54 protein-coding genes (2 of these 54 cut by a window edge) are annotated in these 56,797 nt (G+C 65.3%); 33 read left to right on the forward strand and 21 right to left on the reverse strand.

Annotated elements, in window-relative coordinates; genetic code table 11:
* A protein-coding gene (locus ACSQ1X_RS10455; protein WP_436057631.1) for a DEAD/DEAH box helicase crosses the window boundary here: on the reverse strand, positions 1–643 show its beginning. The gene continues 1,904 nt to the left of window position 1, outside the view; the window shows 643 of its 2,547 coding nt (coding positions 1–643); the start codon lies at positions 641–643; its stop codon lies off the left edge, out of view.
* A gap of 110 nt (positions 644–753) precedes the next feature.
* On the opposite strand from ACSQ1X_RS10455, the gene ACSQ1X_RS10460 reads away from it, so the two are divergent.
* From ACSQ1X_RS10460 to ACSQ1X_RS10540, 17 genes are all read left to right on the forward strand, one after another.
* Positions 754–1,530 carry a trans-aconitate 2-methyltransferase gene (locus ACSQ1X_RS10460; RefSeq protein WP_436057632.1) on the forward strand — a complete coding sequence of 259 codons (777 nt, stop codon included), beginning with the start codon at positions 754–756 and terminating at the stop codon, positions 1,528–1,530.
* 39 nt (positions 1,531–1,569) lie between these two features.
* Entirely contained in the window at positions 1,570–3,306 is a 1,737-nt protein-coding gene (locus ACSQ1X_RS10465; protein ID WP_436059324.1) for an ABC transporter ATP-binding protein, read from the forward strand.
* Positions 3,303–5,198 (forward strand): ABC transporter ATP-binding protein, encoded by a 1,896-nt coding sequence (locus ACSQ1X_RS10470; protein WP_436057633.1) that lies wholly within the window; start codon positions 3,303–3,305, stop codon positions 5,196–5,198. Before ACSQ1X_RS10465 ends, ACSQ1X_RS10470 begins: the two co-directional genes overlap by 4 nt.
* A complete protein-coding gene (locus ACSQ1X_RS10475) occupies positions 5,195–5,575 on the forward strand; it encodes a GntR family transcriptional regulator (RefSeq protein ID WP_436057634.1) in 381 nt (126 codons plus the stop codon). Before ACSQ1X_RS10470 ends, ACSQ1X_RS10475 begins: the two co-directional genes overlap by 4 nt.
* A gap of 46 nt (positions 5,576–5,621) precedes the next feature.
* Positions 5,622–8,549, forward strand: coding sequence for an excinuclease ABC subunit UvrA (gene uvrA / locus ACSQ1X_RS10480; RefSeq protein WP_436057635.1), 2,928 nt, complete (start codon positions 5,622–5,624; stop codon positions 8,547–8,549).
* 112 nt (positions 8,550–8,661) lie between these two features.
* Positions 8,662–9,378, forward strand: coding sequence for an HAD hydrolase-like protein (locus tag ACSQ1X_RS10485; protein ID WP_436057636.1), 717 nt, complete (start codon positions 8,662–8,664; stop codon positions 9,376–9,378).
* Entirely contained in the window at positions 9,365–10,033 is a 669-nt protein-coding gene (locus ACSQ1X_RS10490; protein WP_436057637.1) for a lysophospholipid acyltransferase family protein, read from the forward strand. The genes ACSQ1X_RS10485 and ACSQ1X_RS10490 overlap by 14 nt, the downstream gene beginning before the upstream one ends.
* 111 nt (positions 10,034–10,144) lie before the next feature.
* On the forward strand, positions 10,145–12,154 hold the full coding sequence (uvrC, locus tag ACSQ1X_RS10495) for an excinuclease ABC subunit UvrC (RefSeq protein ID WP_055805928.1): 2,010 nt from the start codon (positions 10,145–10,147) through the stop codon (positions 12,152–12,154).
* A 68-nt stretch (positions 12,155–12,222) separates the two neighbouring features.
* Positions 12,223–13,146 (forward strand): RNase adapter RapZ, encoded by a 924-nt coding sequence (rapZ, locus tag ACSQ1X_RS10500; RefSeq protein WP_055806640.1) that lies wholly within the window; start codon positions 12,223–12,225, stop codon positions 13,144–13,146.
* Positions 13,146–14,165 (forward strand): gluconeogenesis factor YvcK family protein, encoded by a 1,020-nt coding sequence (locus ACSQ1X_RS10505; RefSeq protein WP_436057638.1) that lies wholly within the window; start codon positions 13,146–13,148, stop codon positions 14,163–14,165. Before rapZ ends, ACSQ1X_RS10505 begins: the two co-directional genes overlap by 1 nt.
* A 9-nt stretch (positions 14,166–14,174) precedes the next feature.
* On the forward strand, positions 14,175–15,155 hold the full coding sequence (gene whiA / locus ACSQ1X_RS10510) for a DNA-binding protein WhiA (RefSeq protein ID WP_011691931.1): 981 nt from the start codon (positions 14,175–14,177) through the stop codon (positions 15,153–15,155).
* 123 nt (positions 15,156–15,278) lie between these two features.
* Positions 15,279–15,902, forward strand: a complete 624-nt coding sequence (locus tag ACSQ1X_RS10515) for a superoxide dismutase (RefSeq protein ID WP_055805923.1) — start codon at positions 15,279–15,281, stop codon at positions 15,900–15,902.
* Between the two features lie 265 nt (positions 15,903–16,167).
* Positions 16,168–17,178 carry a type I glyceraldehyde-3-phosphate dehydrogenase gene (gap, locus tag ACSQ1X_RS10520; protein WP_055805911.1) on the forward strand — a complete coding sequence of 337 codons (1,011 nt, stop codon included), beginning with the start codon at positions 16,168–16,170 and terminating at the stop codon, positions 17,176–17,178.
* 10 nt (positions 17,179–17,188) lie between these two features.
* Positions 17,189–18,415: a phosphoglycerate kinase gene (locus ACSQ1X_RS10525; protein WP_436057639.1), complete on the forward strand. Its 1,227-nt coding sequence runs from the start codon at positions 17,189–17,191 to the stop codon at positions 18,413–18,415.
* A 98-nt stretch (positions 18,416–18,513) separates the two neighbouring features.
* Positions 18,514–19,329 (forward strand): triose-phosphate isomerase, encoded by an 816-nt coding sequence (tpiA, locus tag ACSQ1X_RS10530; protein WP_436057640.1) that lies wholly within the window; start codon positions 18,514–18,516, stop codon positions 19,327–19,329.
* Positions 19,330–19,378: 49 nt separating this feature from the next.
* On the forward strand, positions 19,379–19,636 hold the full coding sequence (secG, locus tag ACSQ1X_RS10535; protein WP_011691936.1) for a preprotein translocase subunit SecG: 258 nt from the start codon (positions 19,379–19,381) through the stop codon (positions 19,634–19,636).
* A 150-nt stretch (positions 19,637–19,786) separates the two neighbouring features.
* The gene (locus ACSQ1X_RS10540; protein ID WP_436059325.1) at positions 19,787–20,164 is read left to right on the forward strand and encodes an RNA polymerase-binding protein RbpA; all 378 of its coding nucleotides are present in this window, start codon (positions 19,787–19,789) and stop codon (positions 20,162–20,164) included.
* Here the strand turns inward: ACSQ1X_RS10540 and pgl are convergent.
* The 6 genes from pgl to tkt form a co-directional block, all read right to left on the reverse strand.
* Entirely contained in the window at positions 20,135–20,953 is an 819-nt protein-coding gene (gene pgl / locus ACSQ1X_RS10545; RefSeq protein WP_055805899.1) for a 6-phosphogluconolactonase, read from the reverse strand. The two genes, ACSQ1X_RS10540 and pgl, sit on opposite strands and share 30 nt — an antisense overlap.
* Complete coding sequence (locus tag ACSQ1X_RS10550; protein ID WP_055805896.1) at positions 20,943–21,884, reverse strand: glucose-6-phosphate dehydrogenase assembly protein OpcA; 942 nt, start codon at positions 21,882–21,884, stop codon at positions 20,943–20,945. Before ACSQ1X_RS10550 ends, pgl begins: the two co-directional genes overlap by 11 nt.
* On the reverse strand, positions 21,881–23,443 hold the full coding sequence (gene zwf, locus ACSQ1X_RS10555) for a glucose-6-phosphate dehydrogenase (RefSeq protein ID WP_436057641.1): 1,563 nt from the start codon (positions 23,441–23,443) through the stop codon (positions 21,881–21,883). Before zwf ends, ACSQ1X_RS10550 begins: the two co-directional genes overlap by 4 nt.
* A 15-nt stretch (positions 23,444–23,458) precedes the next feature.
* Entirely contained in the window at positions 23,459–25,096 is a 1,638-nt protein-coding gene (locus tag ACSQ1X_RS10560) for a glucose-6-phosphate isomerase (protein ID WP_436057642.1), read from the reverse strand.
* 6 nt (positions 25,097–25,102) lie between these two features.
* The gene (gene tal / locus ACSQ1X_RS10565; RefSeq protein WP_436057643.1) at positions 25,103–26,218 is read right to left on the reverse strand and encodes a transaldolase; all 1,116 of its coding nucleotides are present in this window, start codon (positions 26,216–26,218) and stop codon (positions 25,103–25,105) included.
* 64 nt (positions 26,219–26,282) lie between these two features.
* Positions 26,283–28,400 (reverse strand): transketolase, encoded by a 2,118-nt coding sequence (tkt, locus tag ACSQ1X_RS10570; RefSeq protein WP_436059326.1) that lies wholly within the window; start codon positions 28,398–28,400, stop codon positions 26,283–26,285.
* Positions 28,401–28,838: 438 nt separating this feature from the next.
* On the opposite strand from tkt, the gene ACSQ1X_RS10575 reads away from it, so the two are divergent.
* Positions 28,839–29,798, forward strand: a complete 960-nt coding sequence (locus ACSQ1X_RS10575) for a heme o synthase (protein WP_055805882.1) — start codon at positions 28,839–28,841, stop codon at positions 29,796–29,798.
* Between the two features lie 372 nt (positions 29,799–30,170).
* Here the strand turns inward: ACSQ1X_RS10575 and ACSQ1X_RS10580 are convergent, their stop codons facing one another.
* Genes ACSQ1X_RS10580 through ACSQ1X_RS10590 form a run of 3 tightly spaced genes read right to left on the reverse strand, consistent with a single transcriptional unit; the run spans position 30,171 to position 32,846 of the window.
* A complete protein-coding gene (locus tag ACSQ1X_RS10580; RefSeq protein WP_436057644.1) occupies positions 30,171–31,115 on the reverse strand; it encodes a COX15/CtaA family protein in 945 nt (314 codons plus the stop codon).
* Between the two features lie 7 nt (positions 31,116–31,122).
* Positions 31,123–31,881, reverse strand: coding sequence for an ABC transporter permease (locus ACSQ1X_RS10585; RefSeq protein WP_055805877.1), 759 nt, complete (start codon positions 31,879–31,881; stop codon positions 31,123–31,125).
* Entirely contained in the window at positions 31,878–32,846 is a 969-nt protein-coding gene (locus ACSQ1X_RS10590) for an ABC transporter ATP-binding protein (protein ID WP_436057645.1), read from the reverse strand. The genes ACSQ1X_RS10585 and ACSQ1X_RS10590 overlap by 4 nt, the downstream gene beginning before the upstream one ends.
* Positions 32,847–32,960: 114 nt before the next feature.
* Here ACSQ1X_RS10590 and ACSQ1X_RS10595 point away from each other — a divergent pair, with 114 nt between their 5' ends.
* Genes ACSQ1X_RS10595 through ACSQ1X_RS10620 form a run of 6 tightly spaced genes read left to right on the forward strand, consistent with a single transcriptional unit; the run spans position 32,961 to position 38,106 of the window.
* Complete coding sequence (locus ACSQ1X_RS10595; RefSeq protein ID WP_436057646.1) at positions 32,961–33,830, forward strand: helix-turn-helix transcriptional regulator; 870 nt, start codon at positions 32,961–32,963, stop codon at positions 33,828–33,830.
* Positions 33,830–35,293 carry a Fe-S cluster assembly protein SufB gene (sufB, locus tag ACSQ1X_RS10600; protein ID WP_055805870.1) on the forward strand — a complete coding sequence of 488 codons (1,464 nt, stop codon included), beginning with the start codon at positions 33,830–33,832 and terminating at the stop codon, positions 35,291–35,293. The genes ACSQ1X_RS10595 and sufB overlap by 1 nt, the downstream gene beginning before the upstream one ends.
* Positions 35,293–36,543, forward strand: coding sequence for a Fe-S cluster assembly protein SufD (sufD, locus tag ACSQ1X_RS10605; protein WP_436057647.1), 1,251 nt, complete (start codon positions 35,293–35,295; stop codon positions 36,541–36,543). Before sufB ends, sufD begins: the two co-directional genes overlap by 1 nt.
* Before the next feature lie 19 nt (positions 36,544–36,562).
* Positions 36,563–36,919, forward strand: coding sequence for a non-heme iron oxygenase ferredoxin subunit (locus ACSQ1X_RS10610; RefSeq protein ID WP_436057648.1), 357 nt, complete (start codon positions 36,563–36,565; stop codon positions 36,917–36,919).
* A 43-nt stretch (positions 36,920–36,962) separates the two neighbouring features.
* Positions 36,963–37,760 carry a Fe-S cluster assembly ATPase SufC gene (gene sufC / locus ACSQ1X_RS10615; RefSeq protein WP_028269282.1) on the forward strand — a complete coding sequence of 266 codons (798 nt, stop codon included), beginning with the start codon at positions 36,963–36,965 and terminating at the stop codon, positions 37,758–37,760.
* Positions 37,761–37,773: 13 nt separating this feature from the next.
* Entirely contained in the window at positions 37,774–38,106 is a 333-nt protein-coding gene (locus ACSQ1X_RS10620; protein ID WP_028269281.1) for a metal-sulfur cluster assembly factor, read from the forward strand.
* Between the two features lie 91 nt (positions 38,107–38,197).
* Here ACSQ1X_RS10620 and ypfJ read toward each other — a convergent pair whose 3' ends face one another.
* The gene (gene ypfJ / locus ACSQ1X_RS10625; protein ID WP_436057649.1) at positions 38,198–39,079 is read right to left on the reverse strand and encodes a KPN_02809 family neutral zinc metallopeptidase; all 882 of its coding nucleotides are present in this window, start codon (positions 39,077–39,079) and stop codon (positions 38,198–38,200) included.
* Between the two features lie 60 nt (positions 39,080–39,139).
* Here ypfJ and ACSQ1X_RS10630 point away from each other — a divergent pair, with 60 nt between their 5' ends.
* Together ACSQ1X_RS10630 and ACSQ1X_RS10635 are read left to right on the forward strand one after the other, a co-directional pair.
* Positions 39,140–40,534, forward strand: coding sequence for a class I adenylate-forming enzyme family protein (locus ACSQ1X_RS10630; protein ID WP_436057650.1), 1,395 nt, complete (start codon positions 39,140–39,142; stop codon positions 40,532–40,534).
* 16 nt (positions 40,535–40,550) lie between these two features.
* Positions 40,551–41,762 (forward strand): thiolase family protein, encoded by a 1,212-nt coding sequence (locus tag ACSQ1X_RS10635; protein ID WP_436059327.1) that lies wholly within the window; start codon positions 40,551–40,553, stop codon positions 41,760–41,762.
* Between the two features lie 14 nt (positions 41,763–41,776).
* Here ACSQ1X_RS10635 and ACSQ1X_RS10640 read toward each other — a convergent pair whose 3' ends face one another.
* Genes ACSQ1X_RS10640 through ACSQ1X_RS10650 form a run of 3 tightly spaced genes read right to left on the reverse strand, consistent with a single transcriptional unit; the run spans position 41,777 to position 43,888 of the window.
* Complete coding sequence (locus ACSQ1X_RS10640; protein WP_436057651.1) at positions 41,777–42,448, reverse strand: energy-coupling factor transporter transmembrane component T family protein; 672 nt, start codon at positions 42,446–42,448, stop codon at positions 41,777–41,779.
* Positions 42,445–43,197 carry an energy-coupling factor ABC transporter ATP-binding protein gene (locus ACSQ1X_RS10645; protein WP_436057652.1) on the reverse strand — a complete coding sequence of 251 codons (753 nt, stop codon included), beginning with the start codon at positions 43,195–43,197 and terminating at the stop codon, positions 42,445–42,447. Before ACSQ1X_RS10645 ends, ACSQ1X_RS10640 begins: the two co-directional genes overlap by 4 nt.
* Position 43,198: 1 nt before the next feature.
* Positions 43,199–43,888, reverse strand: coding sequence for a biotin transporter BioY (locus tag ACSQ1X_RS10650; RefSeq protein ID WP_436057653.1), 690 nt, complete (start codon positions 43,886–43,888; stop codon positions 43,199–43,201).
* A 327-nt stretch (positions 43,889–44,215) separates the two neighbouring features.
* On the opposite strand from ACSQ1X_RS10650, the gene ACSQ1X_RS10655 reads away from it, so the two are divergent.
* On the forward strand, positions 44,216–45,814 hold the full coding sequence (locus ACSQ1X_RS10655; protein WP_055805845.1) for an ABC-F family ATP-binding cassette domain-containing protein: 1,599 nt from the start codon (positions 44,216–44,218) through the stop codon (positions 45,812–45,814).
* A 17-nt stretch (positions 45,815–45,831) separates the two neighbouring features.
* On the opposite strand, the gene ACSQ1X_RS10660 is transcribed toward ACSQ1X_RS10655, so the two are convergent.
* The 4 genes from ACSQ1X_RS10660 to ACSQ1X_RS10675 are packed head-to-tail and all read right to left on the reverse strand — an operon-like array spanning position 45,832 to position 47,870.
* Complete coding sequence (locus ACSQ1X_RS10660) at positions 45,832–46,311, reverse strand: YbaK/EbsC family protein (protein ID WP_436057654.1); 480 nt, start codon at positions 46,309–46,311, stop codon at positions 45,832–45,834.
* 3 nt (positions 46,312–46,314) lie between these two features.
* Positions 46,315–47,181, reverse strand: coding sequence for an SURF1 family cytochrome oxidase biogenesis protein (locus ACSQ1X_RS10665; RefSeq protein ID WP_436057655.1), 867 nt, complete (start codon positions 47,179–47,181; stop codon positions 46,315–46,317).
* Positions 47,182–47,442 (reverse strand): hypothetical protein, encoded by a 261-nt coding sequence (locus ACSQ1X_RS10670; RefSeq protein WP_436057656.1) that lies wholly within the window; start codon positions 47,440–47,442, stop codon positions 47,182–47,184.
* Positions 47,439–47,870 carry a DUF3099 domain-containing protein gene (locus tag ACSQ1X_RS10675; protein ID WP_436057657.1) on the reverse strand — a complete coding sequence of 144 codons (432 nt, stop codon included), beginning with the start codon at positions 47,868–47,870 and terminating at the stop codon, positions 47,439–47,441. The genes ACSQ1X_RS10670 and ACSQ1X_RS10675 overlap by 4 nt, the downstream gene beginning before the upstream one ends.
* Positions 47,871–48,010: 140 nt before the next feature.
* Between ACSQ1X_RS10675 and fabG the strand changes: the two genes are divergently transcribed.
* Positions 48,011–48,736 (forward strand): 3-oxoacyl-ACP reductase FabG, encoded by a 726-nt coding sequence (gene fabG, locus ACSQ1X_RS10680; RefSeq protein WP_436057658.1) that lies wholly within the window; start codon positions 48,011–48,013, stop codon positions 48,734–48,736.
* Positions 48,737–48,889: 153 nt separating this feature from the next.
* A complete protein-coding gene (locus tag ACSQ1X_RS10685) occupies positions 48,890–49,306 on the forward strand; it encodes an Hsp20/alpha crystallin family protein (RefSeq protein WP_055805831.1) in 417 nt (138 codons plus the stop codon).
* A gap of 31 nt (positions 49,307–49,337) precedes the next feature.
* Here the strand turns inward: ACSQ1X_RS10685 and ACSQ1X_RS10690 are convergent, their stop codons facing one another.
* Together ACSQ1X_RS10690 and ACSQ1X_RS10695 are read right to left on the reverse strand one after the other, a co-directional pair.
* Complete coding sequence (locus tag ACSQ1X_RS10690; protein WP_436057659.1) at positions 49,338–51,950, reverse strand: AMP-binding protein; 2,613 nt, start codon at positions 51,948–51,950, stop codon at positions 49,338–49,340.
* Between the two features lie 134 nt (positions 51,951–52,084).
* Positions 52,085–52,465 carry a DUF5655 domain-containing protein gene (locus tag ACSQ1X_RS10695; protein ID WP_436057660.1) on the reverse strand — a complete coding sequence of 127 codons (381 nt, stop codon included), beginning with the start codon at positions 52,463–52,465 and terminating at the stop codon, positions 52,085–52,087.
* Between the two features lie 203 nt (positions 52,466–52,668).
* Between ACSQ1X_RS10695 and ACSQ1X_RS10700 the strand changes: the two genes are divergently transcribed.
* Positions 52,669–53,430 (forward strand): SDR family oxidoreductase, encoded by a 762-nt coding sequence (locus tag ACSQ1X_RS10700; RefSeq protein ID WP_055805828.1) that lies wholly within the window; start codon positions 52,669–52,671, stop codon positions 53,428–53,430.
* 105 nt (positions 53,431–53,535) lie between these two features.
* Here the strand turns inward: ACSQ1X_RS10700 and serB are convergent, their stop codons facing one another.
* The gene (gene serB / locus ACSQ1X_RS10705; RefSeq protein ID WP_436057661.1) at positions 53,536–54,429 is read right to left on the reverse strand and encodes a phosphoserine phosphatase SerB; all 894 of its coding nucleotides are present in this window, start codon (positions 54,427–54,429) and stop codon (positions 53,536–53,538) included.
* Positions 54,430–54,551: 122 nt separating this feature from the next.
* On the opposite strand from serB, the gene ACSQ1X_RS10710 reads away from it, so the two are divergent.
* The 3 genes in view from ACSQ1X_RS10710 to ACSQ1X_RS10720 are tightly spaced (at most 47 nt apart) and all read left to right on the forward strand, a layout consistent with a single transcriptional unit that may run on beyond the window.
* On the forward strand, positions 54,552–55,337 hold the full coding sequence (locus tag ACSQ1X_RS10710; RefSeq protein WP_055805822.1) for an ABC transporter ATP-binding protein: 786 nt from the start codon (positions 54,552–54,554) through the stop codon (positions 55,335–55,337).
* Positions 55,338–55,355: 18 nt separating this feature from the next.
* Positions 55,356–56,141, forward strand: a complete 786-nt coding sequence (locus ACSQ1X_RS10715; protein ID WP_055805819.1) for a sulfite exporter TauE/SafE family protein — start codon at positions 55,356–55,358, stop codon at positions 56,139–56,141.
* A 47-nt stretch (positions 56,142–56,188) separates the two neighbouring features.
* Positions 56,189–56,797, forward strand: partial view of a TrmH family RNA methyltransferase gene (locus ACSQ1X_RS10720; protein ID WP_436057662.1) — the 5' portion only. 201 nt of this gene lie beyond the right edge of the window; only the first 609 of its 810 coding nucleotides appear in the window; it begins with the start codon at positions 56,189–56,191; the stop codon falls past the right edge of the window.

Raw genomic sequence — 56,797 nt, forward strand, 5'->3', positions numbered from 1 at the left:
GAATCGGGCGTTCAGCAGAACTGACGGTCGTCGTCTGACGCCCCGTCAACTCGGTGAGGCCGGTCTCAAAGCGGCTGACGTCACCCAGCGTGGCGGACATCAGCAGGAACTGCGCCTGCGGGAGCTCCAGCAGCGGTACCTGCCAGGCCCAGCCCCGCTGGGGGTCGGAGTAGAAGTGGAACTCGTCCATGATCACTGCGCCCAGGTCCGCTCCGGCGCCCTCGCGCAGGGCGATGTTGGCAAGGATTTCAGCGGTGCAGCAGATAATGGGGGCGTCCTGGTTGACCCCGGAGTCACCCGTGATCATGCCGACGTTTTCGGCCCCGAAGATCTCGCACAGGGCGAAGAACTTCTCCGAGACAAGGGCCTTGATGGGAGCCGTGTAGTAGCTGCGGTCGCCCCTCGCCATGGCCTGGAAGTGCGCGGCGATCGCCACCAGGGACTTGCCCGAACCCGTCGGAGTGGCCAGAATGACGTTGTCCCCGGATGCCAGCTCCATGATGGCTTCATCCTGGGCGGCGTAGAGGGACAGTCCGCGGCTTTCCGTCCATTCGACGAAGCGGGTGTAGAGCTCGTCCGGATCATGGTCCGTCCCGCTGGAGGTGCGTTCGGCCGGGACAGGGAGCTGCTCAACGAGTTTCATTGCTTTCAAGCTTAGTGCCCGCCGCCAATGGGTGGTTCTTCCTTGGTCGCGGGGCCGGGCCGGGCTAGGCTCGGCCTGACGGCAACAGCACGAGTCATTGGAGGGCGTCTTTGAAGTGGGATCCTGCGAAGTATGTGGAGTTCGGGAACCATCGCGACAGGCCGTATTTCGACCTCACAGCCCGGGTCCTTGCTGAGAAGCCCCGGCACGTGGTGGACCTCGGCTGTGGCCCCGGCAACCTGACGGCCACCCTCGCAGAGCGCTGGCCCGAGGCCGACGTCGTGGGAATAGACTCCTCCGCCGAGATGCTGCGGCAGGCAGCGGACCAGGCGCGGTCCGGCAACCTTTCCTTCGCGCTGCAGGACATCACCGAATGGATGCCCTCGGAACAAACGGACGTGGTGGTGTCCAACGCGGCCCTCCAATGGGTCCCCGGCCACGCCGCCTTGCTGGCCGGCTGGCTCGAGGCACTCAGGCCCGGCGCCTGGTTCGCCCTTCAGGTTCCCGGAAATTTCCGTTCGCCCTCGCATGTGCTGATGAGGCAACTCGCCGAGTCCGGCCGTTGGAAGGATACGCTCGGCGGCATCCTGCGCCACGACGACGCAGTGGCTGAACCCGCCGGGTACCTGAACATCATGCTCGACGCCGGCTGCGACGCTGACGCCTGGGAGACCACCTACCAGCAGGTTCTCCACGGACCGGATCCGGTCCTGGAATGGGTCAGGGGTGCAGGACTGCGGCCTGTGCTGTCGGCGCTCGCCCCGGCCGAGGCCGCGGAATTCGAAGCCGAATATTCGGCGCTGCTCAGGGACGCCTATCCTGCCACCGCCCACGGCACCGTCTTTCCGTTCCGGAGGATCTTCGCAGTCGCGCGGAAACGGGGCTGACATGCCGTCCCGGCGGGGGGAGGTGCGGTGCTCCGAGGCATGATGCTGCGGCTGCTCGCCGAGCATAAGCCGGTGGTGCTGGCCATCGTGCTGCTGCAGCTTGTCCAGACCACGGCCAACCTGTTGCTGCCCACGCTCAATGCCGCCGTCATCGATGACGGAATCGTCAAGGGGAACACCGACCTTATCCTTCGGCTGGGCGGCTGGATGGCCGGAATAGCCGCCGTCCAAGTGGCGGCTGCCCTTGCTGCCGGGTACTTCAGCGCCAACGTGGCCATGAAACTCGGCCACCAGCTCCGCAAGGAACTCTTCGCCAAAGTCCAGTCGCTCTCCTCACAGGAGGTCGGCGCCTTCGGCGTACCCAGCCTGGTCACCCGTGCCACCAATGATGTCCAGCAGATCCAGGCGCTGGCCGTGCTGGTCTTCACCATGCTCGTGGCCGCTCCCGCAATGGGAATCGGCGGAATCGTGCTGGCCCTCAACCAGGACGTGGTGCTGTCCGGCATTGTGGTGGCCATCATTCCCGTGCTGGTGCTCATCATGTTCGTGATCGTGCGCCGGCTCGTGCCCCTGTACCGGGAGGGCCAGGTCCTGATCGACCGCATCAGCAGGGTGCTGCGCGAACAGATCATCGGAGCCAACGTCATCCGCGCCTTCGTCCGCCAAGCGCACGAGGCGCACCGCTTCGCCGTCGTCAACCGTGGACTGACCCGCAACAACCTGCAGTCAGCGCTGCTGGTGGCAACGATGCTGCCGCTGATCATGATCGTGGTGAACCTGTCATCGGTGGGCGTGGTGTGGTTCGGCGGCCACCGGATCCAGGCCGGGGATATGCAGCTCGGCTCGTTGACGGCCTTCATCGCCTACATCCTGCAGATCCTCATCGCCATCATGATGGCGATGTACGTACTGATGACGGCTCCCCGCGCCGCCGTGTGCGCTGAGCGGATCCAGGCCGTGCTGGACACCCGGCCCGCGATCGCGGATCCGCCGATTTCCCGGGCCGGACTGCCGCACGCGCGGCGCACCCCCGGCGGAACGGTGGAATTCCGCAATGTCACTTTTGCCTACCCCGGAGCGGAAGCAGCTGTGCTGGACCGCATCAGTTTCACTGCTTCGCCGGGCACAATCACCGCCATCATCGGTTCCACGGGCAGCGGAAAGTCAACGCTGCTCAACCTGTTGCCCCGGTTCCTGGAAACCACTTCCGGGGAGGTGCTGATCGGCGGCCACAACGTCAAATCACTTCCGCTGCATTTCCTGCGGGACAGCCTGTCTCTGGTGCCCCAGCGTGCCTACCTCTTTTCCGGTACCGTGGCAGAGAACCTGAGGATAGCGGCCCCGGAAGCCAGCGACGACGACCTCCTTCGCGCGCTCCGCACCGCCCAGGCAGAGGACTTTGTGCGAGACCTCCCGGACGGTATCCATAGCCCCGTAAGCCAGGGGGGAACAAACCTTTCCGGCGGGCAGCGCCAACGGCTGTGCATCGCCCGCGCTCTGCTCCGGGACGCTCCCGTGTACCTTTTTGACGACAGCCTTTCGGCGCTGGACTACGCCACGGATGCCCGCCTCCGCCAGGCCCTCGTCCCGCTCACGCACCGGTCCACCGTCATCATCGTGGCGGAGCGCATCGCCACCATCCTTGACGCCGGACTCATCCTGGTGCTGGACCAGGGCAGGCTCGTTGCCCAGGGGACGCATACCGAACTCATGCGCACCTCGACGGTCTACCAGGAAATCGCCGCCTCTCAGCTCGCGTTGGGAGGCCGGCTATGAGCACAGCCACCACAAACACGACAACACCGACAACGGCGGTGGCCGGAGCGGGTGCGGGTGCCTGGGCCGCCGGGAGGCGCCTCCTTGGACTGCTCCGGCCAGTTAAATGGCGCATGCTCGCAGCTGTGGGTGCCACATGTGCGTTTGTTGCGCTCAACGTGTCGGCCCCCAAGCTGCTGGGTGACGCCACCGACGTCGTGGTTGAAGGTGTTTTTGGAGGGACCTTCAACGAACAGCAGCTGGCCGCACTGCTGGTGATCGTGGCGGTGATGTATATCGGTGCGTCGGTGTTCAGCTGGGTCCAGGGAGCGGTCACCGCCCTTGCGGTGCAACGGGTGAGCTACGGGCTGCGGGCCGCGGTGGAGGACAAACTGGCGAGGCTACCGTCCGCGCATTTCGACGAGCAGCGGCGCGGCGACGTCCTCAGCCGGGCAACGAACGACGTCGATAACATCTCGCAGGCAATGAACCAGTTGCTGAACCAGCTGATCCTGTCGGTGCTGATGCTCCTCGGCGCGTTGTCCATGATGCTGTGGCTTTCGCCGCTCCTGGCGGTCATTGCCCTGGTGACCGTGCCGTTTTCCACGGTGGTGACTGTGTTGATCGCCCGCAGGTCCCAGGCGCACTTTTCCGAGCAGTGGACCACCACGGGTGAGCTCAACGCGCACCTGGAGGAGTACATCACGGGGCACGAGGTTCTTAAGGCTTTCGGCCGGCAGGGGATGGCCACCGAGGTCTTCACTAACAGCAATGACAGGCTTTTCCGGACCAGCGCACGTGCCCAGTACGTTTCCGGCGCCGTGCAGCCCCTGCTGGTGTTTGTTTCAAATCTCAATTACATTGCGGTGGCCGTGGTGGGGGCCCTGCAGGTCACGACAGGTGCCATGACCATCGGCGGGGTCCAGGCTTTCATCCAGTTCAGCAGGCTTTTCAGCCAGCCGATCGGCCAGATCGGCGGCATGCTGACCCTGATCCAGTCCTGCGTGGCGTCGGCTGAACGCGTGTTTGCCTTGCTGGACGCGCCGGAGATTCCACGCGACGGCACGGGTGAGGACACGGCCGAGGCCGACCCGCCCGACGCCGGTCCGGCCGAGGCCGGTCCAGACGGCGTTACCGGTGGCGTCACCGCCGGCCGGGTGGTGTTCGACGCCGTCACCTTCGGCTACAGCCGTGACGTGCCGGTGGTCAAAGAACTGTCCTTCACCGCCGAACCCGGGCAGACCGTCGCGATCGTGGGCCATACCGGTGCGGGCAAGACCACCATGGTGAACCTGCTCATGAGGTTCTATGATCTCGACTCCGGCCGGATCACCATTGATGGCGTAGACATCACCGGGCGCTCCCGCGACGAGCTGCGCTCCCTGATCGGAATGGTGCTGCAGGACGCCTGGGTGTTCACAGGCTCCATCAGGGAGAACATTGAATACGGCCGTCCCGGCGCGAGCGAGGCAGACATTCTCGAAGCTGCCGAAGCAACCTTGGTGGACCACTTCGTGAGGGCCCTTCCGGACGGCTATGCGACCGTGCTGGGCAACGACGGCGACACCCTGAGCCAGGGCCAGCGGCAGCTCATCACCATTGCCCGCGCCCACCTCGCCGGCCGGAGCATCCTGATCCTGGACGAGGCGACGAGCTCCGTCGACACGCGCACAGAGGTGCAGATCCGGCAGGCAATGCAGCGGCTGAGGCGGGGACGGACCAGCTTCGTCATCGCCCACCGTTTGTCCACCGTGCGGGACGCTGATCTAATTCTGGTCATGGACCACGGACGAATCGTAGAGCAAGGGAACCACCAACAGCTGCTGGCGGCCAACGGCCATTACGGCAGGCTGTACGCCGCACAGTTTGCCGGCGGGGAAGAGACCTTGCGCGCGCCGGAGTCCGGCCTGTGAGCGGCGGGCAGGAATTTCCGGGGACCTGGAAGCCGAATCAGGGCAGTACCGTGCCGCTCTTCGAACAGCTGCGGCTGAACATCATCGAACGGGCGGACAGCGGCACCCTTGCCCCCGGGACGAGGCTGCCCGCCGTGCGCAGCCTTGCCGCAGCACTGGGCGTGGCGCCGCACACCGTGGCCCGCGCCTACAAGGAACTGGAGGCGGCAGGCGTCGTCGCCACCCGCGGCAGGCACGGAACCATCGTCTGCGCCCGGGACGAGGCCTGGACCTCCCTGACCGCGGCTGCGGCCGAATTCGCCACGGCGGCAAAGGCGCAGGGCGCCAGCTTCGCGGAGGCGGTGCAGCTGCTGGCAGCCGCGTACGACGCCGAATAGGCGCCCTCAATAGAAATTCGAAGAAGTTTTCGATTAGCATTAGTGAGTGCCTAAAGCCGTAGCTGAAGAACCAGCCGTTGATGCCCGCCCCGCCGTCGTCCCCCTGAACCAGGGAAAACCGGCGCGCCCTGACCTTTCCCGGCTCATCGTGAAAGGGGCACGGGAGCACAATCTGCGGAACGTGGACCTGGACCTGCCGCGGGACTCGATGATCGTTTTCACCGGCCTGTCCGGATCCGGAAAATCGTCCCTGGCGTTCGACACGATCTTCGCCGAGGGCCAGCGCCGCTACGTGGAATCCCTGTCTGCGTACGCACGGCAGTTCCTGGGGCAGGTGGACAAACCGGACGTGGACTTCATCGAAGGCTTGTCCCCGGCTGTCTCCATCGACCAGAAATCGACCAGCAAGAACCCGCGGTCCACGGTGGGCACCATCACCGAGATCTACGACTACATGCGTTTGCTCTGGGCCCGCGTGGGCCGTCCGCACTGTCCGATCTGCGGGGAGCAAGTGGCCAAGCAGACGCCCCAGCAGATCGTGGACCAGCTACTGGAACTGCCGGAAGGCACGCGCTTCCAGGTGCTTGCTCCCGTCGTCCGCGGGCGCAAGGGCGAATTCGTGGAGCTCTTCAAGGAACTCACGGCCAAGGGCTACTCACGGGCCAGGGTTGATGACAAGCTGATCCAGCTCAGCGACCCGCCCAAGCTCGGCAAGCAGTTCAAGCACACCATCGAAGTGGTGGTGGACCGGCTCGTGGTCAAGGAGGGCATCAGCCAGCGCCTGACCGACTCCGTCGAAACCGCACTCGGACTGGCCGAGGGCCGCGTCCTGGCGGAGTTCGTGGATCTCGAAGCGGGGGATCCGGAACGGGTCCGCGCGTTCTCCGAGCACCTTGCGTGCCCCAACGAGCACCCTCTTGCCATCGACGAAATCGAACCCCGCTCGTTCTCCTTCAACAACCCCTTCGGCGCGTGCTCCGCCTGCAGCGGCATCGGCACCAAGCTGGAAGTTGACGAGGAACTCATCATTCCCAATGGCGAGCTCTCCCTGGGTGAGGGCGCCATCGCGCCATGGTCGCTCGGCACGGCGACCAGCGAGTACTGGAACCGGCTGCTGTCAGGGCTGGCCAAGGAGCTTGGCTTCTCGATGACCACGCCGTGGCAGAAGCTGCCGAAGGACATCCGGCAGACCGTGCTGCACGGCAAGGACCACAAGGTCGTGGTGCAGTACCGCAACCGCTTCGGCCGGGAGCGCAAGTACAGCACCGGCTTCGAGGGCGTCATCCAGTACGTGCACCGCAAGCACGTGGAAACGGACTCGGACTCGGCCCGGGACCGGTACGAAGAGTACATGCGGCAGATTCCGTGCCCGGCCTGCAACGGCGCCCGCCTCAACCCGGCCTCGCTCTCCGTGCTGATCAACGGCAAGTCCATTGCCGAGGTCGCCGCCATGCCCATGCGTGAATGCGCGCACTTCCTGGACACCTTGGTGCTGACCGGCCGTGAAGCCCAGATTGCCCACCAGGTCCTGAAGGAAATCCAGGCGAGACTGACCTTCCTCCTGGACGTCGGGCTGGAGTACCTGAACCTGGAGCGTCCCTCCGGCACACTGTCCGGCGGCGAAGCGCAGCGCATCCGGCTGGCCACCCAGATCGGTTCCGGCCTGGTCGGCGTCCTCTACGTCCTGGACGAACCGTCCATCGGCCTGCACCAGCGGGACAACCGGCGGCTGATCGAAACGCTCACCCGCCTGCGCGACCTCGGCAACACCCTCATCGTGGTGGAGCACGACGAAGACACCATCCAGGAGGCCGACTGGGTGGTCGACATCGGACCCGGCGCCGGCGAACACGGCGGCCAGGTGGTGCATTCCGGTTCGTACAAGGAACTCCTGGAAAACACGGAGTCCCTCACCGGTGACTACCTTTCCGGCCGGAAGAAAATCGAAATTCCCAAGAAGCGGCGCAAGTACGACAAGAAGCGTGAGCTCAAGGTCATCGGAGCCCGGGAAAACAACCTGGTCAATGTGGATGCCGCCTTCCCGCTGGGTTTGTTGACGGCGGTGACCGGCGTGAGCGGTTCCGGCAAGTCCACGCTGGTCAACGAAATCCTTTACAAGGTGCTGGCCAACAAGCTCAACGGCGCCAAGCAGGTGGCCGGACGGCACAAGGCCGTGCAGGGCCTTGAGCACCTGGACAAGGTGGTGCACGTCGATCAAAGCCCCATCGGCCGGACTCCGCGTTCCAACCCCGCCACGTACACCGGTGTGTTCGACAACATCCGCAAGCTCTTCGCCGAGACCACCGAAGCCAAAGTCCGCGGCTACCAGCCCGGGCGGTTCTCGTTCAACGTGAAGGGCGGGCGCTGCGAGGCCTGCTCCGGCGACGGCACCCTGAAGATCGAAATGAACTTCCTGCCGGACGTCTACGTGCCCTGCGAGGTCTGCCACGGCGCCCGGTACAACCGGGAAACCCTGGAAGTCCACTACAAGGGCAAGACCATCGCAGATGTCCTGGACATGCCCATCGAGGAGGGGGCGGACTTCTTCGCCGCCTTCACCCCGATCGCCCGCCACCTCCGCACGCTGGTGGACGTCGGCCTTGGCTATGTGCGGCTGGGGCAGCCCGCCACCACGCTGTCCGGCGGTGAAGCCCAGCGCGTCAAGCTGGCTGCTGAACTCCAGAAGCGGTCCAACGGCCGCAGCATCTACGTCCTGGACGAGCCCACCACAGGGTTGCACTTCGAAGACATCCGCAAACTCCTCATGGTCCTCCAGGGCCTGGTGGACAAGGGCAATACCGTGATCACCATTGAGCACAACCTCGACGTCATCAAGAGCGCGGACTGGATCGTGGACCTTGGGCCCGACGGCGGTTCCGGCGGCGGACAGATCATCGCAACCGGCACCCCCGAACAGGTCGCGAAGTCCACCACGAGCTACACGGCCTCGTTCCTGGCGGAGATCCTCAGCTAGCCGGAGTCCCAAGCACGCTGAATGGCTGGAGCTTGCTGATCCGGCGGGAAGAAGTATTCCCGCCGGGGAATGCGAGTTTCAGCCATTCGCGCAGTTGTGGGAAACTAAGCCGGTGACCCTTTCAACAGTGCCCGTGATCTTCGACCTGGACGGCACTCTTGTCGATCCGGCGGGGGGAATAACGGGCGGAATCTCCGCGGCCCTTACCGAACTCGGCATCAGGGTCCCTGCCCAGGCCCAACTGGACGCGATGATCGGTCCGAAACTCAGCGACTCCCTCCTCCATATCGCAGGAGTTCCGCAGGAGCAGCTGGCGGAGGTCATCCGCCTGTACCGGGCGTACTACCTTGAGACCGGCATCGCCCAGAGCCGCCTGTACCCGGGCATCCGGGAACTCCTCGAAAGCTACGCCGTCGCGGGCCGTCCGATTGCCGTTGCCACGCAGAAGCCGGAAGGGCTCGCGCGGATCGTGCTGGACCACCATGGCATCGCGGCCTCATTCGGCTTCATCCGCGGTTCGGCGGCCGATGAGGCCGCCCACACCAACGCCCCGCGCGGAAAGACGGAGATCATTGCCGCCGCCATGTCCGATCTCCGCACACAACATGCCGTCATGGTGGGGGACCGCGCCCAGGACGTGGCCGGCGCCATGGCCAACGGGCTGGACTGCATCGGCGTCAGCTGGGGATTCGCTCCCGACGGCGAACTGCATGAGGCCGGCGCCGTGGCTATCGTGCACTCCACAACAGACCTCGTCGCGGTGGTTGAAAGCATGGATGCCGTACGCGCCGCTGCCCTAAGCGAGGTGCGCAACGATGGCACTGTTTGATGCAATCCGCTGGACCACCCGCACGCTGATCTCCGGAACCTGCCGGCCCACCGTCATCGGCCTGGAAAACGTCCCCAAGGAGGGACCGTTCATCGTGGCGCCAAACCACCTCTCCTTCCTGGACAGCGTGATCGTGCAAGCGCTCATGCCACGTCCGGTGGCCTTCTTCGCCAAGGCCGAATACTTCACCACGGGCGGTGTGAAGGGGAAGGTCATGAAGTCCTTCTTCGAATCCGTAGGCTCCATTCCGGTGGAGCGAGGGGAGCAGGCTGCGAGCGTGGCAGCCCTCAAGACGCTGCTGGACATCCTCGAGGCCGGGAAAGGCATCGGCATCTACCCGGAAGGCACGCGGTCCAGGGACGGCATCCTATACCGTGGCCGCACCGGCGTCGGCTGGCTTGCCCTGACCACCGGAGCGCCCGTGATTCCCGTCGGCCTCATCGGCACCGAAGACCTCCAGCCCGCCGGGCAGAACGGCGTGAAGCCGCAGCACTTCACCATGAAGGTGGGCGAGCCGCTGTACTTCGAAAAGACGGGACCGGACCACTCACTGCCGGCGCGGCGCCAGGTCACGGACCGCATCATGGACGCCATTGCAGAGCTCAGCGGCCAGGAGCGTTCCACCAGCTACAACCAAAGCAAGGCCGCGGAGTAGCGCCTTCGGCCGCCGGCCGGAGGCCCCCGGCCGGGAGTCTGCCGGCGGGAAGATCATTGCAGGGAAGTCCCTTTGTCCGGAAGTCCCCTGCAGCGTCAGTAGACTTGAATCGTGGCAGATCCAGCTAGTTACCGACCCCAAACGGGTGAGATTCCAACCAACCCGGGCGTGTACCGCTTCCGGGATCCGCACGGCCGGGTCATCTATGTCGGCAAGGCCAAAAGCCTGCGCTCCCGCCTGAACTCGTACTTCGCCAATCCCGGAGGGCTGCTGCCGAAGACGTACGCCATGGTCCACGCTGCCAGCAGTGTGGAGTGGACGGTCGTCGGAAGTGAGCTTGAGTCGCTCCAGCTGGAGTACACCTGGATCAAGGAATTCAAGCCCCGGTTCAATGTCGTTTTCCGCGACGATAAAACCTACCCTTACCTCGCGGTCACCATGGGGGAGAAGTTCCCCCGCGTGCAGGTGCTGCGCGGAGAACGCCGCAAGGGCACTCGCTACTTCGGCCCGTACACCGCCGGAGCCATTCGCGAAACCATGGACACGCTGCTGCGTGTCTTCCCGGTCCGCAGCTGCAGCCCCGGGGTCCTGAAGCGGGCGCAGGCGAGCGGGCGGCCCTGCCTGCTCGGCTACATCGACAAATGCTCCGCGCCGTGCGTCGGCCGGGTGACGCCGGAGGAACACCGGGCACTGGCGGAGGACTTCTGTTCCTTCATGGGCGGCGAAGCCAAACGCTTCATCGGGCGGCTGGAAAAGGACATGGCCGCGGCTGTTGCCGAGCTTGACTACGAGCGTGCCGCCCGGGTCCGGGACGACATCATCGCCCTCCGGAAGGTCTTCGAACGCAACGCCGTGGTCCTCGCGGAGGACACTGACGCCGATATCTTCGCGCTGCATGAGGACGAGCTGGAGGCAGCCGTGCAGGTGTTCCATGTCCGGGGCGGCCGCGTGCGCGGCCAGCGCGGCTGGGTGGTGGAGAAGGTCGAAGACTTCACGACGCCGGACCTCGTCGAGCACCTGCTCCAGCAGGTCTATGGCGAAGAAGGTGAAACGCAGGGACGGATGCCCCGCGAAGTCCTGGTGCCCGAAGAGCCGAGCAACGCAAACGAACTCGCCCAGTGGCTTTCCGGCCTGCGGGGCGCGAAGGTGGACATCCGGGTCCCGCGCCGCGGCGACAAGGCAGCGCTCATGTCCACGGTGCGGGAAAACGCCGAGCATGCACTGAAGCTGCACAAGTCGCGCCGGGCCGGAGACCTGACCAACCGGTCCTTGGCCCTGCAGGAACTCCAGGAAGCCCTCGACCTACCTGTGGCGCTGCTCCGCATCGAGTGCTTCGACATCTCCCACGTGCAGGGGACCAACGTGGTGGCCTCCATGGTGGTGGTGGAAGACGGCCTTCCCAAGAAGTCCGACTACCGCAAATTCTCCATCACCGGCGCGGCAGCCACGGACGACACGGCTGCCATGCACGACGTTCTCACGAGGCGTTTCCGGAACTACCTCCAGGAGCAGGAGGCTCATGCGGAAGCGGCGAAACTTCCCGGCCACCAGGCCGCGCTTGAGGCCCTGGCCGTCGCTTCCATGCAGGACACCACCACCCCCGCCCCGCGGGCAAAATTCGCCTACCCGCCCAACCTTGTGGTGGTGGACGGCGGCAAGCCCCAGGTCAATGCCGCCGCACGTGCCCTGGCGGAGCTCGGGATCGAGGACGTCTACGTGGTCGGCCTGGCCAAGCGCCTTGAAGAGGTCTGGCTCCCGGACAGTGATTTCCCGGTGATCCTGCCGCGGACGTCCGAGGGACTCTATCTGCTCCAGCGCATCCGCGATGAAGCCCACCGCTTCGCCATCACGTTCCACCGCCAGAAGCGCGGCAAGGCCATGACGGTTTCGGCCCTGGACAGCGTCCCGGGCCTGGGCGAGGCCAAACGCAAAGCACTGCTGGCACAGTTCGGCTCCGTCAAGAGCATCCGCACAGCGAGTGCGGCCGAACTGGCCACAGCCAAGGGCATCGGACCCTCGCTGGCGGACGCCATTGTCAGCCATTTCAGCAGCGCTGCCGCAGCCTCGGGGGCGGAAGCGCCGGCAATCAACATGACCACCGGCGAAATCATTGAAACTTAGCTAGGGTAAGGACCTGAAGCGGAACGCGCGGTTGCGTCGAATTACACAGCAGGAATGGGGCATTGCTCATGGCAGAGTCAACGGCAGGATCCGAAGCGGAACAGGACGGCATGACGCCCGTCAGGCCCGTTGAAGCGGAGCTGCTCGTCGTGACGGGTATGTCCGGGGCAGGACGCAGCACCGCTGCGGACGCCCTCGAGGACCATGGCTGGTATGTGGTGGAGAACCTTCCGCCGCAGATGCTCGGCACCCTGGCTGAGCTTGTGTCCCACGCCCCGCAGTCCATACCCAAGCTCGCCGTGGTGGTGGACGTCCGCAGCAAGGCGCTCTTCACTGATATCCGGACCGCGCTGAAAACCCTTGAGGCGAGCGGTGTCACGTTCCGCGTCCTGTTCCTGGACGCCAATGACGATGTCCTGGTCCGCCGTTTCGAGCAGGGCCGCCGTCCGCACCCGCTCCAGGAAGGCGGACGGATCCTCGACGGCATCGCCGCGGAGCGGGAGCTGTTGCATGAACTCCGCGATTCCGCAGACATTGTGCTGGACACCTCCGAGTTCAACGTCCACGCGCTGGCCACGGCCATCACTGAACTCTTCAGTGAAACCGGCCCCGTGGCCCTGCGGCTCAATGTCATGAGCTTCGGCTTCAAGTACGGCCTGCCGGTGGATGCGAACTTCGTGGTCGACGCGCGCTTCATCCCGAATCCGCACTGGGTTCCGCAGCTCCGCCCGCACACGGGCCTGGACAAGGACGTCAGCGACTACGTCCTTGAGGCCGAAGGGGTCAAGAGCTTCGTGGACCGCTACGTCCTGGCCATCGAGCCTGTGCTGGACGGCTACCGCCGGGAGAACAAGCACTACGCCACCATCGCCGTGGGTTGCACCGGCGGCAAGCACCGGTCGGTCGCGGTCGCGATGGAGCTGTCAAAGAAGCTCGCACAGTATCCCCGGGTCACTGTGACCACCACGCATCGGGATCTGGGCCGGGAGTAATGGGACTGCTTACCGGGCCGCTGCCCCTGGTTCCGCCTGCCGGCGGGACCATCGGCGGGCAGCTGGACAAAGGGCCGTCCGTCGTCGCCCTCGGCGGGGGCCACGGGCTCTCCGCTTCGCTGTCCGCCCTTCGCCTGCTCACCTCCGACCTGACCGCCATCGTCACCGTAGCGGACGACGGCGGGTCCTCCGGCCGCCTGCGCGAGGAGTACGGTGTCCTCCCGCCCGGCGACCTCCGGATGGCACTGACGGCACTGTGTGACGACACCGACTGGGGCCGGACCTGGCGGGACGTCATGCAACACCGCTTCAAGCCGGGGGCAGGCCGCGGCGGTTCCCTTGACGACCACGCCATGGGCAACCTGCTCATCGTCACCCTCTGGGAGCTGCTGGGTGACACCGTGGGCGGCCTGAAGTGGGCCGGCGCGCTGCTCGGTGCCCGCGGACAGGTACTGCCCATGTCCAGTGAACCATTGACGATCGAAGGCGAAGTCCGGGTGCCCGGCCCGGACGGAACGTCCATCCTGGAGACGGTCCGAGGCCAGGCCAAGTGTGCGGTGGCGGGTTCTCTGGAAAGCGTCCGGCTCCTGCCGGAATCGGCACATGCCTGCGTCGAAGCCCTGACGGCCATCGAACTGGCTGACTGGGTCATCCTCGGCCCCGGGTCCTGGTACACCTCCGTACTGCCGCACCTGCTGCTGCCGGAGATGCGCCAGGCGCTTTCCGATACGCCCGCGAGGCGGTGCCTCACCATGAACCTGGCCACGGACACCAAGGAGACCTCCGGAATGTCCGCCGCCGACCACCTGCATGTGCTGCGCAGCTATGCGCCCGACTTCAGCATCGACGTCGTGCTCGCGGACCCCGTGTCCGTGCCGGACGTCGAAGAGTTCAAGCGGGCCGCCGGGATGCTGGGTGCCGAGGTGGTGTTGGGTAAAGTAGGGGCGTCGAGCCGCCGTCCGATCCACGACCCCCTGCGTCTGGCAACGGCGTACCACGATATTTTCGGGAACAGTTAGGAAGGTGCCATGGCACTGACATCATCAGTCAAGGAAGAACTGTCCCGCCTGGACATTAAGAAGTCCTCGGTCCGCAAGGCTGAAGTCTCCGCAATGCTGCGATTCGCCGGCGGTCTCCACATCATTTCGGGCCGGATCGTGATCGAAGCGGAGGTGGACCTCGCTTCGACGGCGCGCCGGCTCCGGGCGGCCATCGCGGAGGTTTACGGCCACCAGAGCGAGATCATCGTCGTCTCCGGCGGCGGGCTCCGCCGTGGCAACCGGTATGTGGTCCGGGTGGTGCGGGACGGCGAAGCCCTCGCCCGCCAGACCGGTCTGCTGGACGCCCGCGGCCGTCCCGTGCGGGGGCTGCCCTCGGCCGTGGTCAACGGCTCCGCCGCCGACGCGGAAGCCGTGTGGCGCGGGGCGTTCCTGGCCCACGGCTCGCTGACCGAACCGGGCCGCTCCTCCGCCATGGAAGTGACGTGTCCCGGGCCCGAATCGGCGCTGGCGCTGGTTGGTGCGGCCCGCCGCCTCGGCATCCAGGCTAAGGCCCGCGAAGTCAGGGGAGTGGACCGTGTGGTCATCCGGGACGGCGATACCATCGCCGCCCTGCTCACGCGAATGGGCGCGCACGACGCCCTGATGGTCTGGGAAGAACGCCGCATGCGCAAAGAGGTGCGGGCCACGGCCAACAGGCTGGCCAACTTCGATGACGCCAACCTGCGCCGCTCGGCGCAGGCTGCTGTGGCCGCCGGGGCCAGGGTGGACCGCGCCCTGGAGATCCTCGGTGACGACGTCCCGGACCACCTGAAATACGCGGGTGAACTGCGGGTGGCGCACAAGCAGGCCAGCCTGGACGAACTTGGCCGGCTGGCAGATCCGCCCATGACCAAGGACGCCATTGCCGGCAGGATCCGCAGGCTCCTGGCGATGGCGGACAAGCGTGCCCTCGACCTGGGGATCCCCGGGACCGAGGCCAATGTGACGCCGGAAATGCTGGACGAGTAACGGCGCCCCTAGAATCGAGACCGGGTAACGGAAACCCGCTAAATTTCCGGGTGACCAGTCATCCGGATGCACAATCCGAGAGTTAGCAAACCGGACAACCCGTCCACGACAATGGAGGAATTTGTGACCGAGTACGTACTGCCTGAACTTAGCTACGACTACGCAGCGCTGGAGCCCCACATCTCCGCCCGCATCATGGAGCTGCACCACAGTAAGCACCACGCTGCATACGTGGCCGGCGCCAACAACGCGCTGGCCCAGCTGGCTGAGGCACGCGACAAGGGCGACTTCGCCAACATCAACCGCCTTTCGAAGGACCTGGCTTTCCACACCGGCGGCCACGTCAACCACTCCGTGTTCTGGAACAACCTGTCTCCGGACGGCGGCGACAAGCCCGAGGGTGAACTGGCCGCGGCCATCGACGATGCCTTCGGTTCCTTCGACGCCTTCCGCGCGCAGTTCAGCGCTGCGGCGCTCGGCCTGCAGGGTTCGGGCTGGGGCTTCCTCGCCTACGAGCCCATCGGCGGAAACCTCGTCATCGAGCAGCTGTACGACCAGCAGGGCAACGTTGCACTCGGCACCACGCCGTTGCTCATGCTCGATATGTGGGAGCACGCCTTCTACCTGGACTACGTCAACGTGAAGGCCGACTACGTCAAGGCATTCTGGAACATCGTTAACTGGGCCGACGTCGCCAAGCGCTTCGACGGTGCGCGCCAGAACGCTACGGGCCTCATCACCCTCTAAGCGTGACAGACACGACACCCGCCTGTAACAAACTTCACATTTAGGCCGTTTAGGACCGAATCGTGGAAGGTCGGCCCCCGCACTTGCGGGGGCCGACCTACTTAAACGTAAGATGGATCACGGAAGGCGGTTAGCCTTCAGCAATGTGGCTGGTCGCCCTCCGATCTGGTAATCATCTCTGCCCAATGGCGTGCGGGATCTGTTAGTTGGCTTGAACGCCCGCTCAACTAGTTGTGCTTCTACAAGCACCAAGGAGACTGAAAAAGTGACGACCCGTATTGGTATCAACGGCTTTGGCCGTATCGGCCGCAACTACTTCCGCGCAGCACTCGCACAGGGCGCTGACCTCGAGATCGTTGCAGTCAACGACCTCACCAGCCCCGAGGCGCTGGCCCACCTCTTCAAGTACGACTCCGTGGGCGGCCGCCTGAAGGAGACCATCGAGGTCAAGGACGGCAACATCGTCGTCAACGGCAACGTCGTCAAGGTTCTCGCCGAACGCGATCCCGCCAACCTCCCCTGGGGCGAGCTGGGTGTTGACATCGTTATCGAGTCCACCGGTTTCTTCACCAAGGCTGCTGCCGCGAAGAAGCACATCGACGCCGGCGCCAAGAAGGTCCTGATCTCCGCCCCGGCCTCTGACGAGGACATCACGATCGTGATGGGCGTGAACCACGAGCTGTACGACAACGCCAAGCACCACATCATCTCCAACGCTTCCTGCACCACCAACTGCCTCGGCCCGCTGGCCAAGGTAGTCAACGACGAGTTCGGCATCGAGCGTGGCCTGATGACCACCATCCACGCCTACACCGCCGACCAGAACCTCCAGGACGGCCCGCACAACGACCTGCGCCGTGCCCGCGCCGCCGCCATCAACATGGTCCCCACCTCCACCGGTGCGGCCAAGGCCATCGGCCTGGTTCTTCCCGAGCTCAAGGGCAAACTGGACGGCTACGCCATCCGCGTTCCCGTCCCCACCGGTTCAGCCACCGACCTCACGGTCACCGTATCCCGCGAGACCACCGTTGAAGAAGTCAACGCAGCGCTGAAGAAGGCGTCCGAGTCCGACGCGCTCCAGGGCTTCCTGACCTACACGGATGAGCCGATCGTCTCCTCCGACATCGTGGGCGACCCGGCATCGTCGATCTTTGACTCCGGTTTGACCAAGGTCATCGGCAACCAGGTCAAGGTTGTTTCCTGGTATGACAACGAATGGGGCTACTCGAACCGCCTTGTCGACCTCACGGAGCTCGTCGCAGCCAAGCTGGGCTAGGGTTAGACACATGACATTCCACACCCTCAACGAACTGATCGCTGATGGTGTCCGCGGGCGGTACATTCTGGTCAGAAGTGACCTGAATGTGCCGCTCGACGGCTCTGAAGTGACTGACGACGGCCGCATCAAGGCCTCCCTGCCAGTACTGACGAAGCTCACGGACGCCGGTGCCCGCGTGCTGGTCACAGCCCATCTCGGCCGCCCCAAGGGCGCCCCGGAAGAAAAATACTCCCTCAAGCCCGCCGTGACGCGGCTGGCTGAGCTGGCGTCCTTCAAGGTCGCCCTGGCCGGGGACACCGTTGGTGCTTCGGCCAAGGAGCTTGCCGCTTCGCTGCAGGACGGCGAAGCTCTGGTTCTTGAAAACGTCCGTTTCGATGCCCGTGAGACCAGCAAGGACGACGCCGAGCGCGGCGCCTTCGCGGACGAGCTGGTGGCATTGACCGGTGATAACGGCGCGTTTGTTGATGATGCTTTCGGCGCCGTCCACCGCAAGCACGCCAGCGTGTACGACGTCGCCACGCGGCTGCCGTCGTACCAGGGCGACCTCGTGCACACCGAGGTCGAGGTGCTGCGCAAGCTCACCACGGAGACCCAGCGGCCTTATGTTGTGGTGCTCGGCGGCTCAAAGGTCTCGGACAAGCTCGCCGTCATTGACAACCTGATCGGCAAGGCGGACACCATCCTGGTAGGCGGCGGAATGCTGTTCACCTTCCTCGCAGCCGAGGGCCACAAAGTGGCCGGAAGCCTGCTGGAAGAAGACCAGATCCCCGTGGTGCAGGACTACCTGAAGCGGGCGGCGGACGCAGGCACTGAGTTCGTCGTGCCCACGGACGTCGTGGTCGCGGCCAAGTTCGCCGCCGACGCCGACCACGAGACGGTCAGCGCTGACGCCATCGAAGGCAGCAGCTTCGGAGCACAGGGCATCGGCCTGGACATCGGACCCGAGTCGGCGGCTGCCTTCGCCGGCCGGATCAAGGGTGCCAAGACCGTGTTCTGGAACGGCCCCATGGGTGTCTTCGAGTTCGAAGCATTTGCCGGCGGCACCCGTGCCATCGCGCAGGCCCTTACTGAGGCGGATGCCTTCACCGTTGTCGGCGGCGGCGATTCCGCAGCTGCCGTCCGTACGCTGGGCTTCGCGGACGACCAGTTCGGCCACATCTCCACGGGTGGCGGCGCCAGCCTGGAGTACCTCGAAGGCAAGGAACTGCCGGGACTCAGCGTCCTGGACCGCTAGATCCTCCAGCCGGCAGGGCACCCCGCTGAAATATCCGGGGGCCCTGCCGGCTGTTTCCATCACCAGCCCCTTTTGGACAAGCACTTTTTGGAGAACACGTGACAACGTCAACGAACGGCAAGTTCGACCGCACGCCCCTCATCGCCGGCAACTGGAAGATGAACATTGACCACGTCCAGGGCATCACCCTGCTGCAGAAGCTGGCCTGGACCCTGTCTGATGCCAAGCATGACTACAGCCGCGCGGAAGTTGCTGTCTTCCCGCCCTTCACCGACCTTCGGGGCGTCCAGACCCTGGTTCAGGGCGATGAACTGGAGGTCGTCTACGGCGGCCAGGACCTGTCGCAGTTCGATTCGGGTGCCTACACCGGTGATATCAGCGGCCAGTTCCTCAACAAGCTGGGTTGCAAGTACGTCCTGGTGGGCCACAGCGAACGGCGCACCATCCACAACGAGTCCGACGAAGTCCTGAACGCCAAGGTGAAGGCTGCCTTCCGCCACGGCGTCACCCCGGTGCTCTGCGTCGGCGAGGGCCTGGAAATCCGGCAGGCCGGGACGCACGTCCAGCACACCCTTGACCAGCTCCGCGCCGACGTCGAGGGCCTTGCCGCTGAAGAAGCCGCTGAACTCGTGGTCGCCTATGAGCCCGTCTGGGCCATCGGCACCGGTGAGGTTGCCGGACCGCAGGACGCCCAGGAAATGTGTGCTGCCATCCGGGCCGAACTCGTCAGCCTGTTCGGTGACGAAGTCGCCGCGAAGGTCCGCCTGCTCTACGGCGGTTCGGTCAAGGCCAACAACGCCGCGGCCATCCTCAACGAACGCGACGTCGACGGCGTGTTGGTGGGCGGGGCCAGCCTCGATCCCGCTGAGTTTGCTAATATTGTCAGGTTCGAGAGTCACCTGCTGACGGATTAGTCCGGACACAGGCGTGACCCCCGCAATCATCAACTTCTGAAAGGCCGTCGTGGACGTTCTTCATGTCATTCTGCAGATCCTCCTGGGCATCACCAGCCTCCTGCTGACGCTGCTCATCCTGCTCCACAAGGGACGGGGCGGCGGTCTGTCGGACATGTTCGGCGGCGGCATGAGCTCGGGCCTGAGCTCGTCCGGCGTGGCCGAACGCAACCTCAACAGGTTCACGGTCATCCTCGGGGTCACCTGGGGCGTTGTTATTATCGCGCTCGGCCTGCTGATGCGCTTCTCCGGCGGCGGCGACTCCTAGCAGCTGCTTTTCCGCACAGAATCGGGACCGGGAATTTTCCAGGAATTTACACATTCCCGGTACTAACGGCCCTGCCGCCGTCGGGAACTCCGAATTACACTGTGGCTGTTGGTGTCCAATACCGGTCAGTCAAGTAGCCAGGAGTTCCCGATGGTGCATGCTGCTTCAGGGTTCCGGGGAACCCGTGTAGGGGCGGCCGAAGGGTCGGCCCCAAGAATTCAGCCAAACGACGTCGTCGGTGAACGCTTGCCGCGTATTCGTGTTTCTTATTGGTGCGCCAAGGGACACGAGACGCGGCCAGTTTTCATTAAGCTCCCGGAGGACCAGATACCGGCCGTCTGGGACTGCCGCCGCTGCGGAGGCCTGGCATCGCGGGACGAGAGCCGGGTCGAGCTCCCGCATCATGCCGAAGAAGGCTACAAAAGTCACCTTGAGTACGTTAAAGAGCGGCGCTCCAGCCAGGACGCAGAAGATGTCCTGGCTGGAGCGCTGGAACGGCTACGAGCCCGCGGGACCTTTACGGACTAGCTGCTCGGGAACCCGTGCGGCTGCATTCTCATCGATCAGCCAGAGCGTCTGTGAGCGCCCGGTGGGCCCGGCCGCCGGAACCTGAACCGGGTTGGCGCCAGCCAGGGCGAGCCCCACAGCGCCGGCCTTGTCCTCGCCCGCGACAACCATCCAGACCTCGCTGGCCGTGTTGATTGCCGGTAGGGTCAGGGAAATCCGTTCGGGTGGGGGTTTCGGCGAATTCCGGACCCCCACGACCGTGAGCTCCTTTTCCCTGATGCCCGCCTGCTCAGGGAACAACGAGGCCACATGGGCATCCGGACCCACGCCAAGAAGGACCACGTCGAACCGGGGAAGTGTCCCCGGGTTCTCGGGACGGTCATCGGACATGTCCGCGGCATGCTCCTCCGCGGCTGCCTCGGCAAGGCGGCGCGCGTAGTCGGCGGCAGCCTCCTCCGGGCTGGCGAAGTCGTCCGTTGAACCCGGTTCGTGCACCCGTTCCGGGTCAACCGCTATGTGGGACAGCAGGGCCTCATGGGCTTGGAGCGTGTTCCGGTCGCTGTCGGTGCCGCCAACGAATCGCTCGTCGCCCCACCAGAAATTGACCTTCGACCAGTTCACGGCCGGTGCCGCCGCGGAGTCGGCAACCGCCTTGAGCGTTCCGATCCCCACAGTGCCGCCTGTAAGCACCACCGTCGCCTCACCGTGTTTGTCCTGGACGTCCACGAGTTTGGTGATGAGCCGCGCTGCGATGGCCGCCATCAATACGGATGAGTCGGGGTGGATGCTTACTCTGGGATCAGCGCTCACTGGGACGGACACTCCTTAGATTTGTACGGGGCAGTCCAATAGTAATCACTTCACCGAACACTTCGTCGGGATCCAGGCGGCGGAGTTCTTCGGCGAGGCAGTCGCGCAGGCTTCGGCGCGGGAGCGAGATGCGCTGTGCCGGCTGGCCCGGCTGGGTCAGCTCCGCCACGGACAGGCCGGGACGGAACAGCTGGACGTCGCCGCTGGCACGGCTCAGCCGGACTCGGCGGATGCCGGTTCCGGCGGGGTCGGCCACGATGGTCACGGGGGCATCCAGGGCCAATGTCAGCCATGCCGCCAGGAGGAGGGTGCTGGGGGAGTCCGAGGCGCCTTCCACGGCGACGGCCGTGACGGGTGAGGAGTCCACCTGGTCGAGAACGGCCGCGAGCTGTATCCGCCAGTTGGTGAGGCGGGTCCAGGCGAGGTCGGTGTCGCCGGCCTTGTAGGTGTTGCGGATGTTGTCCAGCGCCTTCTGCGGGTCCTCCTCGTTGGCGGAGTCGGTGATCCGGCGGTGGGCTATCCGGCCGATGGAGGTCTCACACGCGCTCTTGGGTGCACCGTGCGGCCACCAGGCCACGATCGGCGCGTCGGGGAGCAGCAGCGCGGCCACGAGGGACTCGCTTTCCTCGGCGAGCTCGCCGTAACCCCGCAGCACGATCACTTCGGAGGCACCGGCGTCCCCGCCCACACGAATCTGGGCGTCCAGGCGGGTCGGCGCGCTGGCGCCGGCGTCCGCGAGGACGATGATCCGGCAGGGGTGTTCCCGGCTGGCGTCGTTGGCCGCTTCGATGGCCTCCTCTTCCAGTCCGGACTTAGTGACCACCACGAGGGTCAACACCCGTCCGAGTGCGATCACGCCGCCCTGCTCGCGCAGGGACATGATCTTCTTGGAGATGGCTGAGGTTGTTGTATCGGGAAGATCTACGATCATGGCCTTCTCCAGGTTCGTCCGTCACGGGCAAGCAGCTCGTCGGCCGAGGCCGGGCCCCAGCTTCCGGGGGCGTACGGCTCGGGCTGTTCGCCCAGGCTTGCCCAGTACTCTTCAAAGGGATCCAGGATCTTCCAGGACAGTTCCACTTCCTGGTGCCGCGGGAACAGCGGCGGTTCGCCCAGCAGCACATCCAGGATGAGCCGTTCGTACGCTTCGGGGCTGGACTCGGTGAACGAGTGGCCGTAGCCGAAGTCCATCGTCACGTCGCGGACTTCCATCTGCGTGCCCGGAACCTTGGATCCGAACCTGATGGTCGCGCCTTCGTCGGGCTGGACCCGGATGACCACGGCGTTCTGGCCGAAGTCGTCCTCGCCGTGGTCGCGGAACAGCAGGTTGGGGGCGCGCTTGAAGACAACGGCAATTTCCGTCACGCGGCGTCCCAGCCGCTTGCCGGCACGCAGGTAGAACGGCACACCGGCCCAGCGCCGGGTGTGGATGTCCACGCGGATGGCCGCGTAGGTTTCCGTGGTGGAGTCGGCGGGGATGCCTTCCTCCTCCAGGTAGCCGAGGACCTGCTCGCCGCCCTGCCAGCCGCCGGCGAACTGACCGCGCGCCGAGTGGGTGGACAGGTCGTCCGGGAGCTTTACGGCAGCCAGGACCTTTTCCTTCTCGGCCCGCAGGTCGTCGGCGTTGAAGGAAATAGGTTCCTCCATGGCCGTCAGCGCCAGGAGCTGGAGCAGGTGGTTCTGGATGACGTCGCGGGCAGCGCCCACGCCGTCGTAGTAGCCGGCCCGGCCGCCGGTGCCGATGTCCTCGGCCATGGTGATCTGGACGTGGTCAACGTAATTGGCATTCCAGAGCGGCTCGAACAGCTGGTTCGCGAACCGCAGCGCCAGGATGTTCTGAACCGTCTCCTTGCCCAGGTAGTGGTCGATCCGGAACACTGCATCCGGCGGGAACACGGACTCCACAATGTCATTGAGCTGCCGGGCCGACTCAAGGTCGTGCCCGAACGGCTTCTCAATGACCACACGGCGCCACTTATCGCCCTCCGCCTGCGCCAGGCCATGCTTGGACAGCTGCCGGCAGACCTGCTCGAACGCCTTCGGCGGGATGGACAGGTAGAACGCGTGGTTCCCGCGCGTTCCGCGCTGCTCATCCAGTTCATCGATCGTGTCGCCGAGACGCTCAAAGGCGTCATCGTCGTCGAACTCGCCCTGGACAAACCGGATGCCCTCCGAAAGCTGGTTCCACACCGCCTCATCAAACGGGGTCCTGGCGTAGGCCATCACGGCAGCTTTCACCTCGGCGGCGAAGTCCTCGTTCTCCCACTGCCGCCGGGCAAAGCCCACCAGGGCAAAGCTCGGCGGCAGCAGGCCACGATTAGCCAGGTCGTACACGGCAGGCATCAGCTTCTTGCGGGCGAGGTCGCCGGTTACTCCGAAGAGGACCAGCGAGGAAGGACCGGCAATACGATTCAGCCGGCGGTCCCGGGGGTCCCTCAGCGGGTTGCGGCCCCGCCCAGCAGATTTCCTGCTGCCGTTTTCAGTTTCTGGCATGGTTGCTTCGGTGCCTTAACTTTCAGTGTGGGATGCTGCCTGGCCGGCGAGCTCTGAAACAATGTCCTGCAGCTGCTTGACGCCGGCAGCGCGGTCCGTGAGGTGCAGGCGGAGGACGGGACGGCCGTGCTCGGTGAGAACCTGGGCGTCGCCGGTGGCCTGCGCCGAGATCAGCTCACCGAACGTGAACGGCCGCTCCGGGATGGACAGGTCCGTGGGGGAGTCGGCAGTTACCTGCAGGAACACGCCGATGGCGGGTCCTCCCTTGTGGAACTGGCCGGTGGAGTGGAGGAAGCGCGGGCCCCAGCCGAACGTCACCGGACGACCGGTGGCCGCAGCGAGCTGGTCGCGGACCACTTCGAACGGGGCGTAAGCCAGCCGGTCGAAGTAGGCCTGGACGCTGAGGTAGCTGTCGTCAGCGAGCTGAGAGAGCAGTGCGGACACGGCTGCGGACGCCGTGGAGGCATCACCCAGCCAGTCGCCGCCGCGGACTTCAATGGCGCCGTCGACGAAATTGGCGGGGGTCGGCTCCGGCTGTGCGTCCAGCAGTCCGCGGGCCGCTATCTTGGCGGCTTCGACGTCGGGCTGGTCGTACGGGTTGATGCCCAGCAGCCGGCCGGCCACTACCGTTGCGAATTCCCACACCATCATCTGCGTTGCCAGGCCGCCGGCAATGGCGACCTGGTTTTCGCCGAGCTGCACGTCGTCGGCGTCGGCCGCCACCAGGCGCACCACTAGGACGTCAGCCGCACCCGAGGTGACCTCCGGCGCGGACGGGCCGGCTACGACCGGAAGTACTCCGGTGCCGAGCTTGCCGGTGGATTCGGCGATGAGCTGTTCGGCCCAGTCGGCGAAGCCGACGATGCCGGATCCGTCTTCCGCAATGACGATCTTGTTGCGCAGCGGGTTGGTGCCGCCAAGGGCCGTTCCCAGGGCGAGGCCGATATTCTCGGGTGCGTCCTCGTTGAGGATTTCGGCTGCCTCTTCGGCTTCATCCAGGAAACCCTGGATGTCCACTCCGGCCAGGCCGCAGGGGACCAGTCCGAAGGCGGTCAGTGCCGAGAAGCGGCCGCCGACGTTGGGGTCGGCGTTGAAGACGGCGCGGTAGCCCGCCTCCCGTGAGGCCTTGTCCAACGGTGAGCCGGGATCGGTGACGATCACGATGCGGCTTTTGGCATCGATGCCGGCATCGGTGAAGGCCTGCTCGAAGATCCGACGCTGGGAATCTGTCTCCACCGTGGAACCCGACTTGGACGAAACCACAATCGCGGTTTCGGCAAGGCGGTCCACCAATGCAGCACTGACCTGTTCCGGGTCGGTGCTGTCAAGCACAGTCAGCTCGACGCCAGCGGTGCCCGCGATGACCTCTGGTGCCAGCGAGGAGCCGCCCATGCCGCAGAGGACAATGCGCGTCACTCCTTCGGCCTTCAGTGCATCGCGGAGTTCCAGGATGCCGCTGACCAGGGGCTGGGAGACGGTAGCCGCCTCGACCCAGCCCAGCCGGATGGCAGATTCCTGTTCGGCGTCCGGACCCCACAGGGTATGGTCCTTCGCGAAAATCCGGGTGGCAATGCGGTCTTCCAGCAGTGCTGGGAGGTGCTGCTCAAGTGCCTCGCGGGCTGCGCCGGTGGCGTCGTAGCTGAGTGTGCTCATGATGGGTTAGGAAGCCTTCCGTGCAGAGGCCAGGGCGCCTTCGACGTCACCCAGCAGTTCCTTCCAGCTGGCCACGAACTTGTCCAGGCCTTCGGATTCAAGCAGTGCCACGACTTCGTTGTAGGAAATCCCCAGTGCGTCGAGTGCGTTCAGCGTCGCATTCGCGTCGTCGTAGCCGCGGGTGACGGTGTCGCCCGTAACGACGCCGTGGTCAAAGGTGGCGTCCAGGGTCTTCTCCGGCATGGTGTTGACGACGCCGGGTGCGACGAGTTCGGTGACGTAGAGGGTGTCCGGGTAGGCCGGGTCCTTTACACCGGTGGAAGCCCACAACGGACGCTGCGGCAGGGCGCCGGCTTCGGCCAGCAAGGCCCAGCGTTCGGTGGAGAAGAGCTCTTCATAGACCTGGTAGGCGAGGCGGGCGTTGGCCAGTCCGGCCTTGCCCTTGAGTGCCTTGGCTTCGTCGGTTCCGACGGCGTCGAGGCGCTTGTCGATTTCGGCGTCCACGCGGGAGACAAAGAAGGATGCGACCGAGTGGATCTTGGAGAGGTCGTGGCCGTTGCCCTTGGCCTGCTCCAGGCCGGACTGGAAGGCGTTGATGACTGCGCGGTAGCGTTCCAGCGAGAAGATCAAGGTGACGTTGACGCTGATGCCCTCGGCCAGGGTCGCCGTGATGGCTTCGAGGCCTTCAAGGGTTGCCGGGATCTTGATCAGGACGTTGTCCTTGCCGACCTTCTTGTACAGGTGCTTCGCTTCGGCGATGGTGCCAGCGGTGTCCCAGGCGAGGCGGGGATCCACTTCGATGGACACGCGGCCGTCAACACCCTTGGTCGCGGCGGCGACGGGAGCGAACAGGTCGCAGGCGTCGGCGACGTCGGTGGTGGTGATTTCGAAGACGGTCTCTTCAACGGAAGCGCCGGCCGCTGCCTGGGCTGCGATGACGGTGTCGTAGTCGTGGCCGGTCGTGATGGCGGCGTGGAAGATGGACGGGTTGGTGGTGACGCCAACGACGTTCTTCTCTTCGATGAGTTTGCGCAGGGTGCCGGTCTGCAGGCGGCCGCGGGAGAGGTCGTCAAGCCAGATCGAGACGCCGGCGTCCGAGAGCTGCTGGGTGGGGGTAGTCATGTCATTAACTCCTGGAAATCATGGGTTCCGGGGGACCTGGGTCCCCCGGAACCGTGGTGTTGGATCAGTTGGCGAGACCTGCGAGGGATTCCTTCGCGGCGGCGGTGACTGCTTCGGCGGTGATGCCGAATTCCTGGAAGAGGCGCTTGTAGTCGGCGGAGGCGCCGAAGTGCTCGAGGCTGATGGAACGGCCGGCGTCGCCAACGAATTCCTTCCAGCCCAGGGCAAGCCCGGCTTCAACGGAGACACGTGCCTTGACGCTGGCCGGGAGGACGGCGTCGCGGTAGGCGGCGTCCTGCTTGTTGAACCACTCGACACACGGCATCGACACCACGCGGGTGGGGATGCCTTCGGCCTGGAGCGCTTCGCGGGCGTTCACGGCCAGCTGGACCTCGGACCCGGTGCCGATCAGGATGACCTGGGCGTCTGCCGTTTTGCCGTCCTTGGACGCTTCGGCCAGGACGTAGCCGCCCTTGGCCACGCCGGAGACGGCACCGAAGGTGTCGCCCTCGGCGTCGCCTTCGCCGCGGGCGTAGGTGGGGATGTTCTGGCGGGTCAGGACAATGCCGGCCGGGTTCTCGTGGTTTTCGAGCATGACCTTCCAGGCTGCGGCGACCTCGTTGGCGTCACCGGGGCGGACAACGTCCAGGCCCGGGATGGCGCGGAGTGAGGCCAGCTGCTCCACCGGCTGGTGGGTGGGGCCGTCTTCGCCCAGGCCGATGGAGTCGTGCGTCCAGACGTACAGGGACGGGACACCCATCAGTGCACCGAGGCGGATGGCCGGGCGCTGGTAATCGGAGAAGATCAGGAACGTGCCGGAGAACGCGCGGGTCTTGCCGTGCAGGGCGATGCCGTTCACGATCGAGGCCGCGGCGTGCTCACGGATGCCGAAGTGCAGGACCCGGCCGTAGGGGTTGCCCTTCCACGCCTCGGTGGAGCGGGAAGCGGGAATGAACGACGGCGAACCCTCGATGGTGGTGTTGTTGGATTCGGCGAGGTCGGCCGAACCGCCCCACAGTTCCGGCATGACCGGGCCGATTGCGTTCAGGACCTTGCCCGACGCGGCGCGGGTGGAGACGTCCTTGCCGGCTTCGAACACGGGCAGGGCGCCGTCGAGCTCGACGGGCAGCTTGCGGGCCTCGACTCGCTCGAGCAGTGCGGCCGCTTCCGGGTTCCCGGCCTGCCATGCTTCGAAAGAGTCCTGCCATTCGGTGCGGGCGGCGGCACCGCGGTCCACGACGGCGCGGGCGTGGGCCAGCACCTCCTCGTCAACCTCGAAGGTCTTCGCGGGGTCAAAGCCCAGCACGCTCTTCAGTGCCGCGACTTCCTCGGCGCCCAGGGCCGAGCCATGGATCTTGCCGGTGTTCTGCTTCTTCGGGGCCGGGTAGCCGATGATGGTGCGCAGCGACACGATCGAGGGCTTGGAGGTCTCCGCCTTCGCGGCGATCAGGGCGGCGTACAGTTCCTGCACGTCTTCCTTGTATTCGCCGGTCTTGGTCCAGTCCACGCGCTGGACGTGCCAGCCGTACGCCTCGTAGCGCTTGAGGACGTCCTCGGTGAAGGCGACGTCGGTGTCGTCCTCGATGGAGATGTGGTTCTCGTCGTAAACAACGACAAGGTTGCCGAGTTCCTGGTGGCCGGCCAGCGAGGACGCCTCGGAGGTCACGCCTTCCTGGAGGTCGCCGTCGGACGCAATGACCCAGATGGTGTGGTCGAACGGGGACTCACCGGCGGGAGCGTCGGCGTCGAACAGGCCGCGTTGGCGGCGCTGGGAGTACGCGAAGCCGACCGAGGAGGCCAGGCCCTGGCCCAGCGGGCCGGTGGTGATCTCCACACCGGCGGTGTGCTTGTACTCCGGGTGCCCCGGTGTCAGCGAACCCCAGGTACGCAACGCCTTCAGGTCATCGAGCTCCAGGCCGTAGCCGGAAAGGAACAGCTGGATGTACAGCGTCAGGGACGTGTGGCCGGGGGAGAGGATGAACCGGTCGCGGCCGATCCAGTCCGGGTTCTTCGGGTCATGGCGCATCAGCTTCTGGAAGAGAAGGTACGCAGCCGGGGCCAGGCTCATCGCGGTGCCCGGGTGGCCGTTCCCTACTTTTTCGACCGCATCCGCGGCCAGAATGCGGACCGTATCAACGGCTCGCTGGTCCAAACTGGTCCATGACAGTTCTTGCTCTTCCAAATGTGGCACGAAAACCGGGCCCCTCTCTGTGCTGACGGCAGGTGGTACGAACAGGCCGGAGCGGGGGCACGCGTGTTGGTGCCCGCTGCGGTTAGTACCAGCCGTTCACCATTGAAACGTTGATCTTCATTCAGTCGCGTTCGAGATTCCGGGAATGCGCATTCCATTGGCATTCCTTGCGTGCTGATCTGCAGACAGCTTAGCCCCATTCCAAGGGCTGGTCAGCGTGTATCTCACTAAGTGGACTGAATTTTCCTTATATGAATCACCACGCTGTGCCACTGCCGTGAGGATCGGTTAACCTGCCGGAATCATGGAGGCTTTGGGCGCCGGAGAGCCACGGTATGATATTCGGAGGCCACCGCCGGAGGGAGCGGGCCCTATTTGGGCCGCCGCCGCTGCGAGAACCAGCCGGACTGAACAGCCAGACAGAACAGAGTGACTGCCACCGTGAGCACAACAGATACGCCGCTGAACGCCTCCCGGCTCCCCGGAAAGATCGGGATAGCCCGCAAAGCCAAGGCGTACCTTGCCCTCACGAAACCGCGGGTCATCGAGCTCCTGCTTGTGAGCACGCTGCCCACCATGATCTACGCCGAACGCGGATTCCCCTCCATCGGGCTGATCCTGGCGACGCTCGTGGGTGGAGCGTTCGCTGCCGGCAGTGCCGGTGCGTTCAACTGCTACATCGACCGCGACATCGACAAATTGATGCACCGGACCGAGAACCGGCCCCTGGTAACCGGTGAAGTGACGCCGCGCGAAGCGCTCGTGTTTTCCTGGTTGCTGGGTGCGGCCGCCATCGCGATCCTCTGGTTCGGCGCCAACCCTCTCTCAGCATGGCTTGGCCTCGGCGCCATCGTCTTCTACGTGGTCATTTACACAATGATCCTCAAGCGCCGCACGGCCCAGAACATCGTCTGGGGCGGAGCGGCAGGCTGCTTCCCGGTCCTGATCGCCTGGTCCGCCGTGACCAACACTGTGGAGTGGCCCGCCATCGTCCTGTTCATGGTGATCTTCCTGTGGACTCCGCCGCACTACTGGCCGCTGTCCATGCGCTACGGCGAGGACTACCGCAACGCCAACGTGCCGATGCTCGGGGCAATCGCCGGCGCGAAAGTCGTCTCGGTCCAGGTCGTCCTGTACGCGTGGGCCATGGTTGCCTGCTCGCTGCTGCTGGTCCCTGCGGGCGGGGCGGGCTGGGTGTACACCGTCACCGCCGTCGTCGCCGGCGCCTGGTTCCTGTACGAATCGCACGCCCTGTACAACCGGGCCCAGGGTGGCGACGTCTCCAACAAGGGCGCCATGAAGGTCTTCCACGGTTCAATTAGCTACCTGACCCTGCTCTTCATCGCACTGGCCGTGGACCCCTTCGTGGGTTCAGCCATCATGGGCTAGCCCCCTTCCCACTTCCTAACCCCGGACGCTCTCTCACGTCCTGCGGGTTAATAGCGGACGCTCTCTCACTTCCTGCGGGTTAATAGCGGACGCTCTCTCACCTCTAGTGGCAAAATCGGCGACGCTCTCTCAGCTTCCGCAGCTTTCCGGAAAGGCTCCTTCACCCCATGGTGAAGGAGCCTTTCGTTTTGGGCCGCAGGATCTGAAAGAGCGTCGGTCAAAAGCCCGCAGGAAGTGAGAGAGCGTCGCCGAGGTCAGGCGGGCAAAGAGAAGCACCCCGGTCAAGAATGCTGACCGGGGTGCTTCTCGGGGCTGTACTGCTTGACGGAGGCTGCCTTACGTGACGGCCTCGTGCTGCAGTACGACCAGTCCTTACTTGACCGGGCTGAACCTTGCGATGTCCGCGGCGTTCGTGGCGGCGCTCATGAGCAGCGCGGCACCCAGCATGTGGGCACCCACCAGCAACGCGGGAATGCCGTTGTAATACTGCGTGAAGCCAATGGCCGCCTGCAGCACCGTGACTCCAAGAAGCAACAGTACGGCAGCGCGGAAGGGGCCTTGGATCCGGTCCCGGAGCACAAGGAACACACCGAACAGCGCTCCGGCGGTGACGAGATAGGCAGGCACCGCGTGGATGTGTGAGAAGAGGTCCCAGTCAAGGCCGTTCCTGGGGGCATCCGCATCACCCGCGTGCGGTCCGGCGCCCGTCACCACCACTCCAAGGGTTACGGCAACGGCAGAGAACAGGGCGACGGCGGCCATCACCGGACGTGCGGCGCCCGGAAGGGCGGGAAGCCCGACGGCGGGGAACCGTCCCGTACGTCCGTACGCCCTGTTGACCAGCAGGGTGGCAATAACAACGAGGGCCATCGAGACCAGGAAGTGCAGGCCCACGACCCACGGGTTGAGCTGGGTGAGCACCGTAATGCCGCCGATGACGGCCTGTGCCGGGATGCTGGCCAGCAGGCCCAGGGCCAACAGGAAGAGGTCCCGTCGCTCTTTGCGGAGGTTCCACAAGTAGACCAACATCAGGACTGCGATTGCGGCCAAGGCGAACGTCAGGAGCCGGTTTCCGAATTCGATGAACCCGTGGATACCCATCTCCGGTGTGTTGACCAGGGACACGTCGGTGCAGCGGGGCCAAGTGGGGCAGCCGAGCCCGGACGCGGTGAGGCGGACCGCGCCGCCGGTTACCACGAGCACCGTCTGGCCGATGAGTGACAGGACGGCCAGCCGGCGGACGGTCGAGTCGACCGTAACTGGGAGCTTGGACGTCATGCGTCCGAGGATTTGGGGGAGGCGCGATGCCGTACTCACGGTTTTCTCAATTCCACTTGAACCAACGGATGGCCGCTGCGCCGGCGATAGCCGTCCAAAGCAGCAGGATTAGGGTGGCGCCTCCATTGAAGGTGCCAGCGAGGAAGGCGTCCCTCAGGGCCTCGCCCAATGCCCCGGAGGGCAGGAAGTGGACCAGTTCCCGGGCCGGGCCGGGCAACCGTTCGGCGGGCAGGACGATGCCGCCCAGGGCTCCGAGCAGGATCCACAGGAGGTTGGTGATGGCCAGCGTCGCCTCGGGCCGGACCGTACCCGCGACCAGCAGCCCCAGGGCAGTGAAGGCTGCCGCCCCCAGAACCAGGAGCACCAGCGCCGGGAGCCAGCCCGCCGTCGTCGGCTGCCAACCGAGCGCAAATGCCACCGCCCCCACTACCAGCACCTGGAGGACCAGGACTGCCAGGACAGCCAGGATCTTGCCGGCGATCAGGCCGGTCCGGCCCAGGGGAGTGGTGGACAGGAAACGCAGCACCCCGTAGCGCCGGTCAAAACCGGTGGAGATGCCCTGGCCGGTGAAGGCGGTGGACATGGCGCACAGCGCGAGGATGCCCGGTACCGCAACGTCGACCCGGGTGCCGCCCAGGCCGTCCAGCAACGGGGTGACGGTCAGCCCCACTAGGGCAAGCAGGGGCAGGACGACTGCAAGGATGAGTTGCTCGCCGTTCCGCAGCATGGTCAGCGCCTCGTACCTGCCCTGCAGCAGAATGCGGCGAAGAAGCGGGGCAGGAGCGCTGCCGAGGACCCGGCTCATCGGATCTCCCTTCCCGAGATATCCAAAAATACGTCTTCCAGGCTCCGCGCCTCCAGGCTCATGGAACCGGGCATAATGCCGTGCGCGGCCCACCAGGCTGTCAGCGCGGCCAGGTCTTGCGGCGTCAGCGCACCGGTGGCGGCGTAGCTCCCGGCCCTGGTTTCGCGGACGTCGACGGCGGCGGGGAGAACGCCCGTGAAGTCCAGTCCGGGCCGAGCCTCGAAAAGCAGTGTCCGGACATGTTCCTGCGCGTTATCCGTGCTCAGGTTCCGCATCAGCAGCTGTGCCACTGTTCCTTCGGCCACGTTCCTGCCGGCGTCGATGATGTACACGTAATCAGCCAGGCGCTGGGCGTCGTCCATGAGGTGGGTCGTCAGGATGATTCCCATGCCGGCGTCCCGCAGTTCCGCAATCAGCTCGAAAACAAGCTGGCGCGACTGCGGATCCAGGCCTGCACTCGGTTCGTCCAGGAAGAGGACTTCGGGGTTTCCCACCAGGGCGGCAGCCAGAGCAAGCCGCTGGCGTTGCCCGCCCGAAAGGCGCCGGACGGTGGTCCGGCTGAAGGTGTCAATGCCCAGGCGTCCGATCAGCTCATCGACAGGCCATGGATTCTGGTACATTCCGGCGATATGCTTCAGCAGGGGAATGGGACGGGCCGACGGCGGCAGTCCGCCGTCCTGCAGCATGACACCCACGCGGGAACGGAGTGACGCCCCTGCGGTGTCCGGGTCCTGGCCGAGCAGGGTGACTGCCCCGCCCGACCGCCGTTGCAGGCCCTGCGCACACTCGATGGTGGTGGTCTTACCGGCACCGTTGGCCCCCAGCAGGGCGGTGACCTGTCCGCGTTCGGCGGCAAGGGAAACGCCGCTGACCACCCGGAGCATCTTGCCGTCAAGGGAGGCCAGCGGGCCAACGTCCTTAATGAGTCCCTTAATGGACAGGACGGGAGAATCGGGAGATCGCACCAAAGCATTCTACGGGATGTAGTAGGCGCACCACCCGACGGGATATGACCGTAGGTCAGCCTCGCCTTACTAGTACGGGGGAGTAAATTACGACATGATTGTGTTGTGTATTCCATGAGCACTCGACTTTCTGCGCCCCGAACCGGGTCTGCCGCGCCAAATGGCGCCGCCGGTTCGTTCCGGCCCGGGAGTTCGTCGCCCACAGGCCGGCAGCCCGCCACGCCGCACACGTTGCCGGCGGACTCGGACGAACGCACCCGCGACCGCGTCCTGAATGCCGTGCTGGAGCACGGGCCGGTCAGCGCAGCAGAACTCGGTGACCTGCTCGGCTTCACTCCCGCAGCCGTGCGCCGCCATCTGGACCACCTCTCACGCAGCGGTGTGATCGAAGTCAAGCGCGTGGCGAAGGCGGGGGCCGGCGCAGGACGCCCGGCGAGGCGCTACGTCCTGAGCACCCAGGGCCAGTCCAGCCTCGGCGACGACTACCTCGACATTGCCGGCCTGGCTCTCCAGCGCCTGGGGGAAATCGCCGGCCCCGACGCCGTCCGCGAGTTCGCAGTCGAGCGGTTTGCCGACATGGAGCGACGCTACGCGCCGGAGATCGAGGCTGCCGGACCGGATATCACCGCACGGGCGCAAGCTCTTTCCACCGCTTTGAGCCGCGACGGGTTCGTCGCCTCCGCGGCTTCCATCGAAGCCAAGGCGCCGCTCCCCGCTGCGCTCTCCAGCGTCCAGCTGTGCCAGGGGCATTGCCCCATCCAACAGCTGGCCACGAAGTTCCCCGTGTTCTGCGACGTCGAAACCGAAGTGTTTTCCCGGCTCGTCGGCGTTGACGTGCGGCGGCTGTCCACACTGGCACGTGGCGGACACGTCTGCACCACCCACATACCTACAGGCCGTCCGGCCGCCAAGGGGCCATCCGGCTCCGGACACACCACGGACAGCCTGGGCGAAGTATCCAACCATCTGCAAGAAAGGCCGTGATGACGGACCAACTATCAGAGAACAAGGTTGCTGAAACTACTGTGATTTCGGAGATTCTGGAGAAGAACCCCGAGCTGCACGGTATCGGCACCTATGAGTACGGCTGGGCCGACAAGAACGATGTCGGAGCCAACGCACGTCGTGGCATCAACGACGAAGTTGTCCGGGACATTTCGGCCAAGAAGAACGAGCCGGAGTGGATGCTGGACCTGCGCCTGAAGGGCCTGAAGTACTTCGACCGCAAGCCCATGCCCACTTGGGGTGCAGACCTCTCCGGCATCGACTTCGACAACATCAAGTACTTCGTGCGCTCCACGGAGAAGCAGGCCGCCACGTGGGAGGACCTCCCCGAGGACATCCGCAACACCTACGAGAAGCTGGGCATCCCGGAAGCTGAGCGCAGCCGCCTGGTTTCTGGCGTGGCAGCACAGTACGAATCCGAAGTTGTGTACCACCAGATCCGCGAGGACCTGGAACAGCAGGGCGTCATCTTCCTGGACACGGACACCGCGCTGCGCGAGCACCCGGAGATCTTCCAGGAGTACTTCGGGACCATCATCCCGGTGGGCGACAACAAGTTCGCCTCGCTGAACACGGCGGTCTGGTCCGGCGGTTCCTTCGTGTACGTCCCCAAGGGCGTCCACGTGGACATCCCGCTGCAGGCCTACTTCCGTATCAACACCGAAAACATGGGCCAGTTCGAGCGCACCCTGATCATCGCCGACGAGGACTCCTACGTCCACTACATCGAAGGCTGCACGGCGCCGATCTACACCTCGGACTCGCTGCACTCCGCCGTGGTGGAAATCATCGTGAAGAAGGGCGCCCGCGTCCGCTACACGACCATCCAGAACTGGTCCACGAACGTGTACAACCTGGTCACCAAGCGCGCCATCTGCGAAGAAGGCGCCACCATGGAATGGATCGATGGCAACATCGGCTCCAAGGTGACCATGAAGTACCCGGCCGTCTACCTTGTGGGCGAGCACGCCAAGGGTGAAACCCTGTCCATTGCGTTCGCCGGCGAAGGCCAGCACCAGGACACGGGCTCGAAGATGGTGCACATCGCGCCGAACACCAAGAGCTCCATCATCTCCAAGTCGGTGGCCCGCGGCGGCGGCCGCGCCGCTTACCGCGGCCTGGTCCAGATCCGCGAAGGCGCCAAGCACTCGGCCAACACGGTCCGCTGCGACGCTCTCCTCGTGGACACGATCAGCCGCTCGGACACGTACCCGTACATCGACATCCGCGAAGATGACGTCCAGTTGGGGCACGAGGCAACTGTTTCGCGTGTTTCCGAAGAGCAGCTCTTCTATCTCATGTCCCGCGGCATGCGCGAAGACGAAGCCATGGCGATGATCGTGCGCGGCTTCATCGAGCCGATCGCCCGCGAGCTGCCGATGGAATACGCCCTCGAGCTGAACCGCCTCATTGAACTCCAGATGGAAGGATCCGTCGGTTAATGACTGCCGAAACTGTTACTGAAAAGGCCCGCATCGGGGCGCCTTCCATCGCCGGCTTCACCGAGGAAGGCGAGGGTCTGGTTGCCACCAAGGTGGACCACGGCCACAATCACGGCGTGACCGTGATGTCTTCCCGCGCCGAACGCCTCACGAGCTTCAATGTCGCCGACTTCCCGCTGCCCACGGGCCGCGAAGAGGAATGGCGCTTCAGCCCGGTCCGCGCGCTGGCCAACCTGCTCTCCGACACCGCGACGGATCTTGATCCCGCTCCGGCCGCCGACTTCACGGTCGAAGCGCCGGAAGGGTATGTCCGCAGCCCGCTGGCTGCCGGGTCCGCACCGCGGGGAACCGTCCTGGTCCCTGCGGACCGTGCCGCCGCCGTCGCCTCCGCCAACACGGACGAGGCGCTGCACGTCGTCATCCCCGCGGACGCCGAACCGGCAGAGCCGCTGCGCATCCTGGTCCACGGCGCAGGCGCCGGCCACCGCTCCAACGCACACTACGTGCTTGAAGCGGGTGCCAACTCCCGCAGCGTCGTGATCCTGGAGCACACCGGTGCCGCCGACCACAACGGCAACCTGGAAGTCATCGTCGGTGAAGGCGCCAAGCTCACCGTGATCTCCGTGCAGCTCTGGGAAGACGACGCCAAGCACCTCGCGCAGCACGACGCTCAGGTTGGCAAGGATGCTGTGTACAAGCACATCGCCGTGTCCCTGGGCGGATCCATCGTGCGCCTGAACTCCAACGTCCGCTTCTCCGGCGAGGGCGCCGAGGCCGAGCTGCTGGGCCTCTACTTCGCCGACGCCGGACAGCACCTGGAGCACCGGTCCTTCGTCGACCACAACGTGGCCAACTGCAAGTCGAACGTGCTCTACAAGGGCGCCCTGCAGGGCAAGGATGCGCACACCGTATGGGTCGGCGATGTCCTGATCCAGAAGCAGGCCCTGGGAACCGACTCATACGAGAAGAACCAGAACCTGATCCTGACGGACGGGTGCCGCGCGGACTCGGTTCCGAACCTGGAAATCGAGACGGGTCTTATCGAAGGTGCCGGGCACGCAAGCTCCACCGGGCGATTCGACGACGAGCACCTGTTCTACCTCATGGCCCGCGGCATCCCCGAAGATGTTGCCCGCCGTCTGGTAGTTCGCGGGTTCCTCAACGAGATCATCCAGAAGATCAATGTTCCGGCACTCGAAGAACGCCTGACCGACGCTGTCGAGCGCGAGCTCGCCGCGAGCGAAAACTGAAACGGGCAGGCCGGAACGCATGAGTGAACAGCCCAAGGGTGAACTGGTATGCAATGCCAACGACATCCAGGTGAAACAGGCGCTGCGAATCCTGATCGACGACTACCCCGTAGCGGTCGTCAAGGATTCGATGGGCGAAATCCACGCCATCGGCGACACCTGCTCGCACGCGGACATCTCGCTGTCTGAAGGCGAGGTGGAAGGCTGCGCGATCGAGTGCTGGGGCCACGGCTCGCAGTTCGACCTGCGCAACGGCCAGCCGCTTCAACTTCCTGCCTACGATCCCGTGCCCGTCTTCGCCGTCGAGCTTCACGGTGACGACGTCTACGTGGACGTGGCCAATGTTCTGAACGGCGCCACGGTCAACAACTACTGAGCGCCCGGCTTCACAAGACTTACGAACGAAAAGAAAGAAGAGCATGTCAACTCTTGAGATCAAGGACCTGCACGTCAGCATTGAGACCGAGCAGGGCACCAAGGAGATCCTGAAGGGCGTCAGCCTGACCATCAGGACCGGTGAGACGCACGCCATCATGGGCCCCAACGGTTCGGGCAAGTCCACCCTGGCGTCAACCATCGCCGGCCACCCGCGCTACAACGTCACCAGCGGCTCCATCACGCTGGACGGCGAAGACGTTCTGGCCATGTCCGTGGACGAGCGCGCCCGCGCCGGCGTCTTCCTGGCCATGCAGTACCCGGTGGAGGTTCCCGGTGTGAGCATGACCAACTTCCTCCGCACCGCCAAGACCGCCATCGACGGCGAAGCGCCCAAGCTGCGTACCTGGACGAAGGACGTCAAGGCCGCCATGCAGAAGCTGCGGATCGACGCCGACTTCACCCAGCGCAACGTCAACGAAGGCTTCTCCGGCGGCGAAAAGAAGCGGGTGGAGATCCTCCAGCTCGAGCTCTTCAAGCCGAAGTTCGCCGTCTTGGACGAGACCGACTCCGGCCTGGACGTCGACGCGCTGAAGGTCGTCTCCGAAGGCGTCAACCGCGCCCACGCCGAAGGCAACATGGGCACGCTGCTCATCACGCACTACACGCGGATCCTGCGCTACATCAAGCCTGAGTTCGTCCACGTCTTTGTCGACGGCCAGGTAGTCGAAGAAGGCGGCCCGGAACTTGCCGACCGCCTCGAAGAAGAAGGCTACGACCGTTACGCCAAGGGTGCCGGCGCAGCCACCATCTCTGCAGCTGACGCTGCAGTCCAGGGCTAGTTAGGACAACGCCATGACCGAAATCAAAGCGGCCCGTACGGGCCTCGAAGATGTCGAAGAGGCACTGAAGGACGTTATCGACCCCGAGCTCGGCGTCAACATCGTTGACCTCGGGCTGCTGTACGGCCTGAAATACTCGGACGACGACGGCGCCCTCCTGATCGACATGACGCTCACCACGGCGGCGTGCCCGCTCACGGACGTCATCGAGGAGCAGGTGGGCAAGGCCCTCGACGGCGTCGTGGACGAATGGCGGCTGAACTGGGTCTGGATGCCGCCATGGGGTCCGGAGCGGATCACCGAAGACGGACGCGACCAGATGCGGGCCTTGGGTTTCAACATCTAGGCTCCTGTTAGCAACCGCGGTTAAATAACGACGGCGGCCGGTTACCTTCCTTGGGGAAGGTGACCGGCCGCCGTCGTACTTTTAGGTTCAGCTAGAGCGAGGCGGCACTGAATGTATCGCACTGGTTGATATCGCCGGTCTTGTAGCCCTGGTAGAACCATTTCTGCCGCTGTTCGCTGGACCCGTGGGTCCAGGCCTCCGGCGAAACGCGGCCGGTAGCTGCTTTCTGGATGCGGTCGTCACCAACGGCGGACGCCGCGGAGAGGGCGTCATTCAGGTCCTGCTGGGTCAGCGGCTCAAGAAACGGCTGCCCGGTCTTGGGGTCCTGCTGGGTGGCGGCGTGGCGGACCCAGAGTCCGGCATAGCAGTCAGCCTGCAGCTCGACGCGGACGGCGCCCGATTCGGGACCCTGCGGATCCTGCTGGGCCCGGTCAAGGTTGCCCAGGATGTTCTGGACGTGGTGGCCGAACTCGTGCGCCACAACATACTCCTGGGCCAGCGGTCCGCCGGAGGATCCGAAGCGGTCCACCAGGTCTTGGAAGAAACCGGGATCGAAGTAGGCGGTGGTGTCAGCCGGGCAGTAGAACGGGCCCACCTCGGAAGTTGCACCGCCGCAGCCGGTATTGGTGGCCTGGCTGAAGATCACCGTAGTGGGACGCGGATATTCGGTGTTGTACTGGGCAAGGTACGCCGGCCAAAAAGCGTTGAGGCTGTTTACCGTCCCGGTGATGCGGCAGTCGAGCCGGGCGTCCGCGTCGGCGCCGGACTCGCAGGCCGGTGCACTTCCGGTGCTCTGCGGCTCCTGAACCGTCCCGGCCAGGCCTTCCAGCAGTTGGGGGTTGATCCCAAACAGTGCGGCCAGCAGCAGGATGATTCCGCCGCCGATGCCGCCGCCGATCTTGGTTCCGCGGCCCATGCCGCGGCGGTCCTGGACCTGCGACGGATCCAGTTGGACATTGTCATTGAAACTCATAATGTCACAATAGCCGGACGGGCCCGGCCCGGACCCGTGGACGCCGGTAAAGTTGATCCGATGCCATTCCTCAACAGACTCCAACGCTGGGCCGATGACCGCCCCGACGACACCGCCGTCGTCGTGGCCGGCCGGTACCTCAGCTGGGCCGCCCTGCGGGACGCCGCCGCGGCGCAGGCGGCGGACACCGGCAAGGTGACCGTGCTGGCTCAGGCGAACTCGGTCGACTTCGCCGTGTCGTTCGCCGCCGCGGTGGCCGGCGACCGGCAATGTGCCGTCCTCGACCCCACCTGGCCCGCGCAGCTGCAGGCCGAGATCGCGGGGCGGCTGCACACAGAGCCCGGCAATCCGTCGTCGGCTGCGCTCCGGGACGGCAGCCCGGATTCCGTGTTCCTGATCGGCCTGACGTCGGGCACCACTTCGGTTCCCAAGGCGTTCACCCGCTCAAGGCGCTCGTGGCAGCTCTCGTTTGACGCGTCCATCGAGTTCTTCGGACTCACCCCACAGGACAAGACGCTCGCCCCGGGGCCTCTGGCGGCCAGCCTCAACCTGTATGCACTGTCCGAGTGCCTCTATGCGGGCTCGGAATTCCACACGCTGGAATCCTTCGACGTGGGCGATGTGCACGCCGCCATCACGCATGACGGCATCACCCGGCTGGTCCTGGTCCCCACCATGCTCCGGCTGCTTAGTGAGCGCGGGCTTGCCGGCTGCGTGGATGCGTCCGGCATTACGTCCATCATCTGCGCGGGGTCCAAGCTGGATGCCCGGACCCTGGAGGCCGCGCGCCGCTGGGCACCCAGGGCAACCATCTTCGAGTACTACGGCGCCTCCGAGCTGAGCTTCGTTTCCGGGGTTGCGCTGCGCTCCGGGGCTCCGCTGGACGCGGGAGGAACCGGAATCGGGAAGCCCTTCCCCGGCGTCGAAGTCCGGATCATGGACGACGACGGCGCCCCGCTTCCCGACGGCACGGACGGCAATATCTGCGTGCGCAGCGGAATGGTCAGCAACGGCTACCTCTGGGGCGACGACGGTCAGGCGCTGCGCTGTTTCGACGGCTGGTACACGGTGGGGGACCAGGGGTACCTGCAGGATGGCGAGCTTCACATCCTGGGCCGCCGCGCGGACATGATCATCACGGCGGGCAAGAACGTCTACCCGCATGAGGTGGAACTGGCCCTCGCGTCCGTCCCCGGCGTGGCGGCCGCCGTTGCCTCAGGCATGCAGGACGATGTCCGCGGCCAACGCGTCGTGGCAGGGGTGGTCCCCTCCCACGGGGGCATCACGGCAACCCAGCTGAAAGCCGGCCTTGATGACGTCCTGCCCAGGGACAAGCGGCCGTTGCAGTATTTCGCCCTGACTGAGCTGCCTGTGACGGACCGGGGGAAAGTCAGCAGGCAACTGCTGCTGGACTGGATTGAACGCGGCGATACACGGGTCCGCCGCCTTGGCTGAGCCGGCCGCCGCGCAGATGCTCCCCGACCAGCTGCCGCCCGACCGCCAGCCGGTGGTCATCGCGGCGCTGCGGACTCCAATCCGCAGGGTCAACGGAGCGTTCAAGGAACTCAGGGCCCATGAACTCCTGGCCCCCGTGCTTCGCGGCCTCCTTGACCGGACGGGCCTGCCTGCAGGCGCAGTGACGGACGTCGTGATCGGCAACGCGGTGGGAGGCGGCGGCAACGTTGCGCGCCTGGCTGCCCTGGAGGCCGGCCTGCCCGTCAGCGTACCGGGCGTCACCGTGGACCGGCAGTGCGGCTCCGGCCTCGACGCCATTGTGCTCGCCGCGCGGCTGGTGGCGGCCGGAGGCGGCGGCGCCTACCTTGCGGGCGGGGTCGAAAGCATCAGTACTGCTCCGCTCCGCGCGAACAAGGCCGCCGACGGCAGCCCCGAGTTCTTCCGCCGGGCGCAGTTCGTGCCCCTCAGTTATGGCGATCCGGACATGGGCGCCGCAGCGGACAACGTGGCCGCTGTTTACGGCATCAGCCGCGACCGCCAGGACCGGTTTGCCTTGGAAAGCCACCGGCGCGCGCTGGCGGCAGCAGCGGCCCGGAGCTTCACCGGCGAGACGGTTCCGCTGCAGGCTGCGTCCGGAACCGTGGCGTCCGACGACGGTCCGCGAGAACGCCTGACGGCCGCCCTGATGTCCCGGTTCCCGCCCGTCTTCGCCGAGGACGGCACCGTCACCGCCGGCAACTCCTGTTTCGACGCGGACGCCGCGTCCGCCGTCGCCATTACTTCCCTGCAGCGTGCACGGGAACTGGGGGCGCCGGACGGGCTCCTCGTGCTGGGCACCGATACCGCGGGCGTGGACCCCCGCATTCTGGGAATGGGAGCCGCCGCGGCGGCCGGGCGCCTGTTGGCGCAGCACAGTGTCACGGCCGCGGATATTGACCTGGTGGAGTTCAATGAGGCCTTCGCGTCCCAGACCCTCGCGTGCCTGGATGCCCTCGGTATCGACCCGGAACGGGCCAACCTCGACGGCGGTGCGCTGGCTCTGGGCCATGCGTACGGCGCTTCGGGCGCCGTTCTGGTCACGCGGCTCCTGGCTCAGGCCCGAAAGACATCACCGTCCGCGGGCGGCAGGGCCGGCCCGCTGGCTCTGGCCATGATCAGCATTGCCGGGGGGATGGGCACCGCTGCCCTGTTCCGATACGAACGGCTGGACGGGACCCGCAGCCAGTAAACCGCGGCCGACGTCTAGCCCCGCCCGGCGTCGTCCTGCATGTCGTTGTCCTTCATGTCGTCCTCCGTGCCGGGCTCACCGAGGCCCCGGGCCGCAAGTGCGTCGCCCGTCTGTCGCGCATAGGCCACCGTGGTGATGAAGACCGGCAGCACCAGTGCCCGGGGGTTGCGTTCAAGTCCGCGGGCACGGGCTGAATCCCTGACGTCCGAGTAGGCTCCGGCGATGAACGGAATGCTGCGGAGCATGATCGCAATGGTCAGCGCGAACCGTTCGGGGTCCGCACCAAAGCGTCGGAACGGGACCGCCAGGGAGACGACGCCGTCGAGCAGGCGTTGCATCGGAGTGGTGGCCGTCAGTATGGACGCGGCAACCACGCAGACCAGGACGTTCAGGACGATCCGCGCAGCAACCGGACCGCCCAGTTGCCACCACTGGAACAATCCGATGGCCGCCAGCACCGGCAGGATGGGCCTGACTGCCTTGAACAGGCGGGCCGGGCCGGCACCGCTGGCGAGGAACACAATGCACATCAGGGCCAGCACTCCCGTGGCAACCACCCAGTCCACCACCAGGAACGACGCCATGCCGCAACCAACCACCGAGAGGAACTTCAGCCAGAGCGGTGCCCGGTGGACCAGTGACGTACCCGGAACGTAGTTGACCAGCAGGAATCCGTGGCCGCTCACGCGGACTCCGGATGGTGCGGCCAGGACGCGGCGCCCACCGGCGGGAGGCCGGCGGCGGACAGTGCCCGGTAATGTTCGACGGCGGCGTCCGCACCGCCGTCGAACACCACCTGCCCTGAGTCCACCACCAGGACGCGGTCCATGTCCCTGGCCAGCTGGAGGTCGTGGGTGGACATCACGATCTGTTGGCTGAGGCCCGCAATGGTCCGGCGGAGGAGTTCACGGTTCCGAAGGTCCAGGAGGGTGGACGGCTCGTCCAGCACCAGGACCGAGGGCCCCACGGCCAGAACGGCGGCGAGTGCCATCAGTTGCCGTTCGCCGCCCGAAAGCTCGTAGATGCTCTGGTCGGCCAGGGCCAACAGCCCGAAGCGGTTAAGGATCGCCGCGGCGGCGTCCCGGCGTTCCCTCGGGTTCCGGACGGAACGCCGCAGGGAGAGTTCCACGTCCTCCCGGCCGGTGGGCATCACCAGCTGGGAGAGCGGGTCCGTGAACACGAAACCAACTTTCCGGCGCACGCCGCGGACCGACCTGACGGTATCGTCACCGTCAACCGTCACCGTTCCGTGGCTCGGCGCGACCAGTCCGTTCAGGAGCCGCAGGAGGGTGGACTTCCCTGACCCGTTCGCGCCGATCACTCCGATCCGCTGTTCGGTGAGGCTCAACGAGATTCCGTGCAGCAGTGTCTTCGGCTCGGGATGTCCGTCCACCGCTACCCGAACGTCGACTTCGTCCAGAAGAATGCTGCCCATGCTAGTTGCCGGCCTGGCCCTCTCGGGTGGCGACCGCCCCGTTGTTCCGGACACCGGCACGGCGGATCAGGAGATCGGGGAACGCCTTGTGCAGGGCGAGTGCGACCGTGACGGCAAGGACGTTCTTGATGATGTCGCCGGGGTAGTAGGCGAGGTCTAGGAGGAAGGCCTTGGAAAGGTCCAGCTTGCCGTTGACCATCATGCCCAGCACGCCCAGGCTGTGGACGAGCACGATGCTGGTGGCCATGGCCGCGGCGAAGAGGAACAGGCCACGGTACTTCACGGTGCGGCGGAGGACGATGGTGGTCAGCCAGCCGACGGCCAGGGCGGCGAGCGGGAAGGCGATGATGTAGCCGGCAGAGGGGCCGGCGAGGATCCCCAGTCCGCTCCGGCCGCCGCTGAAGATCGGCAGTCCGGCGAGCCCCAGCAGGGTGTAGAGGCCGACGGCGGCGAACGCCCGCCCGGGGCCAAGCGCCATACCCGTCAGCATCACCGCGAGGGTCTGCAAGGTGATGGGCACGCCGAGGCCGCCCACGGGAATCGCGGCGATGAGTGCGGAGCCGGCCACGAGGGCGGCAAAAACGGCGATGAGGCCTAGATCCGTGGCGTTCCAGCGGTTCCGGGCCGATTGGGCGCCTGGTTCAGGGCTGGTGGCCGGCTGGTTGGTGACGGCCTTGTCAGTGTGGGTCATGGGGAAGTCCTGTCGGTCAGTGCAAGTGCGATGCAACGGGGAGGGGCAACTGCCTGCGGGCAGCCTTTTCCCCTCAATTCCGACGATACGTCTCCGGCCGCAACCCTTTTTTGTAGGGGATCCACTAACGGAAGGCGCTGACTCTGGACGGGGTGGCCAACGCAGCCGTGCGGCGGGTGCCGGGGCGGGGTACACCCTGCGGGTCTTCCAGGACGTGCGGTGCCGGTAGACTGGTAAAGGCCGTTCTCTCGGCCACACTGCCCCGGCCCCGCCCAGACTCCATCCGCTGTGCCGTGGCGTTCCCTGTTGTGAAAGGCCTTAGCTGCATTGATTACCGTCCAGGATCTCGAATTGCGCGCCGGCGCCCGCCTCCTCATGGATCAGGTGAGCTTCCGGATCGACAAGGGAGACAAGATCGGCCTTGTGGGCCGTAACGGTGCAGGCAAGACCACGCTCACCCGCGTCCTGGCCGGCGAGGGACTGCCCGCCGGCGGCAAGGTCACCCGCAGCGGCGAGATCGGCTACCTTCCCCAGGACCCCCGCACGCCGGACATGGAACAGCTCGCCCGGGACCGGATCCTTTCCGTCCGGGGCCTGGACGTTGCCGTAGGCAAGCTTCGCCTGGCCCATGAGGAGATGGCAAGCGAGGACGCAGCCGTCCAGCGCAAGGCCATGAACCGTTATGACCGGCTGGAATCGGAATTCCTGGCTGCCGGCGGTTACGCGGCCGAGGCCGAGGCGGCAGCGATCTGCTCGAACCTGGCGCTGCCGGACCGCCTGCTGAACCAGCCCCTGAAGACACTCTCCGGTGGACAGCGTCGCCGTGTGGAGCTCGCCCGCATCCTCTACTCGGATGCCGAGACCATGCTCCTCGATGAACCGACCAACCACCTCGATGCGGACTCCATCGCCTGGCTCCGCGACTTCCTGAAGAACCACCAGGGCGGTCTGATCGTGATCAGCCACGACACGGAACTGCTCGAAGCAACTGTTAACAAGGTGTTCCTGCTGGACGCCAACCGCGCGCAGATCGACTTCTACAACATGGACTGGAAGCGCTACCTCCAGCAGCGCGAAACGGACGAACGCGCCCGCAAGCGGGAACGCGCCAACGCCGAAAAGAAGGCCCAGGTCCTGTTCGACCAGGCCAACAAAATGCGGGCGAAGGCCACCAAGGCCGTTGCCGCGCAGAACATGGCCAAGCGCGCCGAACGCCTGCTCAGTGGGCTGGAGGCTGTTCGCGAAAACGACCGCGTGGCTGCCCTGCGCTTCCCGGATCCCTCGCCCTGCGGCAAGACCCCGCTCACTGCGGACGGCCTCAGCAAGTCCTACGGATCGCTGGAAATCTTCACCGACGTGGACCTGGCCATCGACCGCGGCTCCAAGGTGGTCATCCTGGGCCTCAACGGCGCCGGCAAGACCACCCTGCTGCGGATGCTGGCCGGCGTCGACAAGCCTGACACCGGCGAAGTGATCGCCGGGCACGGGCTGAAGGTGGGTTACTACGCCCAGGAACACGAGACGCTCGACGTCGACCGCACTGTCCTGCAGAACATGCGGTCCTCCGCACCGGACATGAATGATGCTGAGGTGCGCGGCATCCTTGGTTCGTTCCTGTTTTCCGGTGACGACGTCGACAAGCCTGCCGGCGTGCTCTCCGGCGGCGAGAAGACCCGCCTGGCCTTGGCAACCATCGTGGCGTCAAGCGCGAATGTGCTGCTCCTCGATGAACCCACCAACAACCTGGACCCCGCCAGCCGCTCCGAGATCCTGGGCGCCTTGCGTAACTACACCGGCGCCGTCGTCCTGGTCAGCCACGATGAAGGTGCCGTCGAAGCGCTGAACCCCGAACGCGTTGTCCTGCTGCCCGACGGCGTCGAGGACCACTGGAACGAAGACTACCTGGACCTCATTACGCTGGCTTAGCCTGCGTTCATCCCTGCTTAGCGGACGGCCATTTCTTCTGCGCCGGTGATCTTCTGTAGCTCGTCGTAGGTGATGCTGAACATCGAGTTGTGGTCGCCGGCTCCTGCCCAGAGGACGTTGTGCGTCTTGAGGGAGGTGTCCAGGAGGGTCTTGATCTTCTCCGGGTGGCCTACCGGGGCTACTCCTCCCACTTCCTGCCCCGTGTGCTGCAGGACGAACTCGGGGGAGGCCCGGCGGATCTTGCCCGTGCCCAGTTGCTCGGCGACCTTGCGGACGTCCACCCTGGCGGCGCCGCTGGCCAGAATGAGCAGCGGCGCGCCGTCGACGTCGAACACCAGGCTGTTGGTGATCGCCGCGAGGTCGCAGCCCAGCGTGGCGGCGGCAGCTGCGGCCGTCGGGACTTTTGAGTCGAACACCGTCACGGTGTCGTCGGCGCCCAGCGCGGTCAGGGTGCGCTTGACGATGGCCACCGGTTCGGGAATGCTGTCGAAACTCATCGGTCAGTACCCCTGGGCGTCCAGGATCGCGTCTTCCTCTTCCTCCGCCGTCGGATTCTTCCGCTTGCGGGGTGCAGGGCGACGCCGGTTCGCGGCCATGGCGTACTCGGGTGTACCGTCCTCGGCTGCGTCCTGCGCGTCAATCTCCGCATTGCGTGCCTGCTGACGCGCCGCGTAGCCGAAGCCAATAAACATCAGCACGCCGAAAGCGAACCACTGCAGCGAATAGGACAGGTGTGTTCCTTCTTCCACGGAGGGCTTCGGGAAGGGGGACGGCATGGTGGAGACGGCCGGTGTTTCGGAGGCCAGCTGCCCGTAGGCGCCGGTTAGCACCGGGTAGCCTAGCTGGGCGGCGTAGGCCGGAAGATCGATGGAGGCAAGCTGCCCGTCGGGAGCGCCGCGCTGAAGCTCCGGCTCACCGGGTTTCAGGCGGACCACCACGGTGACATCGCCCGACGGCGGTTCCGGGACGGAATCAGGGCGTCCTGGAGTGTTGTTCCCGATTGGGAGCCAGCCGCGGTCCACAACAACCGTCTGTCCGGTGTTGAGCCGGAAGGGGACCACCACTTCGTAGCCGGGCTGGCCGTTGAGCGGGCGGTTCCGCACCACTCGCTGGCCGCCGACGTCGTAACGGCCCTTCAGCTCCACCTGGGTCCACTCTTTGTCGGCGTCCAGCCGGGAGAACTGTGCTTCGGCAGCTGCGAAGGGCAGGGGAGTGGCCGAGTAGTTCGACGTGACCCGGTTGATCTCCGCCAGGGTCTCCGCCCTGCGGTCCATCTGCCAGCGGCCCAGGAACACGCAGGCAGTGGCAAAAATCGCAGCCAGCAGGAGGTAACCCAGCCATTTGCTGGAGAAGAGGAAGCGGTACATTCAGCTGTCCGTGCCTGAAACAGCGGCAAGATCCAGCGGCAGGGTCTCTTTCCAGAGGCCGCGGGTCTGCAGGTAATCTTCCAGCCACAGCCGGTGCTCCTCGCAGGCCAGCCAGACTTTGCGGCGTTCGGGCGAGTGGATCTTCGGGTTGTTCCACAGCAGCTGCCAGGCGGCGCCGGTCCGGCAGGCCTTCCTCGAGCACATGGGTGCAGCCGTTTCCGCAGGCCCGGCGTCGCCGCCGGCAAGGTCAAAAATGTTCATGAAGCTGCCCGTTCCTGACCGTCGTTATCGTCTTCGTCCTCGATGAGTTCGCCCTGGAGTACCGTGGGGCCTTCGTCCGCGACGGCGGCCGGGAATTCCGGTGCTTCGAGCTCTGCCAGCGGGGCAGCGTCAAGCAGGTGGTCGCTGTGAATTTCTGCTTTGTCGCTCCCGTTGGCGATGACCACGGCAATCCACGGCAGGAATACTGCCCCGGCAATCGGGAGGACTTTGAACCAGCCATCGACAACAAACACCAGGATCAGGCACACCATGCGGATGCCCATCGCCACGGCATACTTGATCATCCGCACGCGCATCTCTTCTGAATGGGCGCTGGCGGCATCCGTGATGCTGTGAACCTCGGCGTCACCGGAGACGGCGTCCGGTTCACCGGACATCGAAGGTCCGGGTCGTTTTGCAAGTGTCACGGCTGTTTCATCACGCTCCCAAGGCTTAATCCAATTCTCTCACCCTCACCAGTGCCGCCCAAACGGAGGCTAAGATCGGAGGCAGTAAAAATCCCGCCCCTCACCGCGGTGCCCCATGCCGCAGAATCCCGGAGCAAACTATGACTGAAGTAGCATCGACCGGCCGCAGCGTCCTGATCACCGGCGGAAACCGCGGCATCGGACTGGCCATTGCCGAGGCCTTCCTGGCCAACGGTGACAAAGTTGCCGTGACCTATCGCAGCGAGTCGGCACTCCCGGAGGGAATCCTGGGCGTCAAGGCCGACGTCACGGCTGAGGCGTCCGTGGACGCCGCGTTCGCCACGGTTGAGGCTGCGCACGGCCCGGTCGAGGTGCTGGTGGCCAACGCGGGAATCACCAAGGACACGCTGCTGATGCGCATGAGCGAAGACGACTTCACCTCGGTCATCGACACCAACCTGACCGGCGCCTTCCGCGTCATCAAGCGCGCTTCCAAGGGCATGATCCGCATGCGCAAAGGCCGGGTTGTGCTGATTTCCTCTGTTTCCGGGCTTTACGGCGCTCCGGGCCAGATCAACTACTCCGCCTCCAAAGCCGGACTCGTGGGAATTGCCCGCTCGCTAACCCGCGAACTCGGCGGCCGCGGCATTACGGCCAACGTTGTGGCGCCGGGATTCATCAACACTGATATGACGGCGGAATTGCCGGAGGCCACCCAGAAGGACTACCTGTCCAAGGTGCCGGCGGGACGTTTCGCCGAAGCCGCTGAAGTGGCGAACGTTGTTCGGTGGATCTCCAGTGATGAAGCGTCCTACATCTCGGGTGCCGTTATCCCCGTTGACGGCGGCCTGGGCATGGGCCACTGACCTTTCGCATCCTCCCGGCGCTGCGCCGAACCCCTGGCCATGAGGGGACCTTCTGCCCATTACACCCCGCTCCTGCGGGTGTGTAATGGGCATATCGGTCGTGACCATTCCCGGCCGGCCACAATCTGCAGCGAACAACACTAGGGAGCTATCATGGCCGATCTCAACAAGTGGACGCCGTCGGACGTTCTGGACCCGATCCGGCGGTTCCTTGAAGGAGACCTGACGATGCCATCCATGCGCGTGGAACAGTTCATGGACGGAAACGCGCTCGTGGTGAGGGCGGAACTGCCCGGCATTGATCCCGAGAAGGACGTGGACGTCTCCGTGGCCGACGGTATGCTCCACATCAAAGCGGAGCGCGAGGAGAAATCCGAACACAAGAGCAAGAGCGGCTATCGCTCGGAGTTTCGTTACGGCTCATTCTCTCGGAGTGTCTCGCTGCCGCCCGGCGCCCGGGAGGAAGACGTGACGGCCTCCTACAACGACGGGGTCCTGGAAGTCCGCGCGCCGGCGAGCGAGCAAGCTCCGGCAACCGGGACGCGCAAGATTCAGATCAACCACAGCTGAGGAGCGGCCGCGGCTTCCGTTGCGGCCCGGCCTATTGGGTGTAACCCGGCCGACGGCGACCGTAGCCGATCGCACGTGTCAGCAGCCGGGGTATGTGGCTGCATACAGCCCAGTAAGCCACACCTGCGCAGAGCGAGGCGGCCACTGCCAGTGCCTGGCTAACTTCTGAAATTGGCGGATAGACCAGCCAATGGACGAGGTAGATGTACAGCGAGGAGCTTGCCAGCAGGCCGGTGAGCCGTTGAAGTCCGCGCGGTACGGGGATGCTGGGCAGCCAGATCAGCACGAGGATTCCGGCGAGGAGGGTCATTTCCCGGACCGGGTTGTCGAAGAATCCGGGAATGCTGAGTGCCGCGATAGCCGATGCCGTGCAGCGGTGGGCCCAGGTCCTGGATCGGGCCACGGCCCATCCCAGGGCGAAGAGCCACAAGGCCGGCGCCGTGTGCGGGACTCCGGGATCGACCAGGTCGTAGCGGGTTGTGAGCCCTGCCGCCAGGAGGGTAAGCGGAAAGAGAAGCGGAAAACGCCTTTCCGCTTTGTCGACCCAGGGGATGGCGAGCAGCGCCGTCATCCCCAGCAGCACATATACGAGGACTTCAACAAACCAGAAATGCCATTGGGTGGTTACTTCCTCAGGCCCGATGACTGCGTTGAGCAGGACGATATTCGCCAGGCTATAGCGGTCTGTTAACAGGTAGGCAACCGTGATGAAGGCCATGCTGGGGATCACCACGCGGGAGAGGCTCCCGAGTTGCCGCTTCAATCGGGGAACGCGATCTCCGGTCAACTGGAAGCGGGCAAAATTGAATCCCGCGACGGCCATCAGCACGTGTGCCATACCCGGCCAGCTGAACAGTCCGACATGCGTACCGGTGATCAGAATGATCGCAACCGCACGGAGCACAATGCTCGTATCAGTCGGGGCGAACCAGCGCCTTCGTGCGGGATGATGCGGAGTCCGGGCCTGCGGTTCCAAATCCCGGACTGGTGTCACATGCCAATCAGGCGGAAGGTGCCCGAGCATCTGTTCGAGTCGCACAGACGCCGCCACATAGGACAGTGAGTCTCCACCGAGTGAGACGAACGTGTCGCCGTCAGTCACGTCCGTCCGCTCGAGTGTGGCTTCGAAGATTTTCCTGACGCTGTCCCGCCCGCTGCCGGTATCGTCGACGGAAGCAACTGATGGCTCCACTGGCACGCGGTTGTGCTGCGGGAGGACCAGGATTCCCTGATAGTCCACCTTGCCCGAAGCGAGGCGCGGAATCTCCGGCACGCCGTAGACTTCCAGCGCCGCCCGAGGCAGGCCTATGCCCTGGGCCAGGACCTTGGCCACGAGGTGCAGATCGTTGGAGCCCTTGACAGCGACGACGAGCCCTTCGTCCGTGCCGGCGCAGGCAGCTTCCATGCCGAGGTCCGCAAGGATGCGTTCGACCTGCCCGAGGTCGACGCGGAGCCCGACGATTTTCACGAACCGGCTGCGCCGGCCGACAACCTCGTACAGGCCCGAGGAATCCGTTCTGGCCAGGTCGCCGGTGCGGAGCTCGCGGATGGTCCGGCCCAGCGCGAGATCCTCAGGGCTCTGCGCGTACCCGAGCATCACATTCGGGCCGGTGTAGACAAGTTCGCCGTCCTCCAGCCCGGGAACGGGGTCGATGCGGAAGGTGCCGCCCGGGACGGGAATTCCGATTGCGCCGGGGCGGCTGGCCGCCAGGCGTGGAGGAAGGTAAGCCATCCTGGCGGTGGCCTCCGTCTGCCCATACATCACGAAGAGGTCCCACCCGCGCCGCCGGCCGTGTTCGGCGTAGAGTGCCACTGTGTCGGGCGCCAGCCTGCCGCCTGCCTGCGTGATGTAGCGGAGGCTGGGCAATTCCATGTCGGCGAACCCCACGCGGTCGAGGAGTTCGAAAGTGTAAGGGACCGCAGCGAACGATGTGACGCGATGCCGGCGGAACAGCTCCCAGAAGCAGCTGTCCACAACAGAAAGGTCTGTCAGGACAAGGCTGGCTCCGCGCAGCAGGTAGCTGTTGATCACGGACAGTCCGTAGCAGTAGGACATGGGCAGCGTTGTTATCGCACGGTCGTCCTCTCCGATGCCGAGGTAGTCGGCAATGGACTCGGCGTTGGATTGGAGGTTGGCGTGGGAAAGCCGGACCAGTTTAGGGGATCCCGTGGAGCCCGACGTGCTCAACAGCAGCGCGAGGTCGGGGTGCAACTGGTGCCGGGTTACTTCCCGGCGCTCTTCCAGCAGGTTCTGTCCGTCGGCTCCGGATCTCAGGATGACGTCGGGGTCGTAGGCGGCCACGAGCGAGTCGAAGGCAGCAGGTTTGTCTTCCGGGAGAAGGATCAGCGGATGGCCGCCCGCCAACGCCGCGAGGTACCCGACGACGGAGGCAACGTCGTTGCCGGCAGTAAGGGCCACGAGCCGCCGCGCGGTTCCCAGCCGGAGCCGCAAAGCCTCGACGCGTTCTGCGAGCTCCTGGTAAGTGAGGACGAGCTCTGCCGTAACGATCGCCGGCCGTTCACCTCGGCTGGCTAGATCAGCAGCGAAGGGCACCCGCGCAACGTCGGGTTGAATACTCAGGGAGGCAAGAACGTCGGCGTCGGCCGGATATGCGCCAGTGCGCCGGCTGTGGATGAGGACCATGGATTTCCTAGGTGATTTAGGCTTACCTAACTCCGAAACTGTACAGCCCCGGGGGAGTAATTAAGAAACTAAAATATGCCCTATTTCTCCAGACCCTTGGCTAAAGCTGGCCGCACCAACGGCAGGAGCGGGGTTCAGCCCGCTTCCCTGCGTGCTTCGCCAAGCCAGCCCGCCACTTCGTCGTCGAGGTCGGCCCGGGAGCGCAGCTCCAGGTGATGCATCCACACGCCGGGGGCCGGGCTGATCACTTCCTTGAACCGGGCCGAATCGATGCGTCGCGGCAAAGCTATCGACAGAACTGCGGGCACGTCCGACCTGATGTACCTGGCCGGCCACCACATGTAGGCAAATCCGCGGTGTCCGCGGAACGCCACCTGGCTTTTGGTGGCGTTCATGGTCGACGGCGGGTACGCGGCCAGGATGCCCTCCACCTGCCGCAGTAACTCCAGGCCCAGCGGGGAACCGCGGAAGACCTCCTCCGGGGTGGACTCCTCGGCGGCACCGCGGGTCATCATGGCGCGACTTCTGACGGGAGGTCCCTGGCTTTCATGGCGGCGAGCCTACGCCGGCCCGCCGGGGCCCAGCAATGGCATGCGCGGCGCCGCAACTATCCCCGGTCCGCTTCTTTGTTGACGTTGAACAACTGGATTCTTCCCGTCCGCTGGCATGATGGATGGCAGACCGACAGATTTTGGACGTTTGGAACAAAGGAGCTCGAATGGGATTGCTGGACAACAAGACTGCCATTGTGACCGGTTCGTCGAGGGGGATCGGCGCTGATGTTGCCAAGCTCCTCGCTGCCGAAGGTGCCGCCGTCGTGGTGAACTATCGTCAGAAGGCACCGCGTGCCAACAAGGTTGTGGCCGAAATCGAGGCCGCCGGCGGCCGTGCCGCGGCGGTCGGCGCCGACCTGACCACGCAGGAAGGCGTCCAGGCACTGGCCAGCGCCGCCATGGAAAACTTCGGCACGCTCGATGTCCTGGTTCTCAACGCGTCCGGCGGCATGGAATCGGGCATGGAAGAGGGCTACGCCCTGAAGCTGAACCGGGATGCCCAGGTCAACATGCTCAACGCCGCCGTGCCGCTGATGCGGGAAGGCTCCCGCGTGGTGTTTGTCACCAGCCACCAGGCCCACTTCATCGATTCGGTCCCCACCATGCCGGAGTACGAGCCGGTAGCACGCAGCAAGCGGGCCGGCGAGGATGCCCTGCGCGCCCTCATCCCGAACCTTGCCGACAAGGGCATTTCCTTCGTGGTGGTTTCCGGCGACATGATCGAAGGAACCGTGACGGCCACGCTGCTTGACCGCTCCAACCCGGGCGCCATCGAGGCCCGCCGGGCCGAGGCCGGCAAGCTGTATTCCGTCGCCGAGTTCGCCGCGGAAATCGCCAAGATGGTGACTGCCGACGTCGAAACAGGCCACACCGAATACGCCGGCGGTGCCGATTACTTCGGCAAGAGCACCGGCCAGGCCGGCTAGGACCCTAAGCGCCCAGCCCGCCCAGATGGCACGTAGCGGCAATTGTTCCCAGGAACATTGCCGCGGCGTGCCATCTCGCGGTTAATGCCTCAAGCAGCTAATGCCTCAGACCCCGGCGATGTGTCGCACGGCGTCCAGGTAGGGCATGTTGACTACTGCGTCCGCGACTGCGCGCACCGCGGGTTTGGCGTTGAAGGCCACGCCGATTCCGGCGGCACCAAGCATGTCCAGGTCGTTGGCGCCGTCGCCCACGGCGATGGTGTGTTCCATGGGGATGCCCTCGGCGGCAGCCCACTCGCGGAGGTACTTCTCCTTCGCCGCACGGTCGATCACCGCGCCGAGCACTTTGCCCGTCAGCGCGCCGTCGACAATTTCCAGCTCATTGGCGATCCAGTGATCCATCCCGAGGTCCTCCGCGATGGGCTGCAGGATCTGGTTGAAGCCGCCCGAAACGACTGCCACGGCGTGACCTGCCGCTTTGAACGCTGCCACAAGTTCCGCTGCGCCATCACTGAGTTTCACCTCGGCCCGTACGGAATCGACGACGTCGGCCGGCAGCCCGGCGAGGACCGCCACCCGGGCATGCAGGCTCTGGGCGAAGTCGAGCTCGCCGCGCATGGCCGCTTCGGTGACCGCAGTGACTTCCTCCTTCTTCCCGGCGTAGGCGGCCAGCAGCTCGATGACCTCCTGCTGGATCAGCGTGGAATCAACATCCATGATGAGGAACTTGCGGGGTGCCTCCCGGAGGGCGGCCGGGACAATGGCCGTGTCCATCGCGGTGAAGCCGGCGGAAGCCACGGCATGGCGGAGCGCGCCGATCTCGGCAGCGGTGCCGGATTCCACGGAGAAGTCCACTGTGTACGCCTCAAAGCGGTGGTCACCGCCGCGGGATTCTGCGGAGAAGGAAGCGCCTGCTCCGGTCAGCAGGGAACGGAGGTGTTCCAGTTCCGGAGGGGACAATTTGACGCCGTAGCTGACCGCAGTCACGTTCGAACTCATGGCTGCAATCTTAGCCAGCGCACTCGCGGCACCCGAATTCGTTTCGTCCCGCCCTGTTGCAGGCCCCGCGCGTGGTGTATCAGTTATCAGTCGCGCCGTGTTTTGTCCTAGTGTCTACTCCTATGAGTGATGTTCTTGAAATGGCTGCTGTCAGCGTTGTCCGCGGAGCCAAAACGCTCCTCAACAAAGTGGACTGGCAGGTCAAAGAAGGCGAACGCTGGGTAATCCTCGGACCCAACGGCGCGGGCAAGACCACTCTGCTCCAGATTGCGGCGGCACGGCTCCACCCCACGAGCGGGATGGCCGGCATCCTGGAAGAGATGCTGGGGGCTGTTGACGTTTTTGAACTCCGGCCCCGCATCGGCCTGTCCTCGGCTGCCCTTGCCAACCAGATTCCCGAGCAGGAGAAAGTACTCAACGTAGTGGTCACGGCTGCCTACGGAGTGACCGGACGCTGGCGCGAAGGCTACGAGAAGGACGACGAACGCCGTGCGTTCCGGCTGCTGAACGAGTGGGGGATGGGTCCGCTCCTGAACCGTGCGTTCGCGTCCCTGTCCGAAGGCGAAAGGAAGCGGGTCCAGATTGCCCGTGCCCTGATGACTGACCCGGAACTGCTTCTCCTGGACGAGCCCGCGGCAGGGCTGGACCTCGGCGGCCGCGAGGACCTGGTGCACCGCCTCAGTGAACTGGCACGCGACGAGGCTGCCCCGGCGATTGTCCTGGTGACGCACCACCTCGAGGAAGTTCCGCCGGGCTTCACCCACGCGATGCTGATGCGCGATGCCAGCGTTGTGGCGGCCGGTCCCATTGCCGAAGTCCTGACCTCCGAGCACCTCAGCGAGACCTTTGGCTTGCCGCTCGACGTCACGGTCAACGCGGGACGCTACGCCGCCACCGCACGCCGCTGACCCGGCGGCCTTCCAAGCGTGGAGTTACTCAACGGCGTCTTCATCTTCTTCGCGGGGCTGTGGGCCGGAACCATCAACAGTGTTGTAGGTTCAGGCACCCTGGTCACCTTCCCCGTTCTCATTGCCCTGGGCATTACCCCGGTAACCGCCTCCATTAGCAATGCCATGGGGCTGGTGGCGGGGAACGCCGCCGGCGCCTGGGGATACCGGAAAGAACTCGCGGGACGCGGCAGGCAATTGCTTCGGCTGTTGCCGGCATCCCTGCTGGGCGGCATCAGCGGGGCCTGGCTGCTGCTGCACCTGCCGGAGAAAGTCTTCCACTACGCCGCACCCGCCCTGATTGTGCTCGCCCTGCTGATGGTAGTCTTCCAGCCCCGGCTCCAGCAGTGGGTGCGCAACCGGGAGGCAAACCCCGAGCACGCGATCAACGACAAGCGCCACGGCGTGCTCCTGATCGTGCTGGTGTATCTGGCCGGTGTCTACGGTGGCTACTTCGTGGCCGCGCAGGGCATCCTCCTGGTCGGCATCTTGGGCGTGTTTATGACCGGAACCATCCAGAACGCCAACGCCATGAAGAACATCCTCGTCCTCGGGGTGAACATCGTGGCGGCGGCGTCCTATTTGCTGTTCGCATTCGGGCGCATCAACTGGCCGGTTGTGGCCATTATCGCGGTGAGCTCCCTGATCGGCGGGATCGTCGGTTCCAAGGTGGGCCGGAGGCTTTCCCCGCCCGTTCTGCGCGGCGTCATCTTCGCGCTGGGCCTCGTCGCCCTGGGGTTCATGATCGCGAACCTGTTCAAATGACCATCACTTGACCCGATGCATCACCCGTCCCGATGAAATGACTTCCAGTGACTTTCCACTACCTCGAATCCGCTGATGATCCCCGGGTGTCCGACTACACCCGGCTGACGGACGTCCACTTGCGCAAGGTCCGGGAACCCGCAGAAGGCATGTACATCGCGGAATCATCGCGCGTGCTCCGGCGCGCCCTGGCTGCAGGTCACCGGCCGCGCTCCTTTTTCCTTGCCGAGAAGTGGCTCGAGGACCTGACCGACGTCTTTGCCCAGTTTCCGGACGTCCCGGTGTTTGTCGGCAGCGCCGCGCTGCTGGAAGACATCACCGGATTCCACCTGCATCGCGGCGCCATGGCGGCCATGCACCGCCCGGAACCTGTGCCGCTGCCCGAACTCCTGGCCGGTGCACGCCGGGTGGCGGTCCTCGAAGACATCGTGGACCACACCAACGTCGGCGCCATCTTCAGGTCGGCGGCCGCCCTGGGCGTGGACGCCGTGCTGGTCTCGCCACGGTGCGGGGACCCCCTTTACCGGCGCAGTGTCCGCGTGAGCATGGGTACCGTGTTCCAGGTTCCGTGGGCGCGCCTGGAGTCGTGGCCGGGCGATCTTAGCGTCCTCCGGGAGCAGGGTTTCACGGTGGCGGCCATGGAACTCACGGGAGAC

The organism is Arthrobacter sp. LjRoot78, from assembly GCF_964254335.1.
Taxonomy (GTDB): Bacteria; Actinomycetota; Actinomycetes; order Actinomycetales; family Micrococcaceae; genus Arthrobacter.

Bases quoted from the DNA above. Each gene is read 5' to 3' on its own strand.
- sufC (WP_028269282.1), top strand. From the start codon at position 36,963: ATGTCAACTCTTGAGATCAAGGACCTGCACGTCAGCATTGAGACCGAG.
- ACSQ1X_RS10665 (WP_436057655.1), bottom strand. From the start codon at position 47,181: ATGTACCGCTTCCTCTTCTCCAGCAAATGGCTGGGTTACCTCCTGCTG.
- ACSQ1X_RS10540 (WP_436059325.1), top strand. From the start codon at position 19,787: ATGGTGCATGCTGCTTCAGGGTTCCGGGGAACCCGTGTAGGGGCGGCC.
- ACSQ1X_RS10700 (WP_055805828.1), top strand. From the start codon at position 52,669: ATGGGATTGCTGGACAACAAGACTGCCATTGTGACCGGTTCGTCGAGG.
- ACSQ1X_RS10710 (WP_055805822.1), top strand. From the start codon at position 54,552: ATGAGTGATGTTCTTGAAATGGCTGCTGTCAGCGTTGTCCGCGGAGCC.
- tal (WP_436057643.1), bottom strand. From the start codon at position 26,218: ATGACTACCCCCACCCAGCAGCTCTCGGACGCCGGCGTCTCGATCTGG.
- ACSQ1X_RS10690 (WP_436057659.1), bottom strand. From the start codon at position 51,950: ATGGTCCTCATCCACAGCCGGCGCACTGGCGCATATCCGGCCGACGCC.
- ACSQ1X_RS10630 (WP_436057650.1), top strand. From the start codon at position 39,140: ATGCCATTCCTCAACAGACTCCAACGCTGGGCCGATGACCGCCCCGAC.
- ACSQ1X_RS10620 (WP_028269281.1), top strand. From the start codon at position 37,774: ATGACCGAAATCAAAGCGGCCCGTACGGGCCTCGAAGATGTCGAAGAG.
- ACSQ1X_RS10595 (WP_436057646.1), top strand. From the start codon at position 32,961: ATGAGCACTCGACTTTCTGCGCCCCGAACCGGGTCTGCCGCGCCAAAT.
- zwf (WP_436057641.1), bottom strand. From the start codon at position 23,443: ATGCCAGAAACTGAAAACGGCAGCAGGAAATCTGCTGGGCGGGGCCGC.
- fabG (WP_436057658.1), top strand. From the start codon at position 48,011: ATGACTGAAGTAGCATCGACCGGCCGCAGCGTCCTGATCACCGGCGGA.
- ACSQ1X_RS10645 (WP_436057652.1), bottom strand. From the start codon at position 43,197: ATGGGCAGCATTCTTCTGGACGAAGTCGACGTTCGGGTAGCGGTGGAC.
- ACSQ1X_RS10660 (WP_436057654.1), bottom strand. From the start codon at position 46,311: ATGAGTTTCGACAGCATTCCCGAACCGGTGGCCATCGTCAAGCGCACC.
- ACSQ1X_RS10560 (WP_436057642.1), bottom strand. From the start codon at position 25,096: ATGAGCACACTCAGCTACGACGCCACCGGCGCAGCCCGCGAGGCACTT.
- sufB (WP_055805870.1), top strand. From the start codon at position 33,830: ATGACGGACCAACTATCAGAGAACAAGGTTGCTGAAACTACTGTGATT.
- ACSQ1X_RS10635 (WP_436059327.1), top strand. From the start codon at position 40,551: ATGCTCCCCGACCAGCTGCCGCCCGACCGCCAGCCGGTGGTCATCGCG.
- serB (WP_436057661.1), bottom strand. From the start codon at position 54,429: ATGAGTTCGAACGTGACTGCGGTCAGCTACGGCGTCAAATTGTCCCCT.
- ACSQ1X_RS10695 (WP_436057660.1), bottom strand. From the start codon at position 52,465: ATGATGACCCGCGGTGCCGCCGAGGAGTCCACCCCGGAGGAGGTCTTC.
- ACSQ1X_RS10505 (WP_436057638.1), top strand. From the start codon at position 13,146: ATGGGACTGCTTACCGGGCCGCTGCCCCTGGTTCCGCCTGCCGGCGGG.
- ACSQ1X_RS10610 (WP_436057648.1), top strand. From the start codon at position 36,563: ATGAGTGAACAGCCCAAGGGTGAACTGGTATGCAATGCCAACGACATC.
- ACSQ1X_RS10670 (WP_436057656.1), bottom strand. From the start codon at position 47,442: ATGAACATTTTTGACCTTGCCGGCGGCGACGCCGGGCCTGCGGAAACG.
- whiA (WP_011691931.1), top strand. From the start codon at position 14,175: ATGGCACTGACATCATCAGTCAAGGAAGAACTGTCCCGCCTGGACATT.
- ACSQ1X_RS10470 (WP_436057633.1), top strand. From the start codon at position 3,303: ATGAGCACAGCCACCACAAACACGACAACACCGACAACGGCGGTGGCC.
- ACSQ1X_RS10525 (WP_436057639.1), top strand. From the start codon at position 17,189: ATGACATTCCACACCCTCAACGAACTGATCGCTGATGGTGTCCGCGGG.
- ACSQ1X_RS10650 (WP_436057653.1), bottom strand. From the start codon at position 43,888: ATGACCCACACTGACAAGGCCGTCACCAACCAGCCGGCCACCAGCCCT.
- ACSQ1X_RS10585 (WP_055805877.1), bottom strand. From the start codon at position 31,881: ATGAGCCGGGTCCTCGGCAGCGCTCCTGCCCCGCTTCTTCGCCGCATT.
- rapZ (WP_055806640.1), top strand. From the start codon at position 12,223: ATGGCAGAGTCAACGGCAGGATCCGAAGCGGAACAGGACGGCATGACG.
- ypfJ (WP_436057649.1), bottom strand. From the start codon at position 39,079: ATGAGTTTCAATGACAATGTCCAACTGGATCCGTCGCAGGTCCAGGAC.
- ACSQ1X_RS10550 (WP_055805896.1), bottom strand. From the start codon at position 21,884: ATGATCGTAGATCTTCCCGATACAACAACCTCAGCCATCTCCAAGAAG.
- ACSQ1X_RS10465 (WP_436059324.1), top strand. From the start codon at position 1,570: ATGATGCTGCGGCTGCTCGCCGAGCATAAGCCGGTGGTGCTGGCCATC.
- ACSQ1X_RS10490 (WP_436057637.1), top strand. From the start codon at position 9,365: ATGGCACTGTTTGATGCAATCCGCTGGACCACCCGCACGCTGATCTCC.
- sufD (WP_436057647.1), top strand. From the start codon at position 35,293: ATGACTGCCGAAACTGTTACTGAAAAGGCCCGCATCGGGGCGCCTTCC.
- ACSQ1X_RS10685 (WP_055805831.1), top strand. From the start codon at position 48,890: ATGGCCGATCTCAACAAGTGGACGCCGTCGGACGTTCTGGACCCGATC.